We start from the raw sequence: 55,239 nt of genomic DNA on the forward strand, positions 1-55,239 counted from the left end.
CTTTGACGTCCCCAAACGGAAAATGCAGCTAACAGAAGAAAAAAAACATACTTACGACCCCAATTTTTGGACAGATGCCGAGCGGGCGCAACAAATCCTAAAAAAAATAGCGGGCCTACAACATTGGGTCAAACGCTATGAAGCTACCGCCGAATATCTAGAAGATTTGCAGGTCCTTTTTGATTTCTATCAGCTAGAGGAGGTCTCGGAGGAGGAGGTCGAGGAGCAATACCAAAAAGCTTTAACGGCAATTGACGACTTAGAGTTTCGAGCCACCCTCAATGAAGCCGAAGATGAGCTCTCTTGTATCCTCAAGATTCAAGCAGGCGCAGGCGGAACAGAAAGTTGCGATTGGGCCAGTATGCTCCTTCGTATGTACCAGATGTGGGCCGAAAAAGAAGGCTTTAAACATAGCGAATTGCACCGTGTAGATGGCGATGTGGCTGGGGTCAAATCGGTCAGTATCGAAATTGACGGCGCCTTTGTCTATGGCCTCCTCAAATACGAAAATGGGGTGCACCGACTGGTCCGTCCCAGCCCTTTCAACGCCCAAGGCAAACGCCAAACTTCTTTTGCCTCGGTTTTTGTCTACCCCCTAGTCGATGATAGTATCGAGATTGAGGTGAATCCCGCCGATATCGAATGGGATACTTTTCGCGCTAGCGGAGCCGGTGGACAACATGTCAATAAAACAGAGTCCGCCGTGCGCCTGCGCCACCTGCCCTCGGGCATTGTGGTGGAGTGCCAAGAAGAACGCTCGCAACATATGAACCGAGAAAAATCCCTCAAAATGTTGCGCTCCGAACTCTATCAATTAGAGATCCAACGCCGCCAAGCCGAAAAAGACGCCCTAGAGGCCAACAAAAAGAAAATTGAATGGGGCTCGCAAATTCGCTCTTATGTCCTCGACGACCGCCGAATTAAAGACCATCGCTCCAATTACCAAAGCCATGATACCAAAAAAGTACTCGATGGCGATCTAAACGATTTTCTGAAGGCTAGCCTGATGGCCCTCAAGGATGTCTAAATGTAAGAAGCAGTTTCTTTTATAGAGACTGCTTTTTTTGGGGCTGCCCCAGCCTGCGGCTGGGTCGGGCTGTGTCAGGGCTCGCAGGTCTGCTCGGCCCTTCGCAAAAAATGCGCAGCATTTTTGCTCGGTCTGGCCTTCGGCCCCCCTTATCCATCCCTCAGCCTTCGGCCCTCCGGGCCTGCAAAACCGCAAAAATAATTGGACCAAAACAAACAATGCCCAGCCCTTGCTGTTCTAGCTAAGAATGAATCTAAATAGCAGCGAAAGCAGTGCTCAAATTCCTTTTAGAACTCTATTTTTTTTGCGAGCTTTGTGGCTGAATTAAGAAGAATTATACCTCTATGTCTGAAAATAAAGTAATAGAAACCGATATCCTAATTATCGGTGCTGGACCAACGGGCCTATTTACCGTTTTTGAGGCGGGCTTGCTCAAGCTTCGCTGCCACCTGATTGACTACCTTCCTCAGCCCGGTGGCCAACTCACCGAAATTTATCCCAAAAAGCCCATTTATGATATTCCAGGCTTTCCCGATGTGCTCGCTGGCGATCTGATCGATAACCTAATGAAGCAAATCGAGCCCTTTAATCCCGGCTTCACCCTAGGCGAAAGAGCAGAACAAATTGAACGCCTAGAAGATGGCCGCTTCAAACTTACTAGCCATAAAGGGACCGTGCATATTGCGCCCGTGATTGCCATTGCTGGCGGCTTGGGTTGCTTTGCCCCCCGCAAACCCCCAATTTCTAATATTGCCGACTTTGAGGACCGTGGAATAGAGTACATCATCCGCGAGCCCGAGTTTTATCGCAATAAAAAAGTAGTGATTGCCGGTGGGGGAGATTCTGCCCTAGACTGGACCATCTACCTGGCTGATGTAGCCAAAGAATTGACTTTGGTCCACCGCCGTAAAGGCTTTAGAGGCGCACTAGACTCTGTAGAAAAGGTAGAGCAATTGGCCGAAGCTGGCCGCATCAAACTGCTCACAGAATCTCAGATTATTGGCCTAAAAGGAGAGGAGCAACTGCAAGCTGTAGAGATTAAGCAAAAAGGAGCCGATAATTATTGGTTGGAGACCGAGCATTTTGTGCCGCTCTTTGGCCTTTCGCCCAAATTGGGCCCAATTGGCGAATGGGGCCTAAATATTAACCGCTCGGCAGTAGAGGTAGATACCTTTGACTATAGCACCAATGTTCCCGGCATTTTTGCTATTGGCGATATCAATACCTATCCCGGTAAACTCAAGCTGATCCTCTGCGGATTTCATGAGGCTACCCTCATGGTCCAATCGGCCTTCAAAATTATTCATCCCGAAAAGAAGGTCCAATTTAAATATACTACTGTAAACGGCGTAAACGGATTCTAATGGATTACTTTGAGTTTTATGAACTGCCCCGGCAATTTAGTTTGGATGAAAAAGCCCTCAAACGCAAATATTTGCAAATGAGCAAACGCTTTCATCCCGATTTTCATAGCTTAAGTAGCGAGAAAGAACAAGAAGAAGCCCTAGAAAAGTCTACGCTCAACAATAAAGCATATAAGGTCCTTAAAGCATTTGATAGCCGCCTGCGCTATATCTTAGAATTGCATGGACTCTTGCAGGAAGGGCAAAATGCAGCCCTTCCGCAAGCTTTTTTGATGGAGATGATGGAGATTAACGAAAGCATCATGGAGCTGCAGTTTGATTTCGATGCCCAAGCTTACCAAACTATTTTAGCCGATATTCAACTTTTTGAAAAAAAGTTAAAAGAAAATATCAAACAGGCCATTGCGGCCTACGATTTGGCCCAAATTAAAGAAAATCAATTGCTTGAACCCGTTTTAGACTACCACTATAAGCGGAAGTATTTGGTCCGAATTAAAGAAAATTTGAAAAAAATAGAGAAAATGGACTAAATAAATTTGGAAATAAGAAAAACCGCCTTATATTTGCAACGCTTCCAAAGGGGAGTAACAAAGTTTTTCTCTAGCCTTGGTGGCGAAATTGGTAGACGCGCTGGATTCAAAATCCTGTGGTGGCGACACCGTGCGGGTTCGATTCCCGCCCGAGGCACTTTAAGGTCGATTATGCAAATTTGCATTTTCGACCTTTTTTTATTTGTTTTGGCCAAGCTTTGGTCCAATACTCCCTTAGCTTGGAAAAGGCCCGAAGGGCCGTCGGCCTAGCGATGTGTAGGGGGTGGCCGAAGGCCAGACCGAGGCGCCTAGCGCCGAAGGGCCGAGCGAATAGCGAGCCCCGAAACGTAGCGCAGCAAGGCGAAGCCGCAGCTGAGGCCCCAAAACAGCAGCGAGCCCCGAAACGACAACAAGGTCTTTAGACCGCAGTTCGACGACCAAAGGGAGTAACCGCCGCAGCTTGCTGCGGAGGCCCCAAAAAAATTAAATCAGAAAGGAAGATGGCAAAGAAGAAGAAAAAACTCAATTTTTATTCGACAGATCCCAATTTTGAATGGAATGATGAGCCTTTGGAGGAGGAGTTGTTGCCCCCACAGCAGCAGCGCCTGCGGGTGCAAATTGACCGCAAGAAAAGAGGGGGGAAGGAAGTCACTTTGGTTACTGGATTTATAGGCCCAGAGGAAGACCTCAAGGCCTTGGGGAAAAAGCTGAAAGCCAGCTGTGGCGTGGGTGGAAGTGCTAAGGATGGGGAGATTATCGTGCAGGGAAAGCAGGCGGAAAAAGTGCTGGAACTGCTCAAGAAATGGGGCTATAGCCAGACGAAGCGATCGGGCGGTAACTAGTGATAGTGCACCAAAATATCGAGGCCTAATTCTTGGGCCAATTCAAATTGTAGGCGGCCCCGCCATTTGGGCCAGTTTTTGGGCTCTTCTTGGCTAGCGAGCAGCTCTGTGGAGAAGCGTTCTTGTAGTTTTTCGGCCAGAGGGTGTCCCTCTTCCATGGGGCGCCAACTGAGGCCCTGCACCTCTTCCATATTGAAGGGGGCAAAATAGATTTCGCTGGCAATTTGGTCTACCTCCGCCTCCCAATCGAGCCGAGAGGGCCGAAAGACCAAAGGGGCGAGCATCTGCTGCCAGTTAGGGGGCCAATTGGCTTCAAAAAGCATTAAGAGATCATATTTCCAATGCCCATCTTCTGTTTGCAGAATATGGGCTATTTCTTTTTCTAGCTGGGGCAATTCCTCTTTTAATACCTCTGCAATTAGGGGGGCCACGGGCCAGTTGCGATCTTGCAACCACTCTAGCAATTCATGGGCAAAAGGCAGCCAAATTTCGGCCTCCGTTTGGGCCAAAATATCTACCGCCAAATCATCATGTTTATCTTTGGGGATAAAAGGCGGGCGAAAAAAATACATGCTCATACCATTCCTATTTTTTGCCGCTAAGCATACGGGGACGGCCTTCTAGATCGGGCATAATCTGCACTTTCTGAAGGCTAGGCCGCATAAGTTCGGCAATCTCTTGGGCGGAAAAGGTATTGGCTTCAAAATAGAGGCTGCCGCCTTCTTTCAGGGCTTTGCCTTGGCAAAGGCGAACAATCTCCCGATAAAAAACGAGTCGATCCTCTGTTGCTGTAAAAAGGGCCAAATGCGGCTCATAATCGAGCACATTGGCGGCCATGTTTTCGGCCTCGGAAGGGGCGATATAAGGCGGATTACTTATGATGAGGTCAAAATTAGCCAGCTCTGCCCAGTTTTCCTTGGCCAAAATATCTAGTTCTATAAATTGAACATTGGCTCCCAACTGCTGCGCATTTTTTTTGGCAACCTCTAGGGCCGCTGCGCTATAATCTAAGGCATAAACTTGCCAATTTGGGGCCCTTTTGGCCAAACTAATGGCTATGCAGCCCGAGCCCGTACCAATATCTAGGACCTTAAGTGGTGCCTGTTTATTTTCTCTTTGCAATATCCAGTAGAGCAGTTCTTCGGTCTCGGGCCTTGGAATGAGGGTGGCGGAATTGACGGCAAAAGAGTAGCCATAAAACTCGGCTGTTCCCACTACATATTGCCAGGGCTCAGCGGCTAATAATCGGCTTTCTAGGACCAAATAATCTTCTTCTGTCAATGTTTTGACCCGCCAACAATCTTCATAGATATAGCGGGCAATGGTGCCGGCTTCTCGCTCTTCATAAAGGGCAAGCAGGGCTTGGGCCAAGCGGTTTTGGGCAGCTTCTGGCTTCATCTTATTGTTGCAATCTTCTGAGGCTATCCACCTGCATTCTAAAATTCTGAACCACTTCGTTGGGGTCTTTGCCCAAGAGCTTTAGGGAAGCCTCTACCTGTGGGCGAAGTTCATGCTCTGGATACTTTTCCAGAAACTCATCATACATTTTGCGGGCTTCTTCGGTCCAATTGACTTCGCTGAGCTTCTCGAGCTCAAAATCGGCATGCATCTTCGAGCGAAATTCCTTTTTTCTTTGATATTGCTGCATGAAAATGGGCATCTTCTGCTCATATTCTAGGGCCAATTGCAAAAGGGTCTGCGGATAGAGATGAAAGTCGTGATACTGCTCATAAATACGCTTCCAAAGCTGCACGGCATCATAACTTTCCCCAATGCTAGAGGCCAGTTTTCCACCCTCAAAGCAGTAGGCCGGACTAAATTCGCTGCTGGGGTAGTTGCGGGTATAATGCAGGTACTGCCGCACTAGTTTATGCGCCATGGCTCTATCCAGTTGCCCCTTGGGGCCCGAGCGCAGTTGCTTTTGCATCTCGCCAATCCGAGCTTCCATTTTTTCTTCTGCAGGCTTAAAGAAGAATTCGGCGGTGGCCCGTCCTGCTCCATTCGGAAAAGCCTTGAGGTATTTTTCATAGAGCTGTCCCGCCCGCTCATTGTTTCGGTCATGCGGACTATCATAAATCGAGGCCGCCAATAAGAGGGCTTCTGGATAGGCTTTGCTGTCTTCAAATTGGTCTATGACCATCTCTAAATGTTTGCTGGCTTCTTTCCAGTTTTGCATCCGATAATAATAACTACCCATTTTATAGAGATAAACGGGTGTTTGCGGGTCATCCTTAAATTGCTGGCTATAGTCGGCATAGGCAAATAGCAGTTGGCCAAGCAAGCTGTCTTTGACCAAGACGTTTTGTTGCTGCTCTTCCAAACTGGCCGCTACTCGCTCTTCCAATTCCTTGATTTTCTGCTGGGCCGAACGCTCTGCCGAACAGGCCATGAGAAAGAAAAAAAGCAGGGCCATAAGGCCATATTTCCAAAAGTGATTGATCATCTGTTTTTATTTTGTAGTCAGTACTTCTATATAAAATATAAGAGGGCTATGAGGCGGCACAAAGGGCGGATTGCCCAAGGCCCCATAGGCCAAAGCCGAAGGGAGATAGATGAGTCCTTGCTCGCCTTCTGCAAATTCTTGTAGGGCCAAAGACCAACCCCGAATCGTTTTTAAGTCGCCTAGCTCTACCCAAATCGGACGCATGTTCAAGAAACTATCATCGATGATGTCGCCATTAGGCAGCAGGCAAATATATTGGATTTGAGCCAACTGCCCAAGCTGAAGTTTTGGACCTTTTGTAGACTTTAGTTTTTCAAATCTTATTCCCTCGGCGCCTCTACCCGCTAACTGACTCAAACTGCTGTCTTTGGCCAATTCTGCCTGTACCCACTGCCGCCGCTGAGCGATGCGCACTCGCTCGACCTCAATTTCTGCCGCCAACTGCGCCTGGCTTTTTAATGTTTTGAGCCGATAACCAAAACGAACTCGCTCTTTTTCTTCAAATTCTGCCGCATAGGGGCCCAATATATCAGCAGCCGATTTGGCCAATACCAAAACCTCCAAACTATCGCCCTCGGTCATCAAACTCAGGGCCTCTGTAAATAAGTTGTGCGCTTCTGCCGAAGGCATTTCAACCAATACAGGCATCAGCTGATCTGCCGAGCTCAACAACAAACTGTCGCCCTTCCAAATACTATAACTAATCTCCATTTGGTCCCCTTCTTTGGGGTGCCGCAGCCCTTTTTGCTCCTGCTGGCCGCTATGCTTATACCAAAATTTCCCTTGATGGTAGCTCGTCCACCCCCTAGGAACCGACCGGCAGGAGGTCCATAGCAAACTGCTCAGCAATAGAAGGAGGAAGAGGTGGTTTTTCTTTTTTTGGGGCTGCCCCTTCGGCCCTTTGGGCCTGCGGGTCGGGCTGTATCGCAGCTCGCTGTTCGCTCGGCCCTTCACGGGCTTCGCCCGCTTGGTCTGGCCTGCGGCCACTGCTGTCCATCCCTCAGCCTGCGGCGGCTTCGCCGCCTGTAGTTCCGTAGATCTAAACATAGCTGGGGCTTATTCTGCTGGCTGTTTTGGCGCAACTAATTCTAGGTAAAGGACTTTTCGACTTTTGGGGAAGATAAAGTAGCCCCTCTGCCCAAGTTGCATTTTGGCCAAGGCTTGCTGATAATAAGGCGGTAGCCCCTGCTGCCCTTCTAAGGCCAAACGGTCTCCGCGGCGCAGGTTGTTGTCTAGGCCTTGGCCATTCTCTAGCTCCAATAAAATATAATAGGCCCAATAGGCTGGAGCTGCGCCCCGACCTTCTCCCTGCAAACGAAAAAAGAAGCCTTCTTCCGCCCGCTCAAACTGAAGCTGCTCCGCCAAATAGGCCGAACGATAGGCCGAAAGCAATTCTTCCAGACTATCGGCCTGCTCCCGCTTCTGCACACTCTCGGTTTTCCAGTCTTCTACTTGCTCAAAGCCCCTAGCTAAGGCATATTTTTGCTCCCGCTTCGCCTTGAGCGATATGCGGTCCAATAGGTAGCTTAAACGATATTGTATCTGTACACTGTCTGTAGGACCAAAATGCTCAGCTCCCTCTGGCCACTCTTCCGCTAACTGCCCGTAGTTCCAAACAACGGCCAAACTATCGCCTGTACGCATTTGGACCAAAGGATGCAAAAAGAAGTTGCGCTGCGCCTTTACCGGATAAATCAAACAACGCTCCCCCCGCTCTACACGATCGGGATATACCAAACTGTAGCTAAAACAAATAGAGTCTCCAAACTGAGGAACCTGCTCTTCTACCGGCCCCTCTGCTAAGGTATGAAAGGCATAACCCTCCTCCGCTTGCTCCCAAGTAATTTGACAAGACCAAAACAAACTACTACTTAGCAGTAGTACGCAAAACCGAAGCATAGTCTTCATTCATTAGGCGTTTAAAGCGATTTAATGTTTCTTCTAAACTCTCTCTACTCATGCCCCCAGAAGCATTGCGATGCCCGCCGCCATTAAAATGGTTTTTGCAGACCTCCTGTACAGAGAAATCTCCTTTGGACCGCAAAGAGAGCTTAACCCGATCTTTCCGCTCTGTAATTAAGGCCGCTACCTTAATTCTGCGAATCTGTAAGATGGTATTCACTACTCCCTCTAAATCCCCCCGCTGAATGTTAAATTCCTGATGCTCGGCCTGACTAAGGGCAATGTATCCCACATCTAAGCCCTCCAAAAAGCTCATTTTATTGATGCAATGCCCCAAAAGACGCATTTTCTTCTCACTAAAGGAGTTGGTCATCATGTTGGTGATGTAGTTGCTGTTGAGCCCTCGCTCGGTCATATCTGCAATGATGCGGAAAAGATGAGCATTGGTGGCATGCTGAAAACGACCCGTATCGCCAAGTATACCCACATAAAGACATTCAAAGGCCATTAAGGGGACTTGCTCCAATACGCCTAATTCGGCAAAGTAGTCATAGACCAATTCTGCGGTAGAACTAGAGCTGGTCCGCCAAAGCCGACTTTGGGCAAAGTCTTCGGGCTGCATATGGTGGTCAATTAGTACTTTGTAGCCAGTGGCCTTCCGCCAAACCGAGCCCATACTGTCCAAACGATCCAAGGCACTATAATCTAAAGAAAAGAGAATATCGGCCTGTAGAATGGTGGCATTACTTGTTTTTTGTTTGCGCTCGTAGTTCCAAATAAGGTGAAAACCGGGCATAAAGTCGAGCATCTGAGGCAGCTCACTGGGCATAATTACCTGAACGCGATGCCCTAGGGTTTGTAGGTAGTGATAGAGGGCTAAAGTAGAGCCCAATGCATCGGCATCGGGGTTGACATGGCCGCTAATGACAATATTTTTAGGGCTGTCTAGTAGTGCTTTTAGTTGTTCGCCATTGGTCATTTGGGCAAGCATATATTATTGGTATTTTGTTTTGATAAAATTGGATGTTGGGGGGATTGCTTTTGCGGTCTGCAGGCGGCGAAGCCGCCGCAAAGGAGCGAAGCGACGCGGCTGAGGGGCTGTAGCAGGGCCGCCGCAGGCGGCAGACCAAAGCGCTGAAAGCGCTGCAGGGCCGAGCAGACTTGCGAGCTGTGCAATGGCCCGACCCGCCCGCAGGGCGGGGCAGCCCCCAAAAAGAAAAGAACAGTTTGTTATTCTCCTCATTTTAGGGAATAGGCCAAATAGCTAGTAAAATTACAAAATCATCCCTAAAGGGCTTCAGTTTGTGGGGGTTTTCCGAGCAAGCCTTGGATAATAGCCGATGAATCTGGTTTAAAAGTACTACTTTTGCGCAGTTTTGTAAATATCAAAAACGGCTTTTTATGCAGCCTACAGCTTATAAATGGGCCTGGCCGGCCTTGGCCCTTGCCTATGTTTTGGGGCTTTTTATGGTCACGATTATGGATGTGGATTCGGCTCAATATGCCTCTATTAGTCAAGAGATGTTGCAGTCGGGAGAATGGTTGCAAGTACATCATAAGGGGAAAGATTATTTGGATAAGCCGCCACTTTTATTTTGGTCTTCGGCTTTATTTTATGCCATTTTTGGGGTCTCTCAATGGGCCTTTCGCTTGCCTTCTCTGCTCTCTTCGGTCATGGGGTTTTGGGCCACTTATCAATTGGGTAAGGAGCTTTATAATAAGCAAACGGGCCAATTGGCGGCCTTAATTTTGGCCAGCACGCAGGCCTGGCTAATGTTTAATCATGATGTGCGCACCGATACCCTCATTTCCAACTTTTCTATCTTGGCCATCTGGCAGTTGGTGAAGTACGTAAATGGGGCTCAACTCAAGCATTTGTTTTGGGGTTTTGTGGCGGTGGGCTTTGGCATGATGGCCAAGGGGCCGTTGGGGGCGGTGGTTCCTGGGGCCGCTATTGGCTGCTATCTTTTGGGGCAGAAAAACTGGAAGATGCTCTTCCGTTGGCAGTGGCTGCTCGGCGCTCCTATTGTCTTGTTGGTTTTGGCGCCTATGCTGTATGGGCTCTATCTGCAGTTTCCCGATTGGGAGGGGATTTATTTCTTTTTCTGGAAGCAAAGCTTTGGCCGTATTACTGGAGAAAATGAGTGGGCCAATGATAGCGGAAAGTTCTTTTTTGTACACACCTTCCTATGGTCCTTTTTGCCTTGGTCGGCCCTAGCGGTTTGGGCCATGCTGCGCCGTTTGCAAGAGTTTTGGCAGGGGAAAAAGGTGGAATTACTGACGCTGGGCGGTTTTGTTCTCCCTTTTATTGCCCTCTCTTTTTCTCGTTATAAGTTGCCGCATTATATCTTCCCGATGTATGGCATGATGGCCGTTTTGGTAGCTCATCAGTTAATGAACTTGGCCAAGTCGAGCAAGTCTTGGGCTTGGCCCTTGGCCCTGGGGCAAAGTATTGTCTTACATACTGCGGCCCTGGCCTTTTTGGCCCTTTTGATGGGCTGGGCCTTCCCTGCCGCGCCTATTTGGTTGGTTATACTACTCATTTTGGCCGCTCTAGCTAGCTTTATCCCTTATTTTAAGTTCAAGCAGCAGCGCCCTATGCAATTGGTTTTGCCCGCCGTTTTTGCCATGGCCATTGTAAATGTAGGCATGAATGCCCATGTCTATCAAGCGCTCCTGCCTTATCAATCTGGTTCAGAAGCCGCTCACTATTTAGTGCAAGAGGGCTTGGCCGAGCAAAATGTAGGGGTCTATGACTTCTCTCAACACTCTTTTGATTTCTACCTAGGTAAGGTGGCCAAGGTTTTTGATTCGCCTAAGGATATAGAGACCGCCGCTGGACAAGCAGAATGGATTATCCTCATCCGTGGAAAAAGCCTGGCCGAACTCGATAAAGCTGGCATCCGCTACGAGAAGATTAAGCATTTTGATCACTTTCATGTGACAAGACTAACCGCTAAGTTCCTCAATCCTGCTAGCCGAGCTGAGCAGCTGCAAGATGTCTATTTGATTAAGGTGAGCGGAGTAGTGGGTTAGGATTTGGGGCCTGCCGCCTTCGGCGGCCGGGCCCTTTCAGGGCTCGCAGGTCTGCTCGGCCCTTCAGCCCTTCGGGCTTCGGTCTGGCCTGCGGCCACCCTTTCAGGCCCCTAGGCCGAATGGAAGTTCTGCGCTTCGGCCATCCTTTGATAAAAATTTCAGGCTAGTCAAGGCATTTTTTAAAGGCATAGCCGTAGCTATGGCTGAGAAAAATAACGCAAAATAGCAAGAAATTAAAGCAAAGGATAGAAGTGGCAGGGCTTTCATTTGGCCTTTGCCTGCGGCCCTTCGGCCCTGTAGGATGTATGTGAAACCTACCATAATATAAGAGGCTGTTCTACAACTAAATAAAAAGGGATGATGCTGTAACGCTAATTTTTATCTAGGTAGAAAATAGGCTGTAAAATACGCCAAATACTTAATAGCCCATTAAAGGGTTTCGCTTGCCATTTTAATTTGTTTTGCTTCTCTTTATCCTTGTAGAAATAGAACATCATTGCAAAGTCATTGTAATAAGGCTCTGAATAATAGGCTTTAGCTGTGCAGCTAATTCTAGCTGATAGTTCTTCTAAAAAAAGACTATCGTTAGACGAAAGTGTAGTTCTAGATCTAATTTTTTTGCAATATGCAGTTGTTCTATTTTCGCCTACTCCCCAGATGAAAAATATAGCCTCGGCGGCTGCTCTTTTTTCTTTAGCAAGGCTTGCTTGCACTTCATATTCTTTTTGAAAAACACAAAAAGGATTAGGCTTAAAGGTATAATGGATCCCCTCTAGCTTAATGACGCAAGAATCACAGATGGTTTCACTACAAGGCCCTGCCGAGGACTGTCCTAAAAGGCTTAAACTTAAAAAACAACAGAAAGTGAAGCTATTTATTTTTTGCTGAGTCTGTTCAAGGCTTTGTGCTTTCCCAATGATTGGCAGTTTGTAATAACTGTAAGTTAATGAATTCAACTGTTTAGATAGCAAACAGCCCCATCTTTTTAGCTAAAATAAGGGCGAGGAGTACTGCACCCCCTCGGCAGGACTTAGTGAGCTCCTCGCTTGGGTTTGTATAGCTCCTCAAGAGGACTTGGGTAAATCCTCGCTTGGGCAAGGGGAGGTCCTTGATAGGGCTTCTGTAGCTCCTCTTTTGGACTTACTTAAGTCCTCTATACTATAGGTATAGTTGCTCTGCAGGACCTCTATAGGTCCTCCTTTGGAGTAGTTCAAGTCCTGCCGATGACTAGCCTAAGTCCTCCTCTTTAGGTAAAAGAATGGTACTGATGACTAGGAGGCCAGCTCTGGAGGGGGAGAGCTAGTCCTCAAGATAATGTACAGCAGTCCTATAGAGGATTAGAAGAGGCCCTCGCTTGGAGGGCTGGAAATGCTCCTGATGATTAGGAGTAGCCCTGCAGAGGACTACGTCTAGTCCTAGAGAGGGGGATGGGAACCCCTCTCGATGGGTATAGGAACCCCTCTCGATGGGTATAGGAACCCCTCTCGATGGGTATAGGAACCCCTCTCGATGGGTATAGGAACCCCTCTCGATGGGTATAGGAACCCCTCTCGATGGGTAGGTAAACCCCTCTGGATGGGTAGCTGAACCCCTCTCGATGGGTAGGGGAACCCCTCTGGATGGGTAGGTAAACCCCTCTCGATGGCTAGCTGTACCCTTCCACAACAGAAAAAGGCCCAAAACCTAGGTTTTGGGCCTTTCCTTATTGGGTCCTACAGGCGGCGAAGCCGCCGCAGGCCTAGGGATGGTAACTGGTGCGGCGAAGCCGCAGACCTAGGGGCAGAAGCGCAGCGGAAGCCCCGCAGGGCCGAGCAGACCTGCGAGCCAGTGCACAGCCCGGCCGCCGCAGGCGGCAGGCCCCTAAAAAAAAACATAAATAGAAACTTAAGAAAGGAAGCTTTTCTAAGCGCTGAAGAAAACTTAACTTTGTGCTAGAATAAAAAAATCATAAAACAAAAACACTTATGCGCTTAATCAACAAGCGGTTATATCTAGTACTTATTCTTTTGCTGCCTGTATTGGCTTGGGGGCAGGAGGGGGACCCCTCGGAAAAGCCAGTGGCTAATTTGCTGACGCCCTATGATGCTATTTATACGCATTTATACTACTTGCAGACCGAGCATTATGATGCCAGCATGTCGGCTAGGCCCTTTTATAAGCGGGGCGAGGCGGGGCAGGATTTGGCCTTAAAGCTCAAGCAAATTTGGGATGGAAAAGGTCTTCGGATTTCTTTGAGTAGGGTTCCTGAGGACCCCATGTACAAAGATTCTGTGGGGCAAAAAAACGTCTACATTCCCTATCCGCAAGAGCTACCCGAAGTATATTTGGAGCGCAATAAAATATCGGGTAAATGGCATTATTCGAGAGAGACAGAGCGGGCGATTCCGCAGTTGCACAAGCAAGTATATCCCTTTGGGAGTGATTTATTGTTGGGCTTATTGCCACAATTGGGTCAGCAGCGGTTTATGGGCTTGGCCAGTTGGCAATACTTGGGGATGTTAATTTTGATTGCCTTGAGTTTTATATTGCATGCCTTTATCTCTAGGTTATTTCGTTGGACCATACACTTTTTGGCCAACAGTCGCTTGGGCAAGGGGCATTTTGATGAGAAGCAGGTCAGTCGGATGGCCAAGGTCTTGAGTTATCTTTTGGTCCTTTATATTGTCTATACCTTTGTGCCTGTATTGCAGTTGCCCATTGGCTTGAGCTTTTATCTGCTCTTATTGCTCAAGCTAACGAATACCGTTTTGGTGGCGATTTTGGCCATGCGCAGTTTGGCTTTTTTCCGTTCTTATTTGGAGTGGTTGACCAGCCAGACCAAAACCACTACTGATGAGTACTTGCTGCCCATCTTTATACGGATACTCAATGCCTTGATTGTTGCGGCGGCCTTTATTCATGCCCTTAGTGTTTGTGGCGTAAATGTAACGGCTCTATTGGCGGGACTTTCACTGGGTGGTTTGGCCGTGGCCTTGGCGGCCCAAGAAGCCCTGCGCAACCTCTTGGGTTCTATGATGATTTATGCAGATCGGCCCTTTCAGATCGGGGACTTTGTGAGTGTGGGCTCGGTAACGGGGACCGTCACAGACATTGGTTTTCGGTCGACGAGAATTAAGACCATGGACACCTCGGTTATTTCGGTGCCCAATGGCAACCTCATGAACGAGACCATTAACAACCTAGGCGAGCGGGAGATGCGTCGCTTTAATACTACGATTGGCTTGGCTTATCATACTCCGCCGGCCCTAATAGAAACCTTTATTCAGGGCTTGAGAAGACTGCATAAAGTGCATCCGCATACCGACAAAGAAAACGTCTATATTCACTTGAATAACATGGGGGCTTCTTCATTGGATGTGCTCTTTATGATCTACTTCAAGACGAATGATTGGGCGCAGGAATTAGCTTGGAAAGAAGAGCTTATTTTTGCTATCTTGCGGCTAGCGGAGGCCTTGGGGGTACAGATTGCCTTCCCTTCTACCTCTGTTTATGTAGAAACGATGCCTGGGCAGGGGACGGTAGTGCCTTCTTATGAGGAAGAATTGAAAGCGGCCCAAGCTCGGCTGGATGAATTTATTAGCAAGATGAAAACGGATCAATAAATTATGTTTGAAGGATTAGCGGAACTGATTGCCTCGCCACAGGCATGGACAGCCCTATTGACCTTGACCTTTATGGAGGTTATTTTGGGGATTGATAATATTGTCTTTATCTCTATTGTGGCCAATAAGCTTTCTGAGGAAGAGCAGCCCAAGGCGCGTAACATCGGCTTGTTGTTGGCGATGCTGCTTCGGGTGATCCTCTTGTTTGGTATCTCTATTATGTTGCAGTATCTCACGGCTAGTTGGGGCGACCTCCACATTTTGAGTTTTCATGCGCAGCCCAATGGGCAGGCCATTGTCTTAATTTTGGGAGGGGTATTTTTGCTCTATAAAACGATTAAGGAGATTCATCATAAATTGGAGGGGCACAACCCCGAGAACAATGATGGAACGGGGGCCAAGCTGATGGATGTCATTATACAGATTACCATTATCAATATGGTCTTTTCGGTAGACTCTATTCTGACGGCTATTGGCTTGACTCAAGACCTCACGCAGAGCGATTTGAACGCCTTGCCGGTTATGATTTTGGGGGTCGTCTTTTCGGTATTGATTATGATTGCCTTTGCTGGCCCAATTGGTCGCTATATCAATAAGCACCCATCTATACAGATGTTGGCCCTATCCTTTTTGCTCCTCATTTCCTTTATGTTGATTGCAGAGGGCGGACATTTGGCCCATGCGGCGATTGGAGACTTCCATATTGAGGCAATACCTAAGGGCTATTTGTACTTTGCCATTGCCTTTTCGACCCTAGTGCAGATGTTAGTTTTGCGAATGGACAAGAAGTCGGAACCCGTTATTTTGCACTCGGCCTTGCAAGAAGCCGAAGAGCGGAACCTACTACAATAAAACCTCTTGGGCAAAAAAGCGTTATAGGAACAAAGTCACACTGTAGTTAGCGAGAAAGCCTTATCTTGTGGATATTCTTTTAACTGCTAAATGATAGAAACTATGAGCTTTCCTAATCTAGGTCCTGCCGAATTTAAGGCAGCCTTTGAAGCCGATGAAAACGCTGTTGTACTAGACGTACGCACTCCCGATGAGATTGCCGAAGGCAAGCTTGAGGGAGCGATTGAGCTCAACTTCTTCGACGACAATTTCCAACAGGAGGTCCTTAAATTAGACGCCAACAAATCTTATTACATTTACTGCCGCTCTGGCCGTCGCTCAGCTAATGCCTGCGCATTTTTGGCCCAAAATGGCTATGCCAAAGTCACGAATTTGGACGGAGGCATGATGGCTTGGGAAGTAGCCAAAGTATAATTTACTTTTTCTACTTAAGTCTTAGACTCAGCTTTGCGGCCAGCCATTTTTGGCTGGCCGCTGCCGGGTCTACCTCTCCTAAATGCAGCGCTAAAGAGCAAAAGAAGAATACCTTTTATTATGAATCCTGTTTTTTTTGCTACGGTACTGACCGTTGTTGCCATTTTTATCTGGCTGTTTTTTATTCGAGGAAAAAGACAAAAACAGCAGCTTCCGCCTTTTTATAATCTAGACATTGAGGATTGGTTGCAGGCCTTAGAGCAGCGCCCCAATGCCATTTTGCTAGATATTAGAGGCAATGCCGCTTTGGGTCGAGATAGTATCCCCAATGCAGTATTGGTAAATTTTGAGCAAAGGCCAGCCTTTGTAGAATTTCTACATGGCCTAGATCTAGACCAGCCCTATTTTGTATATTGCGAGCAGGGCCAATGGGCCGCCAAAGCCTGCGAGGTTATGTACAATAATGGTTTTAAACAGCTCTATGCCTTGCGAGGTGGCTTTGCCGCTTGGCAGGTAGCGCAGGGCAAGGACTGGACAATCTAATTTATGCTCACTTTACTCCGACAAATTAAGTGGATGGCCATTTGGCCCCACCTTATCGTTTTTGCCCTTTTTGTTGCTTTGCTCCATGCCTTTGGCTTGGGCTGGGATATGGCGCCTTGGTTGGGCGCCCTGCTCTATTTGGGGCTCTCTGTTTTGCTCCAAAACATTATCCCTCATCATCATCGCTCGGGCATGAAGGCCCTGCAAAATGAAGATTATGAGCTGGCCCGACAGGCCTTTAGCTGTAGCTACGACTATTTTAAACAGCATGCCTGGCTAGACGATTACCGCTCTTTCTTTATCCTCAGTATCTCCAATATGAGCTATAAGGAAATGGCCCTGATTAACTATGCACTCTGCTATTTCCAAGAAGACCGCTGGGAAGAAGCCCGCAGCGCCTACGAGCGCGCATTGGCCGAATACCCCAATAGCCGAATGGCCCAAGATGCCATTGATTATATAAATAACCCAGATACAGAAGAAGAGGAGCTGGACTAACTGCTTTTGGGGCCCGCGGCCGCCCTTCAATTTGGGGCGGCCGCCGCTATGCTGCGGGGCTCGCTGTTCGCTCGGCCCTGCGCTTTTTTCGCTGCGCTCAAAAAGCTGGGTCTGGCCTTCGGCCACCCGCTCCGCAGCGCTGGGCCATGGCTCGCTGCGCTCGCAGGCGGCTGCGCCGCCTAAAACTAAGCCCCTAAAGGAACAAAATAACCCCTTTTGCCCTTATGCAGAGAGAAGCAAGAAGCAGAAAAGAATTTTTTTGTTATATTGCTATACGGGAAGCTCTTCTCTAAGAATACCCTCTGGACCTAGAGGCGGCGAAGCCGCCGGCTTAGGGATGGATAGGGGGGCGGCAAAGCCGCAGACCCAGCGGGCAAAGCCCGCGCAGGGCCGAGCAGACTTGCGAGCCCCGACACAGCCCGACCCGCAGGCCCAAAGGGCCGAAGGGGAAGCCCCAAAATACCTTCCTCTACCTCTATTTAACTGCCCTCTCCAATTGTATCCGCATCATGGCTAAGCGAAATAAAAAATCCTTTTCTACCGACCTTGAATCTTTGTTTGAGCACACCCTCTATGAGGATAATGCCCAAGATAATCCCTCTGTTTTGACGGTAGAAAAAGAGGAGAAAAGCAGCCCGAAAAGCAAAAAGAAAACAGGCAAAAAACGCAAAAGTAGCCGAAAATCTTTTGCCGATAACCTAGAGAGCTTTTTTAAGGAAAGTATTGAGAGCTCTTTTGGAAAAGAAGGGACCTCGGTGGCTGAAGTGAAAAGGGGCGTTGTGCAAAATAAAGATGGCGAAAAGGCCGTGGGCATAGAGCTTTTACTCCGACGAACTACTCCGGAAAGCCCTGAAGACCAAGAAACTAACGGCAGCCGAAAAGCAAAGCAGAAAACAAGACGGCTTACGGTGGTGCTCAATAGTAGTAAGATTGATCAGTTTAAAACTATTGCCCGACAGGAGAAAAAGCCCATGCGGCAAATTCTGGATAAATTGATTGAAGCCTATATTCGAGAACAAGAAGAACTCTTGGAAGAAGAGGAAAAGAAATCTAAAAAATAACTATGGCGAGCAGCAAAACCGAGCTTTTTAGTAGCGAGCAAAACGAAATGGCCAAATTGGCCAAGGCCTTGGCCCATCCGGCTAGAATTGCTATTCTGCAGCGCCTAATTTCTGCCAATGCTTGTATTACTAGCGATTTGGTAGAGGAGCTAGGCTTGGCCCAAGCTACTGTTAGCCAGCACCTTAAGGCCTTGAAGGAAGCGGGCCTGATTCAAGGAAATATTGAGGGCGTTCGCCGTAATTATTGTATCAATAAAGTGGGTTGGAAAAAACTGCAAAACAGCCTAGGTCCACTCATTGCTGGTCCAGAATTGTTAAATTCTGATAAAAATTGCTGCTAACTTAGAAAGTTAAATTACTTATCGTACTTTTACGATTGTTAGGCCGAAATGGCCTTTTCTTTTTACCTAATCTATCGTAAAAATACGATCTTATGAAACTATCAGCATTAAAAACTTATTTGGGGCAAGTTGAACGCCTTACTGTTTTTCAGCAAGACGGGCAGTCTATTCCAGCCCATTTTCATTTGACAGAGTTGGGAGAAGTTCGGAAAAAATTTATGGATTGTGGGGGGCAGCTTCGGGAGCAGAAGGAGTTGGTTTTGCAGTTTTGGGTAGCCGATGACTTGGATCATCGTTTGGCGCCCAGCAAAATGCTCAAGATTATTGAGTTGGCGGAGCAAAAGCTTCAGCTATCTGATTTAGAGCTAGCTGTAGAATACCAAGGGACTAACAGTTTAGAGTATTATTGGCTAGACATAAATGCCTCTGGGCAGCTTATTTTGAATGCTAAGCAAACGGATTGTTTGGCCAAGGAGGCCTGTGGGATAACATTTGAGGGAGAGGAAAAAGAAGAGAAAAGCTCTTGTTGCGGACCAAATTCTGGCTGTTGTTAAATTGAAAATCTATGTCTATTTATCCAAAACTCCTCAAGCAAATTGAGCAATTGGAGAAAGAGGTTAGGTATTACCCTTCTGATCGTTTTGTTGCAATTATAGCTGCCTTAAGGGCTGCGCCAAAAGGTAGCCAGCTTTATTTTGTTTGTCGCCACAACAGCCGAAGAAGTCAGTTTGCAGAATTTTGGGCGCATTTGTTCAATGAGTACTTTGAGTTGGGCTTTCAGATTTATTCTGCGGGAACAGCTGCAGGACCTTTGGCGCCTCAAACTACAGCCAGTCTTCAGGAATTGGGCTTTTCATTGTCTCAGGGACAGCTCTATTGGGCTGAGGGTAAAGGGAGTCCTTTAGAAAGTACAGTTTGGGCTATTGATGAGCAGACCGAAGCGCCTATTTATGCCTTTATGCTTTGTAGTGAAGTAGAGGCAGATTGTCCTTATTTGCCAGAAGCTTATCAGCGTTTTTCATTGCCTTATGAAGATCCTTCTAAGGTAGATGGCCAAGCTCGGGCGGCCTTTGTATATCGTCAGCGAGCAGAAGAAATAGGGCGAGACCTCTTTTATATTTTCAGTAAATGCAGCCAAAATGAAATATCTAGATAAATACCTGACCGTATGGATTTTTATGGCCATGTTACTAGGGTTATTGTTGGGGAAATTTATACCCAATTGGGGCGAAATTCTGGCTAGTTGGGAATATCAAGAAGTGAACATCCCTTTAGCTATTGGATTGATTTTAATGATGTACCCACCTTTGGCCAAGGTAGACTATCGGCTACTTCCAGCGCTTTTGAAGAATACAAAGGTTTTGGGGCTTTCTTTGGTCCTCAACTGGATTATTGGCCCCTTTCTGATGTTTGGCCTTGCGGTTTTGTTCTTTGCCGATCAGCCTATGTATATGACTGGGCTCATTCTCATTGGCTTGGCCCGATGTATTGCTATGGTCTTGGTTTGGAACGATTTGGCCAAGGGAAATAAAGAATATGCCGCGGCTTTGGTGGCCCTCAATAGCCTGTTTCAACTTTTGGCTTATGGGGCCTATGCGCTATTTTTTATTAACTACTTGCCCGCTTGGCTAGGGATTGAGCTAGATGAGATTCCAGAAATTCCATTTCATTATTTGCTCAAAACGGTGGGCATATATTTAGGAATTCCCCTTGCGCTAGGTGGATTAAGCCGCTTTTTAGGACAAAAATATTGGGGTAAAACTAACTATGAGCAAAAATTTTTGCCCAAAATAGGCCCGCTAACGCTGGTCTCCCTCTTATTTACCATCGTCTTGATGTTTTCTTTAAAAGCAGATATTTTCTTTGAGTTGCCCTTGCAGGTTTTGCATTTGGCTCTTCCGCTCAGCCTTTATTTTGTCTTGATGTTTTTATTGGGCTTCTTTATTAGCCGCTGGCAAAAGGTCCCTTATGATCAGAATGTGGCCATCTCTTTCACGGCGGCAGGCAATAATTTTGAGCTGGCTATTGTGGTGGCTATTGCCCTTTTTGGCCTAGATTCTATTGCCGCTTTTGTGGCTGTTGTGGGCCCACTAATCGAAGTTCCCGCGCTTATTCTTTTGGTCCGCTTGGCTTTCTACCTCAAAGGAAAATATTATGACCATCTGTAATATACATCACTTGATAAGCTGCTCAAAAGCTATATCATCACATTAAATCGTAAAAATACAATACAATGAAATCAGTTAAAATCCTCGGCACAGGCTGTGCCAAATGCAAGCAACTCTACCAACTTATTGCCGACTACAAAGCGGAGCATCAGCTCGATTTTGAGCTAGAAAAGGTAGAGGACATCATGGATATTATGGCTTATGATGTGATGGGGACTCCCGCCTTGGTCATTGATGAAAAGCCTTCTTTTGTGGGCCTTCCTTCTAAGCAGGAGCTGGCCAAATTATTAAACGCCAACTAGGATGTTTCAGTTTTTGGAAGATGGGGCGGCCTATTTTGTTCGCCTAATTGGCCTTTCGGTCGATTCGCCATTTGGGGCAGCCCTACACTTTTTCCTCTACGATAGCGTCAAGATTATTATTCTGCTTTTGCTCATTACGCAACTGATGGGTCTGGTCAATCACTATTTGCCCACGGCCCGCATTCGCAGCTTTCTGACTAAGAATAAGCTCTTTGGCCTCGATTATATTTTTGCCGCTTTCTTAGGGGCCATTACGCCTTTTTGCTCTTGCTCTTCGGTCCCGCTTTTTATTGGCTTTTTGCGTGGCGGCCTGCCCTTGGGCCTGACCTTCACCTTTCTGATTGTCTCGCCTTTGGTCAATGAAATTGCCTTGGCCTATTTTCTGGCGGCCTGGGGCTGGAAGTTTACGCTCTTCTACCTTTTTGCCGCTATGACGCTGGCCATTTTGGCGGGTTGGAGCATCGCTTTGTTTCGCCTAGATAGCTGGCTGAGCCCTTGGCTACAAGAGGCTTTGGCCAAAACTCAGACGGTTCAACAACAGCAGTTTAAAGCTGGCCGACCCAATTTTTCGGCCATTTGGCAAGAGGCTTGGAGCACCCTCAAAAAATTGCTGCCCTATATTTTAATCGGTATTGCCCTAGGCGCCTTTTTGCACGGCTATACACCAGAGGGTTTTCTCGAAAACTACCTGCCCAAAAACAGCTTTTGGTCGGTGCCTCTAGCTACGGTCCTCGCTATTCCACTCTACAATAATGCCGCAGGCATTTTGCCCCTGCTCGAGGTGCTGATCCAAAAAGGAGTTCCCCTAGGTACCGCTATGGCATTCATGATGGCCACTATTGGCCTGTCTTTTCCCGAGGCGATGTTGCTTAAAAAAGTTATGCAATGGCGACTCATTGTCCTCTTTTTTAGCCTAGTCGCCCTACTCATTATTTTATTGGGCTTTCTGTTTAATGCTGTAGCTCCTTATTTAATTTAATCATATTTTGGGGCCTCAGCTGCGGCTTCGCCTTGCTGCGCTATGCTGCGGGGCTCGCAGGTCTGCTCGGCCCTGCAGCCGCCTTTGGCGGCTTTGGTCTGGCGCTTCGCGCCCCCCCTCCGCAGCGCTAGGCCGCTAAGAAAACTGTTCATTATGAAATTACTTTCGCTCTCTATTCCCTTCTTTTTGATCGTTCTTTTCGCTTCTGCCTGCGGAGAGGCTACGCCCCCCGCAGAAATTCCCCAAACTGTACAAACGGCTATTCCTCCCACTATTGAAGAGGCCAAACGCCCCCCTTATCATCTCTTTCTCTTAGAAACTTATACTAAGCGCCGCTGCAAAACTTGCAATACTATTGAGGCAAGGACCAAAAAGGTCTTGGCCGAACATTTTGCCCAAGAACTCCAAGAACATAAGCTGGTCTATCAGTTTATGAGTGTAGAAGAGGCCGATAATTATGAGCTGGCCAAAAAGTTTGAAGCTTCTGGCACTGGCCTGTATCTGCAAACCGTTACACCCACCACCGAGCATATTCTGGACCTTACCGATTTTGCCTTTAGTAGCGCCACTAAAGACGATAGCCAGTTTGAGGATGAGCTTAAGCTCGAAATTGAAAATGCACTTAATCAATTGGCTCAATAAGATGGATTTTCTAGATACCCTGGCCCACACTAAAGAATTACCCGCCTTGGCCGCTTTTGCCTTGGGCCTACTGACCGCTATTAGTCCCTGCCCACTGACGACCAATATTACGGCTACAGCCTATATTGCCAAATCTATAGAGGGACCAAAAGCTACGCTTTGGGCTGGTTTGGCCTATACCTTGGGCCGAAGCCTAGTCTATTTGCTGATCTTATTGGTTTTGGGCTTTGGCGCTAGCCAATTTGAGCTCGCCCTTTTCTTACAAACTAAAGGCGAACGCTTTTTAGGCCCCATTTTACTGTTGCTGGGCTTGTTTATGCTGGGCTGGATCCCCCTGCCCAAATTGGGCCAAGCAGGCCTGGGCCAATGGGGACAAAAACTGGGTTTCAAGGGCTATACCGGGGCCTTTGGCTTGGGCATTCTCTTCGCTCTGGCTTTTTGTCCCTATAGTGGGGCCCTTTTCTTTGGCGCCCTAGTTCCCTTGGCCCTACAAGAAGGAACCCAAGCCTGGCTAATGGGCCTCCTCTTTTCTATCGGAACCGCCCTGCCCGTGCTCTTCTTTGCCTATCTACTGGCCTTCTCGGCCCATAAGATGAGTCGCTATTTTAAGCAGATTCAAACCCTAGAACGCTATGTCCGCAAACTGACGGGCTTGCTCTTTCTGGCCGCTGGACTCTATTTTAGCTATATTTTCTTTTTCGCTTAACCCCAAACAAAGCCCTGTCCCGTCCTGAAAAACTGATACAGAATTTAAAGCAATAAAATTCTGATTAAATACGGGTAAAAAGTTATTCTGGAAGATTTTGACCTCCTTCAAAAAGGTCAAAAAATCTTACGGAAATAACTTGTTGTCAATTTAACAACTCTGGCTTAAGATGATCTTGGGCTAGAGTTGTTTTCTTTTTATAGCTCTTATATTCGAGCTCTTGTTGTTGGTGCATTTCAGCAGGCGGCATAAATTGACAAGACCAATGTGGTCGCGCTTGGTTGTAAATATCAATACTTTGAGCCACTATTTTCTTCATCGCATCTAGCCCTAAATGGAAAAAATCTGCAATAAACTCTTGCTTTAATATTCCATTTATTCGCTCTGCTACGGCATTTGCATAAGGATCGTAAGACTCTGCCATAGAACTAGCTTATGCCTAGTTTTTTGAGCAGTTGCTGATAATCATTTGAGCAGTATTGAATGCCCCGGTCAGAATGATGAATCAGCTCTTCATTAGGATATTGACAACGCTTTGCAGCCTGTTTCAAGGCTCGAATAGAGCCAATGCTGCTTAAGCTGTTAGAGACATCATAACCCATTATTTGCTTAGAATAAGCGTCTGTGACCAAGGCTAAATACATCGGATTTTCTCTCGTTCCAATGTAAGTAATATCTGAAACCCAGACTTGCTCTGGTCGATAAATTTTCAAATCAGCTATTTTGTTCTTATGTTTTCTGTAGTGGTGGAAGGAATTTGTCGTTGTATGATAGTCTTTCGAGGTCGAACCAGCAGATTATTGGCCCGCAAAATAGTAAAAAATTTATCTCGGCCTACTCCTAGAGCCTTCAACTCAGCTTGAAGTAAATGATACAATTTGCGGCCGCCTAAGCGAGGCATTTTGTTCCGTACTTCTTGAACTAAGGCAACTACTTTTTCTGCCAAACCCTGATTAGATCTAACTTTTGCCTTCGATCTATAATACTTTTGACGATTTATCCCGACCAATCGACATAAGCTACTTAAGCTTATTTTTTCTTCTTTTTGGAATTTATCAACTGTTCGGGTAAAGTACTTTTTTCTGATTGGAATTTCAAATTCTTCTTCCGCTATATCTATCATCATATCAAAAACAAGGCCTTCTTATCTGCCTGATTTAGCTCCTTTTCCAAGCGACGATTTTTCTTCTCTAAAAGCTTCAATTGCTGACGCAACGCCATCAATTCTTGTTCTGGACTCTTCTTCATACTTCTTAATTTATAGCTTTTATCATATTGGCCATGTTTCTCGATCCATGTCCGAATTGTTCTGTCTCCTTGTATCCCATACTTGCGTTGAGCGGCCTTTAAGCCAATCTCTCCATTTTCTACTTCCGACACAACTTGGAGCTTAAAAGCTAAGGTATAATCTTTTTGTGTCCGCTTAACATACTGACCTTCTTTATTTTCCATCTATCTTCTGATTTTGTTGTATCAGTATATCAGGACAAGACACCCCCAAACAAAAAACCTTGCTCCCAGAAGTTGGAGCAAGGTTTTTTTCTTATTGGCCCATAATCTAAGGCGCTTTAGTGCGCTAGCTCACTTAAAATCTATCGGGAGGTTCCATAATTTCTAGCTTTTTATTACCTTGATGCAAGCTTAATCTAAGATTAACACCCCCGGATGTCCTCTTGTCGCTATAAAGCCCCAAAAGGACATCCCTTTTTTTGCGGGGACAAACTACTTCATTATTCAACCTACTTATTTTAAACTATGCATCCTTATACTATCATGACGATAGCTTGGGTGGCTAGCATCGCTTGGATCGCTTTTGTGATTCTGACGAACCGCAAAGCCCACCCCAAAGCTCTTTTCTACCTCTTCTTTGTGGAAATGTGGGAGCGCTTTTCTTACTACGGTATGCGTGCCCTCTTGGTCCTCTATATGACCAAAGGTATGCTCGAATATGATTATGACCAAGCCTATAGCGTTTATGGAGCCTATGGCTCTATGGTATACGCCACCCCACTTATTGGGGGATTATTAGCCGAGCGCTTTATGGGCTACCGAAAAGCCATTATGTGGGGGGCCATCCTAATGATGATCGGCCACTTCCTTATGGCTTTTGAACATGAATATATTTTCCTCACCGCCCTCGCTATGCTGATCCTCGGTAATGGCTTCTTTAAACCAAACATCTCGAGCATGATCGGTAAGTTCTACTCTAGAACAGACCCCCGCCGAGATGGTGCCTTTACCCTTTTCTATATGGGAATCAATATCGGTGCTTTCCTTTCTGGCCTTACCTGTGGGGTGGTCGGAGAGATCGAAGGTTGGCACTGGGGCTTCTCTCTAGCCGGTGTAGGGATGCTCGCAGGCCTGATCATTTTCTGGATGGCCCAACGCTCTGGAGCACTAGAAGATAAAGGTTATGCCCCTCATGAAGCCACTGAAGATGAGGTGGGCGATGAAGAGGTGCCCTCTTATACCCTAGAGGAAAATGCAAGCTCTCCCAAATTGCTAGGCCTTCCTGTCAATTGGGCGATTTATATTGTTAGTTTGCTGGTGGTGCCTCTCGTTTGGTTCCTCCTCCAAAGCCATGGCCTACTCGATGTTATTGTTTTGGCTATGGGTATTGGTATGATTGGCTACCTGATCTTTACTTCTTTGAGCTATGATAAGGTCCAAAGAGAACGCCTCTGGGTGGTCCTTACTCTCTTCTTCTTTACGATCATTTTCTGGACCTTCTTCGAGCTAGCCGGTAGTGCCCTTACCGTATTTACCGATAATAATGTGGCTAAAACGAGCTTCCTGACCACCACCATGTTTCAGTCGCTCAACCCACTTTATATCATGATGTTTGCCCCTGTTTTCTCTTTTATGTGGATTCAGTTGGCCAAGGCCAAAAAGGAACCCGCCGCTCCCATGAAGTTCGGTATTGCCCTCATCCTTTTGGGTGCCGGTTTCTTGGTCCTCAAACTCGGAGAAGGTATGGCCACAGCAGGGATGATCCCCGCTATCTTTATAGCCCTTTTATACCTCCTCCACACTTTGGGCGAATTGGCCCTCTCTCCTGTGGGCCTCTCCCTAGTCACTAAGCTATCTCCCGCCAAAGTGGTGGGCTTTATCATGGGCTTCTGGCTGATGTCTACCTCTTTTGCGCATTTGGCCGGAGCCAAAATTGCCCAAATGACTAATGTAGATATGTCGGAGCTGATGGTGGAAACCGAACGCCTCGACCGCTTCAACAATAGCATGGAAAACGAAGATATCAAAACCGCCATGCTCGCCAATAAAGAGGTCTACAAAATGTATGTAGGTAGCTCTGAGGATACCAGCAAAATGAAGGAGCTCGGCTTTACTGCCGAAGATGCCAAAGAAACACACTCTGTCCAAGAGTTCGTTCTTAGCGATTTCTTCCTCGCAGAACTCAACAAAAATGGCGATAAGTATCATGCCGTTACTGTTGCTGATAAAGCAATCATGGAAGAGGCCGCCAAACAGGAAGAAGGCCTCTATAAAGAAGGCCTCGTCAAAAAAGCAAAAATTAGCTTCCTCTCTACCGATGCTAGCCTCAAAACAAAAGAGCCTAAGCAGTTCCCCAAAGATCAAATCGAAGAGATGATGGCCGCTAGCCCCAATGCCGCTGTATCCAAAACAGTGGCCGAAGATACGCTAGTGATCTGTATTAACGTATTTATGATTCTTGGTTTTGTTGCCATTGGTGGCGGCGTATTCCTCATCCTCCTCTCTGGAGTGGTGAAACGCTGGATGCACGGGATCAACTAATTCATAATCAATTTTTTCCTCAAAAGGCCCTGAACTTCGGTTTTGGGCCTTTTTGTTTTTTTTTAGGGGCCTCCTGCAGCAAAGCTGCAGGCGCTGCGCTTCAGGGCTCGCAGGTCTGCTCGGCCCTTCGGCGCCTGTGGCGCCTCGGTCTGGCCTGACGGCCACCCCTCCGCATCGCTAGGCCAGTCGCTTCGCTCCTTTGCGGCGGCTTCGCCGCCTGCTAAACCGCCTAAAGGCCTTGATCGCTGTCAATGGTATAGCCATAAGCTTCAGCCCCTGTTTGCTTGTATTAGCATTCGTTATGGGCCGATGGTTTTAACCATCGGCCCATTTTATTGGAGTTAGTATGGCCTCTTCTGTTGCTGTGGGTTTCAACCCACAGGTACCCATATTATATAAGTGCCCAGGGGCCTAGACAACAAGAAGCTGTTTAGGAACAAGCCTCTAGGCAAATGGTCAGGAAATTGTTAAAAATGGAAATAATGTAACAAAATCAAAAAGAGCAAAAGTTAGGTCTGGCTGCTAGCCGAGTAGGTCTGGTTGCTAGCTGGGTAGGTCTGGCTGCTAGCTGGGTAGGTCTGGTTGCTAGCCGAGTAGGTCTGGCTGCTAGCCGAGTAGGTCTGGCTGCTAGCCGAGTAGGTCTGGCTGCTAGCTGGGTAGGTCTGGTTGCTAGCTGGGTAGCTCTGGCTGCTAGCCGAGTAGGTCTGGCTGCTAGCTGGGTAGCTCTGGTTGCTAGCTGGGTAGCTCTGGCTGCTAGCTGGGTAGGTCTGGTTGCTAGCTGGGTAGCTCTGGCTGCTAGCTGGCTAGCTCTGGCTGCTAGCTGGGTAGGTCTGGTTGCTAGCTGGGTAGGTCGCTGCTGGGACTGTTCAGGATTTTGTGTTTTAGAATAAAATTTGGGCTTTTAGCTGGCTAGGATTTGGCCAATAGTCGCCTAGGGACAAGCCCCTAGGCTAATCCAATGGAGTCAGCCCTAAAGGGCCTCAAAGGCTTATATACATGCCCTTGCTAAGTAGTTATTTCAAAGAAGGACCTCATCCAAAGGCCCTCTTTAGAGGGCTGTCTAAAAAAGCTAGCCTAGGGGCTTGTCCCTAGGCCGCAAAAAGGAGAAACACAAAATTTTCAACAGACGCTTATTTTTCTCCCCCATAGCTAGGGCTATGCCTTTAAAAAATGCCTTGACTAGCCTGAAATTTTTATCAAAGGATGGCCGAAAAGTTAAATTCATGAGGGTTTCAACCCTCATCTATATATGATTGCGAAGCAATATCATTTTGCTGTAGGTTTCAACCTACAGTATCGGCCTAGGGGCCTGAAAGGGTGGCCGCAGGCCAGACCGAAGCCCGAAGGGCTGAAGGGCCGAGCAGACCTGCGAGCCCTGCAAGGGCCCGGCCGCCGAAGGCGGCAGGCCCCAAAAAATCAATAAGAAAAGCCCCACTATCCAAGAATAGTAGGGCTTACAAAAGGTTGTTGATGGGCGCTTAATCACCAAGGAAGGAGGTCAAGGGACTGCTGGCCTCGGCCCCCATGCGCTGCTCGGCTAGGCGGGCCTCAAAGGCCATGCGCCCCGCCATAACGCCCAATTTAAAGGCTTTGGCCATTTCTACCGGGTCTTGAGCAGCGGCAATGGCCGTATTGACCAAAACCGCATCGGCCCCCATTTCTAGGGCTTTGGCGGCATCGGAAGGGCTACCGATACCCGCATCTACCACCACGGGCAGCTGGCTTTGCTCAATGATAATCTCTAGGAAATCAAGGGTTCTCAGGCCCTTATTGCTCCCAATTGGCGAGCCCAAAGGCATGACGGCAGCCACGCCCACCTCTTCCAGGCGCTTGCAAAGCACGGGGTCAGCATGGATATAGGGCAGGACCACAAAGCCCAATTTGACCAGCTTTTCGGCTGCTTTGAGGGTCTCGATGGGATCGGGCATCAAGTATTTGGGATCGGGATGAATTTCGAGTTTCAACCAGTTGGTCCCCAAGGCCTCTCTGGCCAGTTGGGCCGCAAAAATGGCCTCCTCAGCCGTGCGAGCGCCAGAGGTATTGGGCAAAAGGTGGATGTGCGGCGCATCGAGTTGGTCCACAATAGGGTCCTCCGATTTCTCCACATTCATCCGCTTGAGGGCCACCGTGACCAGCTCCGAACCAGAGGCCAAAAGGGCCTCCCGCATCAGGGCAGAAGAGGCAAACTTGCCTGTGCCCGTAAATAATCTTGAGTTAAATTCCTTATCGGCAATTTTTAATGTATCCATGCCTATCTTCATTTATACCCGCTAGGGGCCATTTCCAAAAGTTGATAAATTTCTTTTACTAGGGTCTTTTTGTCTGTCGTTTGGTTGATCAGGCCAGAAAGAGCCACCCCATGCAGGCCAGTCCGCAAGAGCCCATCTATATCGGCCAGCTTAATGCCGCCAATACCGACAATGGGAATCTCCCAGCCTTTGCGCTCTAGTTGTTGCAGTCGTTCGCGATAGCCTTTCATGCCCAAAATAGGACTTAATTTCTTTTTGGTGGGCGTAAATCGGAAGGGGCCCAGCCCAATATAGTCGGCTCCAGCCAAATAAACTTCCTCAATATCTTCCCAGCTATTGGCGGTGCCGCCCAAAATAAAATCTGGGCCCAAAATGGCCCGAGCTTCCTCCAAGGGCATATCGCTACGGCCTAGGTGCAGGCCATCGGCGGCTACGGCTTGGGCCAGCTCAATTTGGTCGTTAATAATGAGTTGGGCCTGATACTGATCGCAGAGGGCACGGGCGGTTTTTCCTGCGGCCAAATAATCGGCGGTACTCACTTCTTTGAGGCGAAGTTGAACCCAGCGGCCACCAGCCGCCAGAAAATCTGCAATTTGGTCCAGATGTTCTTGTATTCGCTGCCCGCTACTCACATATTGCAAGGCGGCAATTTCTTTTTTACTCATCTTGATAGCTCCTGTGCCAACCGAGCAGAGAGGGCTGGCTGTTCATAAATTGAAGGTTGTAGTCTTTGGCTTTTCCAAAGGCGGTAGTTAAGGGTTGCCCTAGGGCCAAAAAGGCAGTTAGGGCAGAGGAAAGCACGCAACCTGTTCCATGCTTATCATAGGGCGCAATCATTTTTGGGGGCCATTGAGCGGCTAGCTCGCCCGCCAAAAAGAGTTGGTCCAATCCCTTTGCTTGGGGATCATGTCCCCCTTTGAGCAACAGCGCCGTTTGCTGGCTAATCGTTTTGGCCACGGCCAAGGGCGATTGTTGGGGCCAAAGGCGCTCTAGCTCTTGGCGGTTGGGCATAAAAACATCCACTCGCTCAATCAGTGCTTTGAGGTCCTCAAAAGCATCTGCTTGCTGAAAGTCAAAACCAGCAGAGGCGCTAAGCACGGGGTCCCAAACCACTAGAGGCGGAGCGGCCAAAGCCGCTAGTTGGTCCAAGAGCCGACCCAAAAGGGCCAAATCTCCAATAATGCCAATTTTTACGGCCTTGGGCGTATAGCTTTGCAGCAAAAAAGCCAGTTGTCGCTCCACCCAATCGGCATCGGTCCATCGCAAATCGGCAAAGTGGCCGGGCCCTTGTATGGTTTGGGCGCTACAGACCGAGAGGCCATAGACGCCCAGCTGTTCAAAGGTTTTGATATCGGCCAAAAGGCCCGCCCCCGCAGAGGGATCAAAACCCGCAATACTTAAGACAAAAGGGCCTGACATGCTGCGAGCATTTTAGCAAAATAGGCGGGGGCGGCCTCGCCTTTGAGCCAAACGGAGCCTAGGGCGCCTACTTCTTCAAAGCCTTTTTCGGCAGCGGCGCCCAGGCTGTCCAAATCAATGCCGCCCAAGCCTACAATGTTAAAGTCGTATTGGGCCTTGTAGCCGCCAATCGTCCAATCTTCTTTTGGGCCATAGCCTTGTTTCGAGATCGAGCTAAAGACGGGACTGACAAAAATGTAGTCAAAATGACTGGGGGCCAATTCGTCTAAAGTAGCGCGTTCATGCACCGAGGAGCCTAGGGCCAAGCCTGCTTTTTGGAGCTTTTGGCGGAGAGCCAAGAGTGCTTCGGGGCTATAGCTGCGGCGGCGGGCCTCGCCCAAATGGATTCCACGGACCTTATACTTTTCACAGAGTTCATAATGGTCGTGCAAAATAATTTTGGGGTGATATTGGGCATCAATCTGGGCCAGAAAGTCCTCATATTGCTGGGCCGTAAAATTGGGCTTACGCAAATTGAGGCAGGCTAGGCCCTCGGCAAAAAGGGCATTGATAAGCTGTATTTCATCCGTCAAGAGTTCGGGATGCGTCAATAATCTGATCTTCATTTTTTTATTTCAAAAGCCAAAGGCCCCATGTAGAGGCCTTTAACTGTTAGATGAATAATTTGGGGCTGCCCCGCCCTTTGGGCGGGTCGGGCTGTTCGGCAGCTCGCAGGTCTGCTCGGCCCTTCAGGCTTTTTCGCTTTGCTTCAAAAGCCTTTGGTCTGGCCCTTTGGGCCACTGCCTACCATCCCTCAGCCAGTCGCTGCGCTCCTTTTCTGCGGGCGAAGCCCGCAGAAGGGGCGGTGGAGCAATATCTAGTGGTAGATTTTACTTCCTTTGTTCAAGAACTCCTCTGATTTTTCGGCCATTCCTTTTTCTAGGGCGGCTTGGGCGTCTTCGTCTAGGTTAGCGGCATAGTCACGGACCTCCTGCGTGATTTTCATTGAGCAGAATTTTGGACCACACATAGAGCAGAAGTGGGCAATTTTGGCGCCTTCTGCGGGTAGGGTTTCATCATGATAAGCGCGGGCGGTATCAGGATCTAGAGAAAGGTTAAATTGGTCGTACCAACGGAACTCGAAGCGGGCTTTGCTTAGGGCATCATCGCGATATTGTGCGCCGGGATGTCCTTTGGCCAAATCGGCAGCATGAGCTGCTAATTTATAGGTAACTACTCCTGTTTTTACATCTTCTTTATTAGGCAGGCCCAAATGTTCTTTGGGAGTTACATAGCAAAGCATGGCCGTACCGTACCAGCCAATCATGGCGGCACCGATGCCTGAGGTAATATGATCGTAGCCGGGAGCAATATCGGTAGTCAGTGGGCCGAGGGTATAGAAAGGCGCTTCGCCGCAGTGTTTGAGCTGTTTGTCCATATTCTCCTTAATCATGTGCATCGGAATATGGCCGGGCCCTTCAATGATAGTTTGCACATCATGTTTCCAGGCAATTTTGGTCAATTCGCCAAGGGTTTCTAGCTCAGCAAATTGGGCTTGATCATTGGCATCGGCAATAGAGCCGGGGCGGAGGCCATCGCCTAGAGAGAAGGCTACATCATAAGCCTTCATGATTTCGCAGATATCCTCAAAATGGGTATAGAGGAAATTTTCTTTGTGGTGGGCCAGGCACCATTTGGCCATAATTGAGCCACCACGAGAAACGATACCCGTTACTCTTTTGGCGGTGAGGTGAATATAAGCGAGGCGGACACCGGCATGGATGGTAAAATAATCTACGCCCTGTTCGGCTTGTTCGATGAGGGTATCTCTAAAGATTTCCCAAGTGAGGTCTTCGGCCACGCCATTGACCTTTTCTAGAGCTTGGTAGATGGGCACAGTTCCGATAGGCACGGGAGAATTGCGGAGGATCCACTCGCGGGTTTCGTGAATATTTTGGCCAGTAGAGAGGTCCATAATGGTATCGGCTCCCCAGCGGCAGGCCCAAACGGCTTTCTCTACCTCCTCGGCGATGCTAGAGGTTACGGCAGAGTTACCGATATTAGCGTTAATTTTGACCAAGAAATTGCGGCCAATAATCATGGGTTCTAATTCGGGGTGGTTAATATTAGAGGGGATAACGGCGCGGCCTCGGGCCACCTCTTCTCGGACAAATTCTGGGGTAATAAACCCTTGGGGGATATTGGCGCCAAAGCTATGTCCGGGATGTTGTTGGCCAAAGTCGATGCCTTGTTGCATGAGTTCGGCTCTTCTTTGGTTTTCGCGGATAGCGATATACTCCATTTCTGGGGTAATGATGCCTTTTTTTGCGTAATGCATTTGCGAAACGTTCTGGCCTTTTTTGGCGCGGAGCGGTTTGCGTAGGTTAGGGAATCGGAGCCAGTCGATATCGCTTTTAGCGAGGCGTTCTTGGCCATAGTTAGAAGAAATGCCTTCTAGTTCCTCTACATCTTGGCGGTCGAGAATCCATTGTTGGCGGAGGGCTTGTAGGCCTTTATTGATATCGATATTTACATTGGGGTCGGTATAGGGGCCGCTAGTATCATAGACGGTAACGGGGGGATTTTCTTCAAGTTCGCCGGTAGCTTGAATCTTGGTAGGCGAGAGGCTAATTTCTCTCATGGCCACTTTAATTTGTGGGTGGATACGGCCGGGAACATAAATCTTCTTAGAGCTAGGGAAGGGCGTTCTGGTAATTCCTTCCTGCTGAGGCAATTTATCTTTTCTCATGATATATAATTTTTTGCATAGCAAATTGGGGCTAACCGCCTTGGGTAGCCGTAATGAGTAAAACTTGGTCTTGATTTTCAAGGAAAGTGTTGGCCCAGAGGGCTTTGGGGATGACCTCTTGGTTGAGGGCTAGGGCTAGGCCGCCTTCTTCCTCTTTCTTTAATTGTTGGAGGAGTTGGAAGAGGCTATAATTTGGGGGGCAGCTCATGGCTTGGCCATTGAGGAAGATTTGGATAGCGTTTGGCATAGATGAGAGGAGCTTAGGCGGCTCTTTGATGGCATAGGTATGGCTATCCTGAAGAGGTAGGACGGCACTTTTCCCTACGGCAGTACGAGCTGCATCAGGTGATAAGGGTCTATTCTCAGTTTAGTTTTTGTTTAATGGCCGGGCGTTATTGGCCTAGCGATGTGGAGGGGTGGCCGCAGGCCAGACCGAGCTGGCAAAGCCAGCGAAGGGCCGAGCAGACCTGCGAGCCCTGCAACGTAGCGCCGCAGCTTTGCTGCGGAGGCCCCTAAAAAAAAACTAAACACCCCTAAAGTGGATGTAATCTTGTCAAAGTTAAGGAACTTTTGAGGCAAAAGTTTAGGGGAAAGGGCAAAAAAAAGGCCCAGCTTCTATAAAAGAAGCTGAGCCAGACCGATTTCCCCTCCTAGACTAGTCGTCCGGTCTAAACAACTAGCTAAACTTTATGCGGACTAGTGCGGTAATTTAGAGCGCAGGGCGCCATAAAGGTAAGTACCGACTAGAGCAGATGCGATAATAATGAGTACGGCCCAGTAGCCTTGGCCCAGTAGGGTATACATGGGGCCCGGGCAGGCGCCGGTCATAGACCAGCCGAGGCCGAAGATGATCCCGCCAATGAGATAGCGAGGAACAGACATATTTTTGGGGTGGAACTTAATTTCTTCGCCCTTAAAGGTTTGCAGATTGAGTGCTTTAATCAGGGCGGTCGTGATAATTCCGAGGACTACGGCGCTACCGATGATCCCGTACATATGGAAACTATCGAAGAGGAACATTTCTTGGATTCTGTACCAAGATACTGCTTCAGATTTGGTCATGACCATGCCAAAGAGGAGGCCTAGACCTAGATATTTTACAAATTTCATATTGTAGATAGATTTAGGCGCCAAACAGCAAGGGCAAGATAAAGTAAGTCATAGTGAGGCCACCGATAAAGAAGCCAATCACAGCGATAAGAGAAGGAATTTGGAGTTGAGACAGGCCGCTAATAGCGTGTCCAGAGGTACAGCCGCCGGCATAGCGGGCGCCAAATCCGATAAGGAAGCCACCAAAGATCAGGATAAATAGGCCTTTAGCGGAGAAAACAAAATTGGGGTCATTATATTCTTTAGGTAAAAGCATAGTTTTACCGTTATCTGCTACTTCTGGCTCTGAGAAGCCGATACTTTTGACGTATTCCATTGTCTTGCTGCCTATATCCATGGCTTCATCGCCGGAGAGAAACTGCATAGAGATAAATCCTCCGATAGCGGCGCCGGTAATAAAGAGCATATTCCAGCCCTGGCTACCTTTCCAGTCAAAATCGAAGAAAGAGACGCTTTTGCCGGCGCCCATAGCGGAGCAGGCGGCGCGCATACTAGCGGAAACGCCAAAGGATTTGCCGTTAAAAACGAGCAGTTGCATAACCAGAACGATCAGTGCCCCGGAGACATACCAAGGCCAAGGTTGAGACAACATGTCTGTAACTTCTTGCGCAAATAAGAACATGATGAATTGAAATTTAGGTAGAAAAAGGCGCTGAACCAGCTAGCTCCCTAGCTGGTTAGCGCATCTTAATTAAGATAGAAGACTATCGACTTGTTTTAATTGGGTGTACTCTAAAGTGTGAGGTCTAGAGTAGGGTAGAAGGGCAAACGTAGTCACTTTTAGGAGCGTCGGTTTCGCTAATAGCTTTGAAACCGCCGGCTACGTTGATAATATTTTCGAAGCCCATATTTTGTAGGATAGCAGAAGCGATCATTGAGCGGTAGCCACCGGCACAGTGTACATAGTAAGTGGCTTTTTTGTCAAGATCTTCTACTTTTTTGGCCATTTCGGCTAGGGGGTAGCTAGTAGCTGCGAGCAAATGCTCAGAGATAAACTCGCCTTCATTGCGAACATCGATAACTTTTACCTCATCGCCTTTAGCGATAGCTTTGGCAAGGGCGGCAGGAGAAACTGTATTTACGGTAGTTGTTTCTTCGCCAGCGGCAGTCCAAGCATCGATACCACCTTTTAGGAAACCGACAACATTATCGTAGCCAACGCGGGCTAGGCGGGTAACGGCTTCTTCTTCACGGCCTTCTTGAACGATAAGCAAGATGGGGCGTTTGAGGTTTTCGATCATAGCGCCAACCCAGGGGGCGAAGCTACCGTCGAGACCGATATTGATAGCGCCTGCGATATAGCCTTTTTCAAAAGTATCTTGGTGGCGAGTATCGAGGATGAGCGTACCTTTAGCCATTTCAGTTTTGAAGGCGGCTACATCTAGAGGAGTAGTACCTTGAGCGAGGGCATCATCAAAGCTGTTGTAGCCTGCTTTATTCATCATGGCATTGTGGCCAAAGTACTGAGGAGGCGTAGCCAAGCCAGCAGTTACTTTTACGATGAAGTCTTCGCGGCTCATAGGCTGAAGGGCGTAGTTAAATTCTTTTTGGTTGCCCAAAGTGGCATAAGTTTCTTTAGACATATTTTTACCACAAGCAGAACCAGCGCCATGACCAGGATAAACAGTGAGGTCGTCGTTTAGGGGCATGATTTTGTTGTGTAGAGAGTCGTAGAGCATACCGGCCAAGTCATCCATAGTAACATCAGACTTGATGGCTAGGTCAGGGCGTCCAACATCTCCAATAAAGAGTGTATCACCAGTAAAGATAGCTAGTTGTTCGTCTTCTTCATTGAGTAGGAGAAAGCAGCTAGACTCTTGAGTGTGGCCAGGCGTGTGCAATACTTTGATGCGCAACTTTCCGAGCTTCAACTCTTCATTATCTTTGGCTACATAAGCGTCATAACCAGTTTCTGCTCTGGGGCCAAAAACGATTTGGGCGCCAGATTTTTTAGCTAAATCGATATGCCCCGAAACGAAGTCGGCATGAAAGTGAGTTTCCAAGATGTACTTGATCTTTGCACCACGCTCTTCGGCCATTTCCATATAAGGAGCAGTTTCACGAAGGGGGTCAATGATAGCGGCTTCGCCTTCAGATTCGATGTAGTAAGCGCCATGTGCAAGGCATCCGGTATACAGCTGTTCAACTTTCATAATGCTTATATTTTTAAGTGTGATGTTTAGTAAATTGTTGTTGATACAAAGATAAGGTCGTTCTAAAAGATTGTTTGTGACTTTTGTGACAAGCTGAAATTTTATTTTATAAACTTGCCGTTTCCTTTCTTGTTCATTACAAAAGTAGGGCGGCTTATCGTATATCTTTGTGACCAAATTGACAAAAGCGATTTTTTTATTTTGCCTTTGTTGAGCTAGCCCTTTTGGCTAATTGTCTGTTACAAATATCCGAGATAAAATGCATTCATGTAGTAACATCAATCACAGTAAGAGCAGTTAACCTTATTTTAACAAAAAGGGCCCTGAGCGCAGGAGTTGCGCTCAGGGCCCTTGGCCTATTGTATAGCTTTATTATTTGTTCTAACTTATTGGTAGTAAACCAAAAAACAGACTATTGAACAATCCAGTTATACATGAACAATGGCTAACTACAATTAGTAAGTTAACTGCTGAAGATTATCCACACTGGGTCCTCTTCCAAAACGGAAGTTGCGTCATATTAGAAGCCGAAAAGGAAGACCCTAGCACAGATGATTTGGCCGAAATGGCCATAGAAGTCCTTAAAGAACAAGCCTCTAGGCCAGTTTTATCTGTACATGCCTACCCCGAGGGCCAACTCATTGCTATAGATGAACAAAGTTGGTTGTTGCCTGCAGGAGAAGGACTGTATACCGTCTTGAAGTTGGGCGAGTTTCAAGAAGAAGCACCCTCAGAATTTGCTATTTGGGTAAAAGCTAGACAAAAACAGCGCTTAGACTTAGAACAAGCGACAATTATATATGTCAATTGTTCGCAAAAGAATCGCTATTGCTCTTAAAGCCAACTTTGCCTTTATATTAAGTTTTTGACTACTGCGCCGCTACCACCAAAGCAGGAGCCGCCGCATGATGACTTTCCAAACTAATAATACTAGGAATCATACAATCCTGTAAAGGCAATTCCTGAATCAAACGCATCACCTCAATAGCCGAGCTCGCCTTTACTATGGCCCAAGAACGCAAAGCGTTGGCTGAATAAGAAAAAGACTGAATCCGCCCCTGGGCCATCAATTCTTCTATTTTTGCATGATGTTCTGCAGAACGAGCCTCTACATGGGCCTGCATCTCTGCAGGTACCTCAAATTCTAGCATGTAATAATTTTCCATAAGTTGTTTTTTGTTAGTTTCTATTGGAAGTATCGCAATAACTCGATATTTCCAAATTTATTAAGCCTGATTTAACCAATTGTTGAAATTTAGGCAAAATACCTAAAGGTTCTGTTAATATTAGATGAATTTAAAGCCAGTACAGCAAAAGACCTAAACCCAAACAACTAGCAGACTGTTAAAGTCTGCTGTTTTGAATCTATCTAAATAAATAGCTTAGGGTTTAAATTATTTGCGTAAATAGTTGTCACTGTACACGCAAAAAGTTAAATTTGTTCTAGAACTCCCTATCGAGTTCCTTTATAATAGCTTTAGGGCATTAACTTTTTGCTTATGAATTCTGTAGTAACCGAACGCTTTATCCATTGTCACGACCAACTCAAAAAAGAGCAACGCATCCGCTCTAGCCGACAATTTGCCCTCTCTCTCGATTATCTGCCCCAAAGCCTGAGCGAAATCCTCAAAAAACGCCGAGATGTAACCATCGAGTTGCTCCGAAAAGCCATCGATGCCTATAAGCTAAATCCCGTTTATCTCTTCTCCGGAGAAGGCCCGCTCTTTATGACTGAAGACGAACAAGCTAATCTTAAGGTCCTTACCGTAGTGACCAACTCCCATAATGATGAACGCATTGTGCATGTGCCCGTGCCCGCTCAAGCTGGCTATGCCTCAGAGTCTAAAGACCCCACTTTTATTCAGGAATTACCCAATTATACTTTGCCCGATTATAAATATAAGGTGGGCACGCACCGCTCTTTTGACCTCTCCGGCGATAGTATGGAACCCACGCTTTTTGAAGGCGATAAGGTGGTCTGTAGCTACCTAGAACCCAGCCTCTGGGCCTCTTCACTCAAAGATAATTATGTCTATGTAGTGGTCACTAAGGGCGATGTCCTGATCAAACGCATACACAATCATATCAAAGCCGAACAAAAGCTGCTGCTCTTTTCTGATAATACCTATTATGACCCCCTAGAAATGAGCGTGAAGGATATTCAGGAGATTTGGTACGTCCGAGCCAAAATTTCTCCCTTCTTGCCCTCTCCTTCCAATATCAATAATATGCTCCGCTCAGAAATGGAGGAGCTCCGCAAAATGGTCCAAAACCAATCGAATATTATCCAGAACCTATATAATACTATAGAAACTCTTGTAGAACAGACCAAGAAGAACTAACTTTTTTTGGGGCTGCCCCAGCCTGCGGCTGGGTCGGGCTGGGTACTCCCGTTGGTCGTCGAACTGGCGCCCCTTCGGGGCTGGTTGTCGCAGCTCGCAGGTCTGCTCGGCCCTGCGGGCTTTTCGCTTCGCTTCAAAAGCCCTGGGTCTGCCGCTTCGCGCCACTGCTATCCATCCCTCAGCCAATCTTTCGGGTTGAAACCCAAAAATGGCCAGCGGCTTTCAGCCGCCGCCATTGAATAGGCCCAAAGGGCCGCAGAGGCGCGCAGCGCCTGGCCTAGCGATGTGAAAGGGGGCGGCGAAGCCGCAGACCAAGGCCCTTAGGCCGCAGGGCCGAGCAGACCTGCGAGCCCTGAAACGACAACAAGAACTTTAGTTCGCAGTTCGACGACCGAAGGGAGTAACCGCCGCAGCTTTGCTGCGGAGGCCCCAAAACAGCAGCGAGCCCTGAAACGACAACAAGGACTTTAGTTCGCAGTTCGACGACCGAAGGGAGTAACCGCCGCAGCTTTGCTGCGGAGGCCCCAAAACAGCAGTAGATAGATATTTAGCCATCCAGTCCAGAACGGAAAGGATGGACTTTTTTTGCCCCAAAACCAACAAAAAATCCCCGCCTACTCAGAAAAGCAGGCGGGGAGCAAAAAGGACCAAAGGCCCTCTAGAAATATAAATCAAAGATCACCAAAGCCCCAAAAATAGTAGAGGCAATTCCATTAGTGGTAAAAAAGGCCAAATTCACCTTAGATAAATCATTTGGCTTGACCAAAAAGTGCTGATAGGCCAATAAACCAATAAATAAAGCCACCGCCATCCAATAATAAAGCCCAAAGAACTCTGTGGCTTGTATGCCCGGATAAATTACCAAAAGAGCCGTCAGCCCATGCAATACATTAGACACCATCAAGGCCCGCTTTTTTCCTAAGGCCGCCGGAATCGAATTTAATCCCAAAGAACGATCAAACTCCTCATCCTGCAAAGCATATATAATGTCAAAACCCGAGACCCAAAACAAAACCACAAAAGAATAAATAATTGGCAATAAGGCAAACTGATTACTCACCGCTATATAAGCCCCAATTGGCGCTAAAGCCAAACCTACCCCCAGCACAAAATGACAAAGGGCCGTAAATCGCTTGGTATAAGAATAACCCAAAACTACCAATAAGGCAATCGGCGAAAGCAAAAAACAAAGCCAATTGATAAAATAAGTGGTGGCCACAAATAATGCACAGTTAATCAATACAAAAAATAAGGCATTGCGAGCCGAAATTACCCCAGCCGGAATCTCCCGGGTGACCGTCCGCGGATTCCGCCGATCAATCTCCCGATCTGCATAACGATTAAAGGCCATGGCCGCCGAACGCGCAAAGACCATACACAAAAGAACTAAGGCAAATAAACGCCAGTTCAATGCTCCATTGCCCTCTACAGTGGCCAAGAAAAAACCAATCATCGCAAAGGGAAGGGCAAAGATCGTATGGCTAAATTTAATTAAAGATAGGTAGTTTTTCATCATGTACGCACTTGCAATTGAGGGCCCAATAAAGCCGCCAAAGACTCAAAAATAAAGTTTGCAATTATACAAATAATAATCCTTTAGGTTGCGGCAGTAGCTAGATATAATAGGACCAAAAAAAAAGCCTTCCATCACTGGAAGGCTTTAACTTGTTGCAGAGACAGGACTCGAACCTGTGACCTTCGGGTTATGAGCCCGACGAGCTACCACTGCTCCACTCTGCATTGCAAATATACGGCAAGAATATCATTTTCCAAGCTTTTTTATACTTTTTATGCATTTTTTCCCCTAACCCCTTGACAGTCTGAAGTTTTAGTTTTATAGTTATACCTGAATAACATTTTCAAAAACTAAAATTTTTAAGATGAAACACCTCATGTTAATTGTTTTCTGTTGCCTGGCCTTTGGCCTGCAAGCGCAACGCCAGGCTAGCCTCGCCCATAGCGAGGAGCAAAATGCCTTTAGCCAAGTTGGCTATATTGCAGTCTATCCCGATGGCCGCTATGAGTATATCAGCAGCCAAGTCGCTCAGGATATCTATAATGGAACAAGCAGCAGCAATGCTGTCGAATTACTCCCCCTGGCCCAAAAGTCTAAACAACAGCTGTCTGGCTACTGGAGCAATACCGCTAGTCGTAAGGATAAGGACAAAAAAGGCAAGGGCGATGCCGCCAATAATGATGGCGACCTCAATAATGATATCCCCATCTGGTGCCGCTGCTCCGATGGCCGCCTCATTCAAGGCGTGATGTATGACGACCGCAGCCAAGGTGGCCCCGCAAATAATTGTGGCGAACTCTGCAATGGCGGAAGTATTATCCCCGAGAATAGTAGCTTTTATATCACTCTAAAAGAAAAAGGTGCGCAACTAAAGCTTAAATAAGCCAATGCAATAGCGTACTCCGCCGCCAAGCCTTAGGGGCCTAGCTTTTTAAGCTAGGCCCCTTCTCTATTTGCCCAAGATGTCTGCAGAATTCCTTAATTTGTGACCTTTAAACAGAACACTATCTTATGAAAATAATGTATACCCTTTCTCTGCTGCTTTTTCTTCCACTCTTCTCTTGCCAAAAAGAAAAACATCCCCCATTTAGCCAAGTCCCTATTTATGAGGAAAATATAGCGGGTTTTCAAGCCCTAGAAGATAGCCTAAGGGCCATCTGCCAAAACCCTAAGGGCCAAATGGGCATCTATGTCTATGATGCCCAACTCGATAAAAGCTTCTCTATTGCTGGAGACACTCTTTTTCCCCTAGCTAGTGTCTATAAACTCCCTATTGTGGCCAGTCTGCTAGCCGCTCAAGAGGCCGGCAAACTCTCTCTCTTTGATTCTATTCGCCTAAACCTAGAAGATCGCCGCCACTCGGGCTGCTTTATGGATTGGGATACCACGGGCAAAACCAATTTTACCCCCAAAATTGAAGATCTAGCCCTCTATATGATGCGATATAGCGATAATTGCGCTACCGATGCTCTGCTCCGCCAACTCGGTGGACCCGAGTTCGTTCAGGCCCAACTCAAAAGCTGGATGGTCTCCGATATTAACATTAACCGCTACCTCATCGAAATTTTTATTGATCTCGCTAACCGAGAATTACCCGAGGACCAAAGCCTCTGGACCTATAGCCGAGCTACCCAAATTTTATCTACTTCCCCCTGGTCCGAACGGAAGGTCGCTAGACGCAAATTCCTCTGGGACCGCCGCGACCAAGGCTCCCCAAAAGCTTTTGTCCATTTACTCAAAGGCCTAGATCAAGAACATTGGCTAAACGCAAACTCTAGCCAATGGCTCAGAGATTGCCTGCTCTCTTGCCGAACTGGCCGCTATTTCCTCCCCAAGGTCCTGCCCCCAAACCGCCAAGTAGCGCACAAAACCGGAAGCCTGCCCGGTATCTATAATGATGCGGGCTGGATAGAAAGAGAAGCCGGCCAACGCCCTATTTATTATGCCGTCTTTCTCAAAAATGCTTTTGGTAAACCCAAAAAAGAACGAGCCCGTATTGCCGCCGCTATGAAGCAGTTGCTCGCCTTCCAAGCCCTCCCAAAAACAGCCTTGGTCTTTAACTAAAATTCAGATAGCTTCAGCTCAAACCCTGCCTAGGCAGGGCTTTTTTATGTCTTTGCCGCAGCTTCTTTAGGCTGCCTAGCCCGAATCAATTTGCGAAGCTCTCTCTCTACATAATAATATCGACCAAAGATCCCAAAGCTAATAGATGCCGCCCCAATAATAGCCGAAAATTGCCGAAGCCAAAAGACAAACTCTCGCAAATAAGGGAAAAAAGGATCTACCAGAAAAAGAGAAAATAAACTCACGCCCAACCAACTGGCCAAACTCAATATAGCCCCAGCAAAACCCCAACGCACCCAAGTCGGCCGCCGAAGCATTAAGTTGCGACGCAACCAAAGCAAATATTTGGGCTCATGAGGCCGCATGCCCACTAGAGCCTTGGCCCGCTTAAAAGAGGCTTCGTATTGGCCCAAATAAAAGAGGGCCCGCATAGCACTAAATAAAAAATGTAAGTATACATCCCGCCCATCTACCTGCCGAATGTCTGCAATTATAGATTGCTCAATCAACCAATCCGCCTCTTCTATATGCTGCGTATAGGCCTGAGCCACAAAAAGAGCATTGGCATAATAGCTCCGCAAACGGTAGTAGTCCGCAAAGGGCAATAGAGCTAACTCTACTTTGTTCCGCTCATAAAAATGAAGCACAGCAAAGCTTTCTTTGTCCGCAATTAACTCAAATTCACTCAAAAGGGCCGCCGGCCCACTAAGAAAGCGCATCAAATTTGGTCTTTAAGGTCGTTTGGCTATTGGCAAAACCAAAGACCAGGCTCAGAATAAAGTCTATAGGGCCAGATAAAGTAGGGTAGGGATCAACAGCCCCTACAAAGAGGTTTTCCCCGCTTCTTTTTGCTCCAAAAGGCTCTTTTAAGATAAGGGAGTTTTGGCAAAGGGGCAAGGACTTTAGCCACCAAATAAAAAAGATAAAAAGCCCTCTTTTTGTTGCAGAAAATCAGCAAATAACTGCGCCAAAAATAAAGAAATCTAAGGCCAAAAGCCTCTTTTTTATGTTTTGGGGCCTCCGCAGCAAAGCTGCGGCGGTTACTCCCTTCGGTCGTCGAACTGCGAACTAAAGTTCTTGTTGTCGTTTCAGGGCTCGCTGCTGCTTTGGGGCCTCCGCAGCAAAGCTGCGGCGCTACGTTTCAGGGCTCGCAAGTCTGCTCGGCCCTGCGGCCTAACGGCCTGGGTCTGCGGCTTCGCCGCCCCCTTTCACATCGCTAGGCCTGCGGCCCCTTCGGGGCCTGTAGGGCGCAGGGACCAATGGGCCAGCACTAGCTGTTGGCCCCCCTTATTGTTCTACCAATAGTTGCTCAATCAATTGGGCCAACTCTTCTCGATATTCTTCGTAGTAGTCTCCCGTCCCAGGCCCATTAAAACCCGTATGGATCTTCCGTACCTTGCCCTGACGATCTATGATAATGGCCGTGGGAAAAGACAAGATGTGGTTGAGCATGGGCAAACTCTTGGCCGCCGCTTTCTTATCTGCTGGCCCAGCCAAAACCATAGGGTAGCTGATGCCTAAGTCGGTCCGTAAACGCTTTTCTATTTGCTTGAAGTTATCCATATCTTTAGGCAGCTCATAACTTAGGGCAATGACTTCTAGCCCCTCTTTCCGATAACGTCTGTAGTACTCTTCTAACAAACGGCTTTCATCCATGCAGTTGGGGCACCAACTGCCCATAATCTGAACAATAACGACTTTCTCCTCAAAGCGCTCATCTTCCAAACTTAAACTATCGCCCTGCGAGTTGGGAAAGCTAAAGCTTATTTTCTCATAACCTTCCTTTAAAAAAGAGAGGCTGTCCATAGGGCGGAGCTGGGCCTTGGGGTTGGGCTGCGCCCGCCAGTAGGTAGACCAATGCTTGCCCGAATAAAACTGCCCCCACAAGCTGCCATCTCCCTGCCGCTGGGCCCTAAATAAGAAGGCATGGGCCCCATCAAAGGCAGAAAGCTGCAAGCGCTCCTGCTTAAATTCTCCAGCCAAATAACGATAATCACCCGTTTCGGTCATAAAGCTAGCTTTTAGGATAGAGGTCTGAGGGTCGAGCTCAAATAAGGCTACTGCAGGATAGCTATTGGCGCTGTCTTGAGGAGAAAACTGTACCGCCCACTTTTTGGCCAAGCTGCTTTGGGCTGCTGTTTTTGGTCCAAAACGAAAAGCTTGGCCGCCTTCAGCCCTAAAGGAAAGGCGATAGTCTTCTTTCTGGCTGTTTACCCACTCTCCTTTTAAGCTTTTGGGCCCAATTTGCTTGATGTTGAAGTAGGTCCCAAAAACAGGCAGGGTCCAACGCATACTGTCTGGCCCTAAGGAATCTACTTGCAAGAGAATCCGCTCCTCTCCATTGATGATTTCCCAAGACTGCCCATCATAAGCCAACTCAAAGGGGAGCTCCAAACTGTCATTGAGGGCCAATAGCCCCCGCCAAGCCCCCCGTTCTAAACTTTTGTCCTTAATTGTCGAGCCTGTAGGCTGCTCTGCTTGGCAAGCCATTAAAATCAATAAAGAAAGTAGACTAGCAAAAATAGTATAGCGCATATAAAGACTGCTTTTATGGAGTTACTGAAAAAATATAAGAACAATATGATTGCATTGGACCATTGGCTAGAAAAGAAACGCTCCATTGCAACTCTTTTGGACCATTGGCTAGAAAAAAAATGCTCAGATAGCATCCCTCAGCGCATTGGCTGGAAAAGAAACGCTCCATTGCAACTCCAAAAGAGTGTTTGCTGGAAAAAAAATGCGCTGGTGGATTTATTCTTAGCATTTGCCAGAAAAGAAATGCTCCATTGCAACTCCAAAAGAGTGTTTGCTAGAAAAAAAATGCGCTGGTGGATTATTTAGGAGGCTTGGCCCAAATCCAAAGTAATAAAAAGGGAAGAATGCCAAGCTAGGGCGGCCAAGGCCCCACTGGCCGCAGGCCAGAACGGCTGAGGGATGGGCAGCAGGGCCGCCAAAGGCGGCAGACCAAGGCGCTTTAGCGCCGCAGGGCCGAGCAAACAGCGAGCTGCGATACAGCCCGACCCCGAGCAAAGCGAGGGGGCAGCCCCAAAACCTAATCCTCTAGATGAACAAAGGCCTTTTCAAAGGCATCGATAATATAGTCGGGATCTTCTAGGCCAACATAATAGCGCACAAAGCTAAAGGGCAGGGGAGGAGGGGGCGCTGTGCCTAGATTATAGAAGCAGGCGGTAGGAACCTGCAAAGACTCGAAGCCTCCCCAAGAGACCGCCAGCAAAAAGGTGGGCATTAGGGCCTCCGAAAAGCGCTCCATTTGTTCGATACGCTTGGCCTTAAAGTTTACCGAGAATAAGCCGCCAAAGCCAGACATCTGTTTTTGGGCCAATTCGTATTGGGGATGAGAGGGATGGCCTGGGTAAAGAACATAATCTACCTTGGGGTGCTGGGCCAGATAATCCACCACCTTTTTGGCATGTTCATTAGACTTTTGAATGCGCAACGGCAGCGTGCGCAGCCCCCTGAGGAGTAGCCAAGCATCATTGGGCGAAATAGCGGGACCTAAGGCCATATAATCTAGCTCAAACATCTTTTGAATCAGGGCCTTGCTTCCGCAGACCACCCCCGCCACTACATCACTATGGCCATTGAGGTATTTGGTGGCCGAATGAACGACCAGATCAATGCCCAAGGCGATAGGATTTTGGTAAATCGGGCTAGCATAACTATTATCGCAGATGGTCCGAATGCCGTGTTTTTGGGCCAAGGCGGCACAGGCGGCCAAATCTTGTAGCTCAAAAGTGAGCGAATTGGGCGATTCTAAGAAAAGAACCTTAGTGTTGGGGCGGATGGCCGCCTCGATTTCCTGCAAATTGCTGGCATCAATAAAATCATAGCTAATGCCAAAGCGGCTGAGGAACTTGCTAATCAATTTGTAGGTCCAGGAATAAGGACTTTGTACCGAAAGCAGATGATCTCCCGCTTGGAGCTGCGAGATAATAGCCACTGCACAGGCTGCGCTACCACTGCCAAAGACCAAGGCATCCTCGGCTTGCTCTAAGGCGGCTAATTTTTGGCGCAAGATGGCCACAGTGGGGTTATTTCCACGACTGTAGACAAAGTTATCTAATTCGTTGAGAATCGCTGACCTAAAGTCCGACAAGCTATTATAGGCAAAATTAGAAGACTGCATAATGGGCGGAATCACCGCATTGTAATACTCTTCTCGCTCTTCTCCCAAATGCGTCAGCAAATAAGATGTATCCATATTATATTGATTTAAAAATTTATCCTTAATATTAGAAGCTAAGCTTTTAGCTATTTTTAGGGCTAGCTACAATACTACAATTATAATGAAAACAATACTTGCTTTTTTGGGCTTACTTTTGGCCCTTCCGCTTACTGCACAAGTTGGGATCAACATCTTGCAGCCAGATAGCAGCGCGGTTTTACATTTAGAATCTACCGACAGAGGCTTTTTACCTCCTCGGATGAGCCGCCAACAAAGAGATAATATCCAAAATCCCAAGCCGGGACTTACGGTCTATAATGCTACAGATAGTGTTATGGAGTACTTTAATGGCAATTGCTGGTTGGCCTTCAATCAGAGTAGTTGCGATGATTGCGCCTTTGATTTTAGCATGGATAATCCCGCTGGCCATATAGACCGAGTGTATAGCAATCGAGATTCGGCCTTTTTGTATCTCAATCAACGCAATGGATTTTCCAATGACATCTCGGTCTACATTATCCCTAACTTGCCTACGGGTATTACGGCTAGTTTGGACCAATATGTAGTGAATGGAAGCGATACCCTACAGCTTACTGTAGAGGCCGATATCTTTGCGCCTCCTGGCATTTATCCTGTGATTGTGCAGGCTGTATGTGGAAATACTGTCGGCAACCAAGTTTTTGTGGTCGCCATAGATAGTTGTATGGAGGTCTACATTAACTCGCCCCAAAGTGATTATGATTTGCAAGCGGCCAATGCTTTGCCAACAGCCGTACCTATTTGTGTACTGGCTACGATTGGCCCTGGGGTGGTCCTAGACAATCCTACGGCTCCTGCCGTCTTTACTACAGGTGGGCTACATCCCGATGCTAAGGTCGGCATTCTCAACCAAGGGACCCTCTTGGCCCGTGGTGGCGATGGCGGTGCTGGCGCTGGCGCTAGTGGTGGAGGTGCCGGAACTGGCTTTGATGGAACCCATGCTATTAGTCTGACCGTAGACACAGATTTGCGCAACCAAGGCCGCATCTATTCTGGTGGCGGCGGCGGTGGCTCTGTGGGCCTCATTCAACCCATCAATTTAGGCATCGGAACCTATAATTTGGGTATTGGTGCTGGCGGTGGCGGTGGTGCGGCTGATGGCGCTGGGGGCAACCTCGGATCGGGCTTTGGCTATTATGAACCGGGCCAAAATGCCGGAACAGGGGCCTTTGCTCAGGGCGGTAGAGGCGGCGCCCTCAATAATCCCTACAACTTTAACCTCTTTGGGGCCGATTTTACCATTACCCCTAATGTTTATGGCGGCGATGGGGGCGATTATGGCGAGGATGGGCAAGCGGGCTACCTCTTTGTTAATATTTTGGTCCAAATTGGGGCCCCTATTGTGGGCACCATTACGCTTTACGACCAAGATTTTCCAGACCCGCCCAGCACTAATTTTCCAGTAGGGGGAACTGCGGGCTTTGCCGTTAAGCGCAATGGCCATAGCTTGCTCGGTAGCTTTATTGATGGCTACTATTTGTCTGGGGCCATGAAGGGCTACATTGGCAACTAATTTATTTTTTATAGCCCGCCAAGCCAGATGCAACCTTTTACAAAAGGATGGATCTATAGTTATTATTGTTTGGGGCTGCCCCGCCCTGCGGGCGGGTCGGGCCATTGCGCAGCTCGCAAGTCTGCTCGGCCCTGCAGCGGCAAAGCCGCTTTGGTCTGCCGCCTTTGGCGGCCCTGCTACAGCCCCTCAGCCTGCGGCGGCTTCGCCGCCTGTCTGCCGCAAAAAAAAGGATTTAACCCTAAGCTAAATTAGATATTGGGGTGCTTTTTGGGTGTAATACCTAAATTAGCAGAGAACCCTAGGCATAAAACGATCTTGGCAAATTGTTTGCAACTTTTATACTTACGCAAGATTACCGACTAGAAACTACTTAACTTAAATAGAGCTACTACTTATGCATAAGCTTTTCGGAGGATTTATTCTCCTACTCATAGGCCTACTCCCTTTACAGGGCCAAAACTTTGAAGGGGTCATTAAAATGGAGCAAGAAGGGGAGGCTGGTATGCGTTATCAGCTAAATTGGTACATCAAAAAGGACCAAATTGCCTTTGAGGTACAAACCAAATCGGACCCAAACTCCCTAAAGATGCGTTTTGTGCCTCAGCCACAAAAAAATAATATGCTCATGGTCATTCAATCGGAGGAAGGGCAGAGCAAAAAGGAAATATCTTCTCGAGATATACAGGCTGATTTGGGCCTGAGCAATGCCGTCATTAAGAGCGAAAAGGTCCGGAAATCAGTAGAGTTTGGGCAGCTGTATACGCTTAATATCGAAACCGATAAATTTAATACAGAGGTCGAGCTGGTCAAGGAAATTGATGTGGACCTAAAAAAATATGCCGCCTACCTAAAAAATGATTATGGCATACAGGCCCTAATTCAGACTGGGGCAAAGGGCTTTCCCTTAAATTCTACTACCTATGATAAATACGGAAAGTTGATTTCTAAAACTAAGGTCCTTTCTATTGTTCGGCAGAAAGTAGACGATAAATACTTTCAGTAGCAAATGAGTAGAACTTTACAAGATATAGGGGCTGGCCAGAAAATGGCTGGCCCTTTTTGGGTCTAGCAGGGCGCGCAGCGCCCGCAGGCAATAGCCAGATTTAAACGCACTCACTTTTATAGTTTGCAGCAATTTCCTGCTAGTCGGCCCTATTTTTCTAGGCCATAGCGAAGGCTATGCCCTTAAAAAATAGCTAGCCTAGCCAAAAATTCATAGCAAACTATGGCCAAAGCAGCGCGGTTAAATCTGGCTGAGGGGCTGTAGCAGGGCCGCCAAAGGCGGCAGACCAAAGCGCTTTAGCGCTGCAGGGCCGAGCGAATAGCGAGCTGTGATACAGCCCGACCCGACCGAAGGGACAACCAGCCCCTATAGGGGCGCCAGTTCGACAACCGAAGGGCGTAGCGGCAGCCCCAAATTGCCTCCTGAACAGAAAAACAGAAAAGCAAAAAGACAAGCTTTGCCTAAACCATCCGCCGATGAATGGCGTAAGAGAGTAGACCCAATTGTAGGCAAACCCAAAAAACGGGATAGCCCATTTTGACAGCATCAATAAAGTTGTGGCCCCCGCCAAAAGCGGGAAAAAGGTCAATGGTCATTAGGCTGAGGGGCACACACATAATGAACATAAAGGCTAGGCTGAGAATATGAAAACTAGGCGAACGCCCCACAAAGGCCCTAGCCGCCCAAAAGATAAAGCTCTCTAAAAACACTAGGAGGAAGAGGGCCGAGCCTACCATAAAACCGGTATCGCCAAAATGGATTTTGCTGTAGAGATGGGCAAAAGCTAAATAGGCTAGGCTGTAACTCCCCCAACTACTTCCCCAAAGGACAAAAAATATAGCCCAATATTTGTAGGTAGGTATTCTTTTCCCCCAAATAAAAAGAGGTAGCATGTAGGTAGTTGTAATAATTCCGCATATAATTGGGGTAGTATAAAAAGGAACATGCAGCCAGTGCGTACCTTTCCAGCCCACTAAAAAATTGAGTTCAAACTGCCAAAGGGACCAAGCCAAGCAAGCTAAAAGATAGCTTAGAAAAATGGCCAATTGGTCCTTACTCTTTTGTAGATGTCTCCATGCTGACATAAACTATAGGGGGTGATTTGCGTTAAAGAATCGGTAAAAAAGAAGTAGCTACATCAAAAAGCTCGTATATTTAAAAAAACAGTCCCTTTTCGCATCAAAAATAAGAATAACCTATGTTTTGTAATAAGACCAAGGCCCCTCTCTCGCTCTTAGAACAAGAAGAACAGCCTGCCTGTAGTGCCTTAGTAGAGGCAGGGCTTTGTTTTCGATTGAGTCGGAACATCTCTGATTTGAAGGCTGCCTGGCAAAGCTTGGCCCCCAAAGAAAACAAATTTTTACAATATGAGTACTTGCAGGCCCTAGAAGCCCATCCTCCTCAAGGTATGGGCTTTTGCTATTTGGTCTTTTATCGAGATAAGGAGGCTGTGGGTTTGGCCTATTATCAAACCTACTATTTGGACATGCAAGAAAGTGTGCAAAAGGAATTGGAAGGCGAGGGGCTGTTGGGGTCTTTGCGCAAGAAATTGCAGCAGTTTTTTCTGCGCCAGGCGGTCTTTAATGTGCTCATTTGTGGCAACTTAAGTCTAACCGGAGAACATGGCTTTTATTTTAAGGAAGGGCATGGCCCCAAACAATTGGCTTGGCTGCAAGAGGCTACTGATCGTCTGCAAACGGAGCTAGAGCTAAGCGAGCAGAAGAAGTATCAGCTACAGATGTTTAAGGATTTTGCCCTAGATGGGGTTACTGAGCAAAACTTACAGCCCATTTTGCAGCAAGAGGGCTATCATCGCTATCGGATTCAGCCAGGTATGTATATGCGGTTGCCTGCGCATTGGGATAGCTTTGAGGATTATCTGGCCGAGATGTCTTCTAAGTATCGGGTGCGGGCCAAAAGAGCCGCCAAAAAGGGCAAGGATCTGGAGTGGAGAGCCTTGGAACTAGAGGAAATCTTGGCCCAAGAAAAAGAGATTTATGCCCTCTACCGAAATATATCGGATAATGTAGACTTTAATGCCTATGCCTTTGATGAGCAGTATTTTTCGGCCCTCAAAAGAGAGTTGGGCGAAAATATGCAGCTGGTGGCTTGCTATTTAGAGGGCCGCTTGGTGGCTTTTTATACGGCCATTTTTTCGGGCAATACCTTAGAAGCCCATTTCTTGGGCCTAGAGCATAGCCTGAACCGCTCGCATCAGTTGTATCTCAATATTTTGTATGCCTTGGTGCGTATGGGCATCTATAGAAAGGTAGAAAAAATTGACTTTGCCCGTACGGCTTTGGAGATTAAGAGCTCAGTAGGGGCGGTAGCGCAGGAGTTTGACTGCTACTTGCGTCACCGCAATCGCTTATCTAGCGAACTGATGAAATTGGTCTTTGATCATTTGAGCCCCAAAGAAGACTGGACCCCCCGATCGCCCTTCAAAGATATGTCGATTGTAGTATAGAAAGCTTATCTTGGGCCCAAAATTAGGCAGAGTAATGTGGAAGAAATGGCGGGCCAAGATTGGAACAGAAAGTCCCCTAGGACGCTTTTTAATTAAGGCGGCAAGCTGGAGCTTTATTTTACAAATAGGTTTATCAGCCCTCACTTTTCTCAGTTCGGTCCTTTTGGCCCGTTTGGGGGGAGATGAGGGCTTTGGCATTTATAGTTTGGTCTTTAGTTGGCTGTTGATTTTGCAAGTAGCCGCCAATATGGGCCTAGATGATCTCCTGCTCAAGGAGCTACCCATCTTTAAGGACCAAAAAGCCCCAGGCAAGCGAGATGCCCTACTTGCCTGGGCCGAAAAACGGACCCTTTGGGCCAGTTTGCTCCTGATATTTGGCTTTTATTTCTTGCTTCAGTATACCCATATTCCAGGCCTGAGCAATTATGCCGATTATTATTTTTGGGCCCTGCCTATTATTCCCGCCTATGCCTTTTTGCAGCTTTGGCAATCGGCTTTGCGGGCAGAGGGACAGATGAGTTGGGGCCAATTGGGCGACCGAATTGTGCAGCCTTTGCTCTTCTTTGCCTTTTTGGCCCTGCTCTATCTCTTCGCTTACCCTATTAGCGATTTGGGCCTGATTGCCGGACGAAGCCTGAGCTTTGTGCTGGCCGCCGGCCTTGCCTTTTGGCTTTGGCGGCGCTATCGTCGGGCACAACCCAAAGCGAGTAATTGGCCAAAATTAGATCTTCCCGCCTACAAAAAAGCTAGTTTTTATTTCAATTTGGGCTCTTTGCTCTATCTGCTCAATAGCCGAATAGATATTTTGTTTTTGGGCTTTTTTGAGCTGCCTCCCGAGCAGATCGCTTATTATAATGTGGCCCTGAAGTTCTCGGATATTGCCCTGATTCCCTATTTGGTGCTGACCACCGTCAGTTTGCCAACCTTTTCCTCTCTTTATCATCAAGGGAAATTACAAGAGTTGGGACGACTATACCAACGGAGTACGGCCCTGATTACCTTGGTTATTATGGCCGTTTTGGCCATTTTTATTGCTTTTGGGCCTTACTTTTTACTCATTTATGGCCCCGAATATCAGCAGGGCTATACGGCTTTAGTTTGGCTCTGTTTGGGCAAGGGCATACATGTCTTGGTGGGCCCCGTGAGCCAGTTGTTAGCCTTGGTGGGCCAAGAAAAAATGGCCGCTTATCTCTTGGCGCTTTCCCTGGCCATCACGGCTATCCTCCAATACAGTTTGATTCCCATTTTAGGCATTGATGGAGCAGCCATAGCGGCCTTTATTGGCTTGGCTGTATTCGATCTTAGTCTGGCCTATTGGGCTTATCGCAAATTGGGTTTTTGGCCCATTGCTTACTGGAATCGGAAGTAGGGGGAGGTTTTTTGGGGCCTCAGCTGCGGCTTCGCCTTGCTGCGCTACGCTTTGGGGCTCGCTGTTCGCTCGGCCCTGCGGCGGCTGCGCCGCCTGGGTCTGGCCTGACGGCCACCCCGCCGCATCGCTAGGCCAGAGGGGGCCGCTTTTGTTTGGCCCTAGCAGAAAAAGAGCTGGAGAAAGGCCCGCTCTAGGGCTATTTTTTCTAGAAAATTGCTTTGAAAAAAAGGGAAAAGCACGAACTTCGTCCAAAATATAAACGCATGTCTATTCAAGATTTTGACCCCAGTGGCTTTGCCCTAAAGAACAACAACTTTATTGGCTTACCTTTTACAGAGGAGAGCGCTAATTTGGTCCTTTTGCCTGTTCCTTGGGAGGCCACGGTATCTTATTCGGCTGGAACAGCTGAGGGGCCCGCCAATATCCTAGAGGCTTCTTATCAGTTAGATCTCTATTTGGCCGATTGCCCAGATGCCTATAAAATGGGCATTTATATGCGGCAGCCCGATGCGCAGATCTTGGCCCAAAGTCAGGCCGCTAGAAGCTTGGCCAGTTGCCATATAGATGCTTTAGAAGCTGGCGAAGGCGGCGATGAAGCCGCTCGCTTGGCCGTAAATGCCGCCTGCGAAAAACTAGAAAACTGGGTTTATCAGCAGGCTAAGGATTTGCTAGAGCAGGGCAAATATGTGGGCCTATTGGGGGGCGATCATTCTACGCCCTTAGGCTATTTGCGGGCCTTGGCCGAGCGGCATGAAGAGGGCTTTGCCATTTTGCAAATAGATGCCCATTGCGATTTGCGAGAAGCCTATGAGGGCTTTACTTATTCTCATGCTTCTATTTTCTATAATGCTTTGGAGCGGATGCCCAAACTGTCTTTGGTCCAAATGGGCATTCGAGACTACTGCCATGAGGAAGTAGATTATATGAAGCAGCAAGGGCAGCGCATTCAGGTCCTTTTTGACCAAGACTTGGCCCGCGGAAAAATGCGGGGGCTCAGCTTTGAAGAGTTGGTCTTGCCATTTATCAAGAGTTTGCCCCAGAAGATATACATCAGCTTTGATATTGATGGTTTACGTCCAGAACTTTGTCCAAATACCGGAACTCCTGTAGTGGGCGGCTTTGACCTGGCCGAGGTCAGCTATATTTTTGAGTTATTGGCCCAGGCGGGGAAAGAGCTCATTGGTTTTGATCTCTGCGAGGTAGGTTCTGCCACGGAATGGGACGGCAATGTTGGGGCGCGGGTCTGTTATCAGTTGGCGGCCCTCTTGGCCCGTACGCAGGCTTTGGTCTAGCTCTTCATAGGCTTTGCGTTTGCCCTTGAGGCGCAGCACTGCTTGGATTCTCAGGCGGACGGTATCGCTTTTGGCGCTAGTTCTGAGCAGCAGGGGCAGACTTTGAGGTACTTCTTTCAGGTAGATAGATTTGGGGAGACTATAGAGCGGGCTATAATAATTGGGTGAAATAAAATAATCGCGTTTAAGGATACAGCGTTTCCACCAGCCGGCTGGGGAAATTCCTTTTTTGTGGTAGCGTTGCAGGCATTTTTCCTTAGCGGGCTCTTTAAGGATGGCCCATTCGATGCCATAGGGCAGTTGTTGGCCGGTGGGCCGGTTAAAAATTTGGTTACCTTGGGCCCATTGGAGGATAGGGCGGAGTTCGGAGAGATGGGCCAGGCTATCGGCTTCAAACTGCGCTTGTCCACTGCTTTCTGCATAAATATAAAATAGTAGTTGGGCTGATTTAATCGACTCGAACTGTTTCCAGAACTCAGGCGTTAAAGGCAGCTCTATTTGTTTGCTGTGGCTGCGCTTCTGCTTTTGATCTAAGAGGACCTCTTGGTCCAAAATAATTTTATTGACGGTAGTAATTGGGGCTTGGGCGCAAAGGCCAGTACTAAAAGCCATAAAAAGCAAGAAGATAGCTCTAGACATCTCTAGGGATTTTGTATTTTGTTGGAAGTATATTTTGCGTTTGCGAGGCGGCGGAGCCGCCTTTGGCCCAGGGGGCCAATTGGCCTAGCGATGCGGCGGGGTGGCCGTCAGGCCAGACCCAGGCGGC

At 47.6% G+C, this 55,239-nt stretch carries 55 protein-coding genes, 2 tRNA genes and 1 pseudogene (1 of these 58 running past the window's edge); 31 read left to right on the top strand and 27 right to left on the bottom strand.

The window, feature by feature from the left end; genetic code table 11:
* The 5 genes from prfB to SAPGRDRAFT_RS11285 all read left to right on the top strand — a co-directional run.
* Positions 1-1,027 (top strand): peptide chain release factor 2 gene (gene prfB, locus SAPGRDRAFT_RS11260; RefSeq protein WP_002659381.1). Its coding sequence is split into 2 segments (ribosomal slippage): positions 1-3 and positions 5-1,027, totalling 1,083 coding nucleotides (it extends 57 nt beyond the left edge of the window); the frame shifts between segments, so codons are not numbered across the junction.
* A gap of 344 nt (positions 1,028-1,371) precedes the next feature.
* Complete coding sequence (locus SAPGRDRAFT_RS11265; RefSeq protein WP_002659382.1) at positions 1,372-2,391, top strand: NAD(P)/FAD-dependent oxidoreductase; 1,020 nt, start codon at positions 1,372-1,374, stop codon at positions 2,389-2,391.
* Positions 2,391-2,921 carry a Fe-S protein assembly co-chaperone HscB gene (hscB, locus tag SAPGRDRAFT_RS11270; protein ID WP_002659383.1) on the top strand — a complete coding sequence of 177 codons (531 nt, stop codon included), beginning with the start codon at positions 2,391-2,393 and terminating at the stop codon, positions 2,919-2,921. The genes SAPGRDRAFT_RS11265 and hscB overlap by 1 nt, the downstream gene beginning before the upstream one ends.
* A 73-nt stretch (positions 2,922-2,994) precedes the next feature.
* Positions 2,995-3,078 (top strand) — tRNA-Leu (locus SAPGRDRAFT_RS11275).
* 343 nt (positions 3,079-3,421) lie between these two features.
* Positions 3,422-3,763: a translation initiation factor gene (locus SAPGRDRAFT_RS11285; protein ID WP_002659384.1), complete on the top strand. Its 342-nt coding sequence runs from the start codon at positions 3,422-3,424 to the stop codon at positions 3,761-3,763.
* Here SAPGRDRAFT_RS11285 and SAPGRDRAFT_RS11290 read toward each other — a convergent pair.
* From SAPGRDRAFT_RS11290 to SAPGRDRAFT_RS11315, 6 genes are all read right to left on the bottom strand, one after another.
* Positions 3,760-4,341, bottom strand: a complete 582-nt coding sequence (locus SAPGRDRAFT_RS11290; RefSeq protein WP_002659385.1) for a DUF5071 domain-containing protein — start codon at positions 4,339-4,341, stop codon at positions 3,760-3,762. The two genes, SAPGRDRAFT_RS11285 and SAPGRDRAFT_RS11290, sit on opposite strands and share 4 nt — an antisense overlap.
* 7 nt (positions 4,342-4,348) lie before the next feature.
* Complete coding sequence (gene prmC / locus SAPGRDRAFT_RS11295; RefSeq protein ID WP_002659386.1) at positions 4,349-5,161, bottom strand: peptide chain release factor N(5)-glutamine methyltransferase; 813 nt, start codon at positions 5,159-5,161, stop codon at positions 4,349-4,351.
* Position 5,162: 1 nt separating this feature from the next.
* Complete coding sequence (locus SAPGRDRAFT_RS11300; RefSeq protein WP_002659387.1) at positions 5,163-6,206, bottom strand: tetratricopeptide repeat protein; 1,044 nt, start codon at positions 6,204-6,206, stop codon at positions 5,163-5,165.
* Between the two features lie 6 nt (positions 6,207-6,212).
* Complete coding sequence (locus SAPGRDRAFT_RS11305) at positions 6,213-6,917, bottom strand: FKBP-type peptidyl-prolyl cis-trans isomerase (protein WP_253271314.1); 705 nt, start codon at positions 6,915-6,917, stop codon at positions 6,213-6,215.
* Between the two features lie 345 nt (positions 6,918-7,262).
* A complete protein-coding gene (locus tag SAPGRDRAFT_RS11310) occupies positions 7,263-8,114 on the bottom strand; it encodes a hypothetical protein (protein ID WP_002659389.1) in 852 nt (283 codons plus the stop codon).
* On the bottom strand, positions 8,074-9,099 hold the full coding sequence (locus tag SAPGRDRAFT_RS11315) for a DHH family phosphoesterase (protein WP_002659390.1): 1,026 nt from the start codon (positions 9,097-9,099) through the stop codon (positions 8,074-8,076). The genes SAPGRDRAFT_RS11310 and SAPGRDRAFT_RS11315 overlap by 41 nt, the downstream gene beginning before the upstream one ends.
* Positions 9,100-9,509: 410 nt before the next feature.
* On the opposite strand from SAPGRDRAFT_RS11315, the gene SAPGRDRAFT_RS11320 reads away from it, so the two are divergent.
* The gene (locus SAPGRDRAFT_RS11320; RefSeq protein WP_002659391.1) at positions 9,510-11,144 is read left to right on the top strand and encodes an ArnT family glycosyltransferase; all 1,635 of its coding nucleotides are present in this window, start codon (positions 9,510-9,512) and stop codon (positions 11,142-11,144) included.
* Between the two features lie 371 nt (positions 11,145-11,515).
* On the opposite strand, the gene SAPGRDRAFT_RS11330 is transcribed toward SAPGRDRAFT_RS11320, so the two are convergent.
* Positions 11,516-12,115, bottom strand: a complete 600-nt coding sequence (locus SAPGRDRAFT_RS11330) for a hypothetical protein (RefSeq protein ID WP_002659392.1) — start codon at positions 12,113-12,115, stop codon at positions 11,516-11,518.
* Between the two features lie 993 nt (positions 12,116-13,108).
* Between SAPGRDRAFT_RS11330 and SAPGRDRAFT_RS11340 the strand changes: the two genes are divergently transcribed.
* The 14 genes from SAPGRDRAFT_RS11340 (at position 13,109) to SAPGRDRAFT_RS11410 (ending at position 23,252) form a co-directional block, all read left to right on the top strand.
* The gene (locus SAPGRDRAFT_RS11340) at positions 13,109-14,746 is read left to right on the top strand and encodes a mechanosensitive ion channel family protein (RefSeq protein WP_002659393.1); all 1,638 of its coding nucleotides are present in this window, start codon (positions 13,109-13,111) and stop codon (positions 14,744-14,746) included.
* A gap of 3 nt (positions 14,747-14,749) precedes the next feature.
* The gene (locus tag SAPGRDRAFT_RS11345) at positions 14,750-15,598 is read left to right on the top strand and encodes a TerC family protein (protein ID WP_002659394.1); all 849 of its coding nucleotides are present in this window, start codon (positions 14,750-14,752) and stop codon (positions 15,596-15,598) included.
* Positions 15,599-15,700: 102 nt separating this feature from the next.
* Positions 15,701-16,012 (top strand): rhodanese-like domain-containing protein, encoded by a 312-nt coding sequence (locus tag SAPGRDRAFT_RS11350; protein ID WP_002659395.1) that lies wholly within the window; start codon positions 15,701-15,703, stop codon positions 16,010-16,012.
* A 120-nt stretch (positions 16,013-16,132) separates the two neighbouring features.
* Complete coding sequence (locus SAPGRDRAFT_RS11355) at positions 16,133-16,555, top strand: rhodanese-like domain-containing protein (protein WP_002659396.1); 423 nt, start codon at positions 16,133-16,135, stop codon at positions 16,553-16,555.
* A gap of 3 nt (positions 16,556-16,558) precedes the next feature.
* On the top strand, positions 16,559-17,053 hold the full coding sequence (locus tag SAPGRDRAFT_RS11360) for a tetratricopeptide repeat protein (RefSeq protein WP_253271315.1): 495 nt from the start codon (positions 16,559-16,561) through the stop codon (positions 17,051-17,053).
* 509 nt (positions 17,054-17,562) lie between these two features.
* Positions 17,563-18,114, top strand: coding sequence for a hypothetical protein (locus tag SAPGRDRAFT_RS11370; protein WP_002659398.1), 552 nt, complete (start codon positions 17,563-17,565; stop codon positions 18,112-18,114).
* A 2-nt stretch (positions 18,115-18,116) separates the two neighbouring features.
* Positions 18,117-18,455 carry an ArsR/SmtB family transcription factor gene (locus SAPGRDRAFT_RS11375; RefSeq protein ID WP_002659399.1) on the top strand — a complete coding sequence of 113 codons (339 nt, stop codon included), beginning with the start codon at positions 18,117-18,119 and terminating at the stop codon, positions 18,453-18,455.
* A 92-nt stretch (positions 18,456-18,547) separates the two neighbouring features.
* Positions 18,548-19,009, top strand: a complete 462-nt coding sequence (locus SAPGRDRAFT_RS11380) for a DUF6428 family protein (protein WP_002659400.1) — start codon at positions 18,548-18,550, stop codon at positions 19,007-19,009.
* Positions 19,010-19,020: 11 nt separating this feature from the next.
* The gene (locus SAPGRDRAFT_RS11385; protein WP_002659401.1) at positions 19,021-19,611 is read left to right on the top strand and encodes a low molecular weight phosphatase family protein; all 591 of its coding nucleotides are present in this window, start codon (positions 19,021-19,023) and stop codon (positions 19,609-19,611) included.
* A complete protein-coding gene (gene arsB / locus SAPGRDRAFT_RS11390) occupies positions 19,595-20,623 on the top strand; it encodes an ACR3 family arsenite efflux transporter (RefSeq protein ID WP_002659402.1) in 1,029 nt (342 codons plus the stop codon). The genes SAPGRDRAFT_RS11385 and arsB overlap by 17 nt, the downstream gene beginning before the upstream one ends.
* 65 nt (positions 20,624-20,688) lie before the next feature.
* Positions 20,689-20,925, top strand: coding sequence for a thioredoxin family protein (locus SAPGRDRAFT_RS11395; protein ID WP_002659403.1), 237 nt, complete (start codon positions 20,689-20,691; stop codon positions 20,923-20,925).
* Between the two features lies 1 nt (position 20,926).
* On the top strand, positions 20,927-21,904 hold the full coding sequence (locus tag SAPGRDRAFT_RS11400) for a permease (protein ID WP_002659404.1): 978 nt from the start codon (positions 20,927-20,929) through the stop codon (positions 21,902-21,904).
* Between the two features lie 153 nt (positions 21,905-22,057).
* Positions 22,058-22,546, top strand: coding sequence for a nitrophenyl compound nitroreductase subunit ArsF family protein (locus SAPGRDRAFT_RS11405; protein ID WP_002659405.1), 489 nt, complete (start codon positions 22,058-22,060; stop codon positions 22,544-22,546).
* The gene (locus tag SAPGRDRAFT_RS11410; protein WP_002659406.1) at positions 22,521-23,252 is read left to right on the top strand and encodes an aromatic aminobenezylarsenical efflux permease ArsG family transporter; all 732 of its coding nucleotides are present in this window, start codon (positions 22,521-22,523) and stop codon (positions 23,250-23,252) included. The genes SAPGRDRAFT_RS11405 and SAPGRDRAFT_RS11410 overlap by 26 nt, the downstream gene beginning before the upstream one ends.
* 145 nt (positions 23,253-23,397) lie before the next feature.
* Here SAPGRDRAFT_RS11410 and SAPGRDRAFT_RS23475 read toward each other — a convergent pair whose 3' ends face one another.
* From SAPGRDRAFT_RS23475 to SAPGRDRAFT_RS23895, 4 genes and pseudogenes are all read right to left on the bottom strand, one after another.
* On the bottom strand, positions 23,398-23,676 hold the full coding sequence (locus SAPGRDRAFT_RS23475) for an integrase core domain-containing protein (RefSeq protein ID WP_253271316.1): 279 nt from the start codon (positions 23,674-23,676) through the stop codon (positions 23,398-23,400).
* 4 nt (positions 23,677-23,680) lie between these two features.
* The gene (locus SAPGRDRAFT_RS23480; RefSeq protein WP_253271317.1) at positions 23,681-23,965 is read right to left on the bottom strand and encodes a DDE-type integrase/transposase/recombinase; all 285 of its coding nucleotides are present in this window, start codon (positions 23,963-23,965) and stop codon (positions 23,681-23,683) included.
* 5 nt (positions 23,966-23,970) lie between these two features.
* A complete protein-coding gene (locus SAPGRDRAFT_RS23485; protein ID WP_253271318.1) occupies positions 23,971-24,378 on the bottom strand; it encodes a hypothetical protein in 408 nt (135 codons plus the stop codon).
* Positions 24,379-24,520: 142 nt separating this feature from the next.
* Positions 24,521-24,704: pseudogene (locus tag SAPGRDRAFT_RS23895) on the bottom strand (helix-turn-helix domain-containing protein); the annotation flags it as partial.
* 303 nt (positions 24,705-25,007) lie between these two features.
* Here SAPGRDRAFT_RS23895 and SAPGRDRAFT_RS11425 point away from each other — a divergent pair.
* Entirely contained in the window at positions 25,008-27,023 is a 2,016-nt protein-coding gene (locus tag SAPGRDRAFT_RS11425; RefSeq protein WP_002659407.1) for a peptide MFS transporter, read from the top strand.
* A 1,478-nt stretch (positions 27,024-28,501) separates the two neighbouring features.
* On the opposite strand, the gene SAPGRDRAFT_RS11430 is transcribed toward SAPGRDRAFT_RS11425, so the two are convergent.
* The 9 genes from SAPGRDRAFT_RS11430 to SAPGRDRAFT_RS11475 all read right to left on the bottom strand — a co-directional run bounded on the left by SAPGRDRAFT_RS11430 (position 28,502) and on the right by SAPGRDRAFT_RS11475 (position 36,682).
* Positions 28,502-29,272, bottom strand: coding sequence for a thiazole synthase (locus tag SAPGRDRAFT_RS11430; RefSeq protein WP_002659408.1), 771 nt, complete (start codon positions 29,270-29,272; stop codon positions 28,502-28,504).
* Positions 29,273-29,280: 8 nt separating this feature from the next.
* Positions 29,281-29,937, bottom strand: coding sequence for a thiamine phosphate synthase (locus SAPGRDRAFT_RS11435; protein ID WP_002659409.1), 657 nt, complete (start codon positions 29,935-29,937; stop codon positions 29,281-29,283).
* Positions 29,930-30,691: a hydroxymethylpyrimidine/phosphomethylpyrimidine kinase gene (locus tag SAPGRDRAFT_RS11440; protein ID WP_002659410.1), complete on the bottom strand. Its 762-nt coding sequence runs from the start codon at positions 30,689-30,691 to the stop codon at positions 29,930-29,932. The genes SAPGRDRAFT_RS11435 and SAPGRDRAFT_RS11440 overlap by 8 nt, the downstream gene beginning before the upstream one ends.
* Positions 30,670-31,296 (bottom strand): thiamine phosphate synthase, encoded by a 627-nt coding sequence (locus SAPGRDRAFT_RS11445; protein ID WP_002659411.1) that lies wholly within the window; start codon positions 31,294-31,296, stop codon positions 30,670-30,672. The genes SAPGRDRAFT_RS11440 and SAPGRDRAFT_RS11445 overlap by 22 nt, the downstream gene beginning before the upstream one ends.
* A 251-nt stretch (positions 31,297-31,547) precedes the next feature.
* Positions 31,548-33,419, bottom strand: a complete 1,872-nt coding sequence (gene thiC / locus SAPGRDRAFT_RS11455) for a phosphomethylpyrimidine synthase ThiC (RefSeq protein WP_002659412.1) — start codon at positions 33,417-33,419, stop codon at positions 31,548-31,550.
* A 31-nt stretch (positions 33,420-33,450) separates the two neighbouring features.
* Positions 33,451-33,666 carry a sulfur carrier protein ThiS gene (gene thiS, locus SAPGRDRAFT_RS11460; RefSeq protein WP_002659413.1) on the bottom strand — a complete coding sequence of 72 codons (216 nt, stop codon included), beginning with the start codon at positions 33,664-33,666 and terminating at the stop codon, positions 33,451-33,453.
* A gap of 449 nt (positions 33,667-34,115) precedes the next feature.
* Positions 34,116-34,529, bottom strand: a complete 414-nt coding sequence (locus SAPGRDRAFT_RS11465; protein ID WP_002659414.1) for a DUF6691 family protein — start codon at positions 34,527-34,529, stop codon at positions 34,116-34,118.
* Positions 34,530-34,542: 13 nt separating this feature from the next.
* Positions 34,543-35,151 carry a YeeE/YedE family protein gene (locus SAPGRDRAFT_RS11470; protein ID WP_002659415.1) on the bottom strand — a complete coding sequence of 203 codons (609 nt, stop codon included), beginning with the start codon at positions 35,149-35,151 and terminating at the stop codon, positions 34,543-34,545.
* Positions 35,152-35,275: 124 nt separating this feature from the next.
* Positions 35,276-36,682 carry an MBL fold metallo-hydrolase gene (locus SAPGRDRAFT_RS11475; RefSeq protein ID WP_002659416.1) on the bottom strand — a complete coding sequence of 469 codons (1,407 nt, stop codon included), beginning with the start codon at positions 36,680-36,682 and terminating at the stop codon, positions 35,276-35,278.
* 415 nt (positions 36,683-37,097) lie between these two features.
* Between SAPGRDRAFT_RS11475 and SAPGRDRAFT_RS11480 the strand changes: the two genes are divergently transcribed.
* On the top strand, positions 37,098-37,520 hold the full coding sequence (locus tag SAPGRDRAFT_RS11480; RefSeq protein WP_002659417.1) for a hypothetical protein: 423 nt from the start codon (positions 37,098-37,100) through the stop codon (positions 37,518-37,520).
* Positions 37,521-37,551: 31 nt separating this feature from the next.
* On the opposite strand, the gene SAPGRDRAFT_RS11485 is transcribed toward SAPGRDRAFT_RS11480, so the two are convergent.
* On the bottom strand, positions 37,552-37,848 hold the full coding sequence (locus SAPGRDRAFT_RS11485) for a muconolactone Delta-isomerase family protein (RefSeq protein WP_002659418.1): 297 nt from the start codon (positions 37,846-37,848) through the stop codon (positions 37,552-37,554).
* Positions 37,849-38,181: 333 nt separating this feature from the next.
* On the opposite strand from SAPGRDRAFT_RS11485, the gene SAPGRDRAFT_RS11490 reads away from it, so the two are divergent.
* Positions 38,182-39,024 carry a S24 family peptidase gene (locus SAPGRDRAFT_RS11490; RefSeq protein ID WP_002659419.1) on the top strand — a complete coding sequence of 281 codons (843 nt, stop codon included), beginning with the start codon at positions 38,182-38,184 and terminating at the stop codon, positions 39,022-39,024.
* 658 nt (positions 39,025-39,682) lie between these two features.
* On the opposite strand, the gene SAPGRDRAFT_RS11500 is transcribed toward SAPGRDRAFT_RS11490, so the two are convergent.
* Positions 39,683-40,540: a UbiA-like polyprenyltransferase gene (locus SAPGRDRAFT_RS11500; RefSeq protein ID WP_002659420.1), complete on the bottom strand. Its 858-nt coding sequence runs from the start codon at positions 40,538-40,540 to the stop codon at positions 39,683-39,685.
* Between the two features lie 152 nt (positions 40,541-40,692).
* Positions 40,693-40,764 (bottom strand) — tRNA-Met (locus tag SAPGRDRAFT_RS11505).
* 140 nt (positions 40,765-40,904) lie between these two features.
* Here SAPGRDRAFT_RS11505 and SAPGRDRAFT_RS11510 point away from each other — a divergent pair.
* Positions 40,905-41,423: a hypothetical protein gene (locus SAPGRDRAFT_RS11510; protein WP_002659421.1), complete on the top strand. Its 519-nt coding sequence runs from the start codon at positions 40,905-40,907 to the stop codon at positions 41,421-41,423.
* A gap of 128 nt (positions 41,424-41,551) precedes the next feature.
* Positions 41,552-42,604: a serine hydrolase gene (locus tag SAPGRDRAFT_RS11515; protein WP_002659422.1), complete on the top strand. Its 1,053-nt coding sequence runs from the start codon at positions 41,552-41,554 to the stop codon at positions 42,602-42,604.
* Between the two features lie 44 nt (positions 42,605-42,648).
* Here the strand turns inward: SAPGRDRAFT_RS11515 and SAPGRDRAFT_RS11520 are convergent, their stop codons facing one another.
* Positions 42,649-43,323 carry a hypothetical protein gene (locus SAPGRDRAFT_RS11520; protein ID WP_002659423.1) on the bottom strand — a complete coding sequence of 225 codons (675 nt, stop codon included), beginning with the start codon at positions 43,321-43,323 and terminating at the stop codon, positions 42,649-42,651.
* A gap of 568 nt (positions 43,324-43,891) precedes the next feature.
* Complete coding sequence (locus tag SAPGRDRAFT_RS11530) at positions 43,892-45,139, bottom strand: peroxiredoxin family protein (protein WP_002659424.1); 1,248 nt, start codon at positions 45,137-45,139, stop codon at positions 43,892-43,894.
* 15 nt (positions 45,140-45,154) lie between these two features.
* Here SAPGRDRAFT_RS11530 and SAPGRDRAFT_RS11535 point away from each other — a divergent pair, with 15 nt between their 5' ends.
* A complete protein-coding gene (locus tag SAPGRDRAFT_RS11535) occupies positions 45,155-45,445 on the top strand; it encodes a hypothetical protein (protein WP_002659425.1) in 291 nt (96 codons plus the stop codon).
* A gap of 211 nt (positions 45,446-45,656) precedes the next feature.
* Here the strand turns inward: SAPGRDRAFT_RS11535 and SAPGRDRAFT_RS11540 are convergent, their stop codons facing one another.
* A complete protein-coding gene (locus tag SAPGRDRAFT_RS11540; RefSeq protein ID WP_002659426.1) occupies positions 45,657-46,826 on the bottom strand; it encodes a trans-sulfuration enzyme family protein in 1,170 nt (389 codons plus the stop codon).
* An 85-nt stretch (positions 46,827-46,911) separates the two neighbouring features.
* Between SAPGRDRAFT_RS11540 and SAPGRDRAFT_RS11545 the strand changes: the two genes are divergently transcribed.
* Both SAPGRDRAFT_RS11545 and SAPGRDRAFT_RS11555 read left to right on the top strand, forming a co-directional pair.
* Entirely contained in the window at positions 46,912-48,342 is a 1,431-nt protein-coding gene (locus SAPGRDRAFT_RS11545) for a hypothetical protein (RefSeq protein WP_037350157.1), read from the top strand.
* A gap of 394 nt (positions 48,343-48,736) precedes the next feature.
* Complete coding sequence (locus SAPGRDRAFT_RS11555) at positions 48,737-49,345, top strand: DUF4412 domain-containing protein (RefSeq protein ID WP_002659428.1); 609 nt, start codon at positions 48,737-48,739, stop codon at positions 49,343-49,345.
* A 461-nt stretch (positions 49,346-49,806) separates the two neighbouring features.
* On the opposite strand, the gene SAPGRDRAFT_RS11560 is transcribed toward SAPGRDRAFT_RS11555, so the two are convergent.
* Positions 49,807-50,430 carry a hypothetical protein gene (locus tag SAPGRDRAFT_RS11560; protein ID WP_002659429.1) on the bottom strand — a complete coding sequence of 208 codons (624 nt, stop codon included), beginning with the start codon at positions 50,428-50,430 and terminating at the stop codon, positions 49,807-49,809.
* A gap of 113 nt (positions 50,431-50,543) precedes the next feature.
* On the opposite strand from SAPGRDRAFT_RS11560, the gene SAPGRDRAFT_RS11565 reads away from it, so the two are divergent.
* The 3 genes from SAPGRDRAFT_RS11565 (at position 50,544) to SAPGRDRAFT_RS11575 (ending at position 54,473) form a co-directional block, all read left to right on the top strand.
* A complete protein-coding gene (locus SAPGRDRAFT_RS11565; protein WP_002659430.1) occupies positions 50,544-51,812 on the top strand; it encodes a GNAT family N-acetyltransferase in 1,269 nt (422 codons plus the stop codon).
* A 34-nt stretch (positions 51,813-51,846) separates the two neighbouring features.
* Positions 51,847-53,181, top strand: coding sequence for a flippase (locus SAPGRDRAFT_RS11570; RefSeq protein ID WP_002659431.1), 1,335 nt, complete (start codon positions 51,847-51,849; stop codon positions 53,179-53,181).
* A 263-nt stretch (positions 53,182-53,444) separates the two neighbouring features.
* Positions 53,445-54,473 carry an agmatinase family protein gene (locus SAPGRDRAFT_RS11575; RefSeq protein WP_002659432.1) on the top strand — a complete coding sequence of 343 codons (1,029 nt, stop codon included), beginning with the start codon at positions 53,445-53,447 and terminating at the stop codon, positions 54,471-54,473.
* The last annotated feature ends 766 nt before the right edge of the window (positions 54,474-55,239 follow it).

The sequence above is a fragment of the Saprospira grandis DSM 2844 genome (assembly GCF_000275825.1).
In the GTDB taxonomy this organism is placed as follows: Bacteria; Bacteroidota; Bacteroidia; order Chitinophagales; family Saprospiraceae; genus Saprospira; species Saprospira grandis_A.

Bases quoted from the DNA above. Each gene is read 5' to 3' on its own strand.
- SAPGRDRAFT_RS23475 (WP_253271316.1), bottom strand. From the start codon at position 23,676: ATGGCAGAGTCTTACGATCCTTATGCAAATGCCGTAGCAGAGCGAATA.
- hscB (WP_002659383.1), top strand. From the start codon at position 2,391: ATGGATTACTTTGAGTTTTATGAACTGCCCCGGCAATTTAGTTTGGAT.
- SAPGRDRAFT_RS11465 (WP_002659414.1), bottom strand. From the start codon at position 34,529: ATGAAATTTGTAAAATATCTAGGTCTAGGCCTCCTCTTTGGCATGGTC.
- SAPGRDRAFT_RS11360 (WP_253271315.1), top strand. From the start codon at position 16,559: ATGCTCACTTTACTCCGACAAATTAAGTGGATGGCCATTTGGCCCCAC.
- SAPGRDRAFT_RS11340 (WP_002659393.1), top strand. From the start codon at position 13,109: ATGCGCTTAATCAACAAGCGGTTATATCTAGTACTTATTCTTTTGCTG.
- prmC (WP_002659386.1), bottom strand. From the start codon at position 5,161: ATGAAGCCAGAAGCTGCCCAAAACCGCTTGGCCCAAGCCCTGCTTGCC.
- SAPGRDRAFT_RS11410 (WP_002659406.1), top strand. From the start codon at position 22,521: ATGCACTTAATCAATTGGCTCAATAAGATGGATTTTCTAGATACCCTG.
- thiS (WP_002659413.1), bottom strand. From the start codon at position 33,666: ATGCCAAACGCTATCCAAATCTTCCTCAATGGCCAAGCCATGAGCTGC.
- SAPGRDRAFT_RS11350 (WP_002659395.1), top strand. From the start codon at position 15,701: ATGAGCTTTCCTAATCTAGGTCCTGCCGAATTTAAGGCAGCCTTTGAA.
- SAPGRDRAFT_RS11565 (WP_002659430.1), top strand. From the start codon at position 50,544: ATGTTTTGTAATAAGACCAAGGCCCCTCTCTCGCTCTTAGAACAAGAA.
- SAPGRDRAFT_RS11470 (WP_002659415.1), bottom strand. From the start codon at position 35,151: ATGTTCTTATTTGCGCAAGAAGTTACAGACATGTTGTCTCAACCTTGG.
- SAPGRDRAFT_RS11545 (WP_037350157.1), top strand. From the start codon at position 46,912: ATGAAAACAATACTTGCTTTTTTGGGCTTACTTTTGGCCCTTCCGCTT.
- SAPGRDRAFT_RS11265 (WP_002659382.1), top strand. From the start codon at position 1,372: ATGTCTGAAAATAAAGTAATAGAAACCGATATCCTAATTATCGGTGCT.
- SAPGRDRAFT_RS11385 (WP_002659401.1), top strand. From the start codon at position 19,021: ATGTCTATTTATCCAAAACTCCTCAAGCAAATTGAGCAATTGGAGAAA.
- thiC (WP_002659412.1), bottom strand. From the start codon at position 33,419: ATGAGAAAAGATAAATTGCCTCAGCAGGAAGGAATTACCAGAACGCCC.
- SAPGRDRAFT_RS11445 (WP_002659411.1), bottom strand. From the start codon at position 31,296: ATGAAGATCAGATTATTGACGCATCCCGAACTCTTGACGGATGAAATA.
- SAPGRDRAFT_RS11290 (WP_002659385.1), bottom strand. From the start codon at position 4,341: ATGAGCATGTATTTTTTTCGCCCGCCTTTTATCCCCAAAGATAAACAT.
- SAPGRDRAFT_RS11490 (WP_002659419.1), top strand. From the start codon at position 38,182: ATGAATTCTGTAGTAACCGAACGCTTTATCCATTGTCACGACCAACTC.
- SAPGRDRAFT_RS11570 (WP_002659431.1), top strand. From the start codon at position 51,847: ATGTGGAAGAAATGGCGGGCCAAGATTGGAACAGAAAGTCCCCTAGGA.
- SAPGRDRAFT_RS11320 (WP_002659391.1), top strand. From the start codon at position 9,510: ATGCAGCCTACAGCTTATAAATGGGCCTGGCCGGCCTTGGCCCTTGCC.
- SAPGRDRAFT_RS11405 (WP_002659405.1), top strand. From the start codon at position 22,058: ATGAAATTACTTTCGCTCTCTATTCCCTTCTTTTTGATCGTTCTTTTC.
- SAPGRDRAFT_RS11355 (WP_002659396.1), top strand. From the start codon at position 16,133: ATGAATCCTGTTTTTTTTGCTACGGTACTGACCGTTGTTGCCATTTTT.
- SAPGRDRAFT_RS11435 (WP_002659409.1), bottom strand. From the start codon at position 29,937: ATGAGTAAAAAAGAAATTGCCGCCTTGCAATATGTGAGTAGCGGGCAG.
- SAPGRDRAFT_RS11520 (WP_002659423.1), bottom strand. From the start codon at position 43,323: ATGCGCTTTCTTAGTGGGCCGGCGGCCCTTTTGAGTGAATTTGAGTTA.
- SAPGRDRAFT_RS11305 (WP_253271314.1), bottom strand. From the start codon at position 6,917: ATGGAGATTAGTTATAGTATTTGGAAGGGCGACAGTTTGTTGTTGAGC.
- SAPGRDRAFT_RS11345 (WP_002659394.1), top strand. From the start codon at position 14,750: ATGTTTGAAGGATTAGCGGAACTGATTGCCTCGCCACAGGCATGGACA.
- SAPGRDRAFT_RS11555 (WP_002659428.1), top strand. From the start codon at position 48,737: ATGCATAAGCTTTTCGGAGGATTTATTCTCCTACTCATAGGCCTACTC.
- SAPGRDRAFT_RS23485 (WP_253271318.1), bottom strand. From the start codon at position 24,378: ATGATGATAGATATAGCGGAAGAAGAATTTGAAATTCCAATCAGAAAA.
- SAPGRDRAFT_RS11540 (WP_002659426.1), bottom strand. From the start codon at position 46,826: ATGGATACATCTTATTTGCTGACGCATTTGGGAGAAGAGCGAGAAGAG.
- SAPGRDRAFT_RS11500 (WP_002659420.1), bottom strand. From the start codon at position 40,540: ATGATGAAAAACTACCTATCTTTAATTAAATTTAGCCATACGATCTTT.
- SAPGRDRAFT_RS11475 (WP_002659416.1), bottom strand. From the start codon at position 36,682: ATGAAAGTTGAACAGCTGTATACCGGATGCCTTGCACATGGCGCTTAC.
- SAPGRDRAFT_RS11560 (WP_002659429.1), bottom strand. From the start codon at position 50,430: ATGTCAGCATGGAGACATCTACAAAAGAGTAAGGACCAATTGGCCATT.
- SAPGRDRAFT_RS11510 (WP_002659421.1), top strand. From the start codon at position 40,905: ATGAAACACCTCATGTTAATTGTTTTCTGTTGCCTGGCCTTTGGCCTG.
- SAPGRDRAFT_RS11530 (WP_002659424.1), bottom strand. From the start codon at position 45,139: ATGCGCTATACTATTTTTGCTAGTCTACTTTCTTTATTGATTTTAATG.
- SAPGRDRAFT_RS11515 (WP_002659422.1), top strand. From the start codon at position 41,552: ATGAAAATAATGTATACCCTTTCTCTGCTGCTTTTTCTTCCACTCTTC.
- SAPGRDRAFT_RS11395 (WP_002659403.1), top strand. From the start codon at position 20,689: ATGAAATCAGTTAAAATCCTCGGCACAGGCTGTGCCAAATGCAAGCAA.
- SAPGRDRAFT_RS11575 (WP_002659432.1), top strand. From the start codon at position 53,445: ATGTCTATTCAAGATTTTGACCCCAGTGGCTTTGCCCTAAAGAACAAC.
- SAPGRDRAFT_RS11380 (WP_002659400.1), top strand. From the start codon at position 18,548: ATGAAACTATCAGCATTAAAAACTTATTTGGGGCAAGTTGAACGCCTT.
- SAPGRDRAFT_RS11375 (WP_002659399.1), top strand. From the start codon at position 18,117: ATGGCGAGCAGCAAAACCGAGCTTTTTAGTAGCGAGCAAAACGAAATG.
- SAPGRDRAFT_RS11370 (WP_002659398.1), top strand. From the start codon at position 17,563: ATGGCTAAGCGAAATAAAAAATCCTTTTCTACCGACCTTGAATCTTTG.
- SAPGRDRAFT_RS11440 (WP_002659410.1), bottom strand. From the start codon at position 30,691: ATGTCAGGCCCTTTTGTCTTAAGTATTGCGGGTTTTGATCCCTCTGCG.
- SAPGRDRAFT_RS11430 (WP_002659408.1), bottom strand. From the start codon at position 29,272: ATGGATACATTAAAAATTGCCGATAAGGAATTTAACTCAAGATTATTT.
- SAPGRDRAFT_RS11300 (WP_002659387.1), bottom strand. From the start codon at position 6,206: ATGATCAATCACTTTTGGAAATATGGCCTTATGGCCCTGCTTTTTTTC.
- SAPGRDRAFT_RS11285 (WP_002659384.1), top strand. From the start codon at position 3,422: ATGGCAAAGAAGAAGAAAAAACTCAATTTTTATTCGACAGATCCCAAT.
- SAPGRDRAFT_RS11315 (WP_002659390.1), bottom strand. From the start codon at position 9,099: ATGCTTGCCCAAATGACCAATGGCGAACAACTAAAAGCACTACTAGAC.
- SAPGRDRAFT_RS11400 (WP_002659404.1), top strand. From the start codon at position 20,927: ATGTTTCAGTTTTTGGAAGATGGGGCGGCCTATTTTGTTCGCCTAATT.
- arsB (WP_002659402.1), top strand. From the start codon at position 19,595: ATGAAATATCTAGATAAATACCTGACCGTATGGATTTTTATGGCCATG.
- SAPGRDRAFT_RS11425 (WP_002659407.1), top strand. From the start codon at position 25,008: ATGCATCCTTATACTATCATGACGATAGCTTGGGTGGCTAGCATCGCT.
- SAPGRDRAFT_RS11485 (WP_002659418.1), bottom strand. From the start codon at position 37,848: ATGGAAAATTATTACATGCTAGAATTTGAGGTACCTGCAGAGATGCAG.
- SAPGRDRAFT_RS11310 (WP_002659389.1), bottom strand. From the start codon at position 8,114: ATGAAGACTATGCTTCGGTTTTGCGTACTACTGCTAAGTAGTAGTTTG.
- SAPGRDRAFT_RS11535 (WP_002659425.1), top strand. From the start codon at position 45,155: ATGGAGTTACTGAAAAAATATAAGAACAATATGATTGCATTGGACCAT.